Consider the following 52,869-nt stretch of genomic DNA (forward strand, 5'->3'; position numbering starts at 1 on the left):
TGCTGCCTTCGCTCGACGCGCCGCTGCACGATCGCCTCATGAAGGCCGGTGCCGGTGGCGCGCGGCTGCGCTTCGTCGGCGGCTTCGACGGCGAAGGAGCGCGGGTGGGCCTGGATGCGCTTCCCGCCTCGCACCCGCTGTGCGCGGGGGGCGGTACCGACAACATCGTCGCGATCGGCAGCTGCCGCTATGCCCAGCAGCCGCTGGTGGTCAGGGGGCCGGGTGCGGGTGCGGACGTCACCGCGGCGGCACTGCTGGACGACGTGCTGGCGATCGTCCATCGCTGAGTCGGCACGCCCAGCGCCAACCTCAGCACTCGATGACGTTGACCGCCAGGCCGCCGCGCGAGGTTTCCTTGTACTTGTCCTGCATGTCGCGGCCGGTGTCGCGCATGGTCTTGATCACTTCGTCCAGCGACACCTTGTGCTTGCCGTCACCGCGCATGGCCATGCGCGAGGCGTTGATCGCCTTCACCGCGCCCATGGCGTTGCGTTCGATGCAGGGGATCTGCACCAGGCCGCCGATCGGATCGCAGGTCAGGCCGAGGTTGTGCTCCATGCCGATCTCGGCCGCGTTCTCGATCTGGCTCGGGGTGCCGCCAAGCGCCGCGGTCAGCCCGGCGGCGGCCATCGAGCAGGCCACGCCGACCTCGCCCTGGCAGCCGACCTCGGCGCCGGAGATCGATGCGTTTTCCTTGTAGAGGATGCCGACCGCGGCCGCGGTGAGCAGGTAGTCGAACATGCCCTGCTCGCTGGCGCCCGGGCAGAAGCGCTCGTAGTAGCGCATCACCGAGGGCAGGATGCCGGCGGCGCCGTTGGTCGGCGCGGTGACCACGCGGCCGCCGGCGGCGTTCTCTTCGTTCACCGCCAGCGCGTACAGGTTGACCCAGTCCAGCGTGGTCAGCGGATCGCGCATGCCGGCTTCGGGCCGCTCGGACAGTTCCGCGTACAACGCCGGCGCGCGTCGGGAAACACGCAGCCCGCCGGGCAGGGTGCCGCCGTTGGCGATGCCGCGCTGGATGCAGGACTGCATCGCGTCATGGATTTCGCGCAGGCCCGCGCGGACCTCGTCTTCGCTGCGCCAGCAGAGCTCGTTGGCCATCATCAGCTGGGCGATGCTGAGGCCGTGTTCTTCGGCCTGCGCCAGCAGCTCGTCGCCGCTGCGGAACGGGAACGGCACCGGCGTGGTGTCGGCGACGATGCGGTCCTCCGCGGCCTCGTCCTGGTTGACCACGAAGCCGCCGCCGACGGAGTAGTAGTCGCGCGTGGCGATCACCTCGCCGCCGGCATCGTAGGCCGTGAAGCGCATGCCGTTGGTGTGGTGCGGCAGCTTCTGGCGCTTGTTCATCACCAGGTCGCGCTTCTCGTCGAAGGGCACCACGTGGCGGCCGAGGAGGCGGACCTGCTTCTCCCCGCGGATGCGCTCGAGCGCGGCCGGGATGATGTCGGGGTCGATGGTGTTCGGATGCTGGCCCTCGAACCCCATCAACACGGCCTTGTCGGTGCCGTGGCCACGGCCGGTCATCGCCAGCGAGCCGAAGACCTCGGCGCGGACGCGGGCGACGTCGTGCAGGCGGCCGGGTTCGTCGAGCCAGTGTTCGACGAAGCGCGCCGCGGCGCGCATCGGGCCCACGGTGTGGGAGGAACTCGGCCCGATGCCGATCTTGTAGAGGTCGAACGTGCTGACGGCCATGGCGTCCCGGAAAGGCTGGGTGAATTGCCTATGATAGCTCCCGGCCCGACCCCCGCCCCCCGCATGGGCGCAACGCTGCGAAGCTTCCTGCGATGACCCTGACCCTGTTCCAGCGCGACGACTGCCACCTCTGCGACCTGGCCCTGGAGGTGCTGGCAGCGGCGCGGGTGCCGGAGTTCGAGAGCGTGTTCATCGATGGCGACGCGGCGCTGGAAGCGGGGTATGGCGAGCGGGTGCCGGTGCTGCGCGACGATGCGCACGGGCGGGAGCTGGACTGGCCGTTCGATCAGGGAAGGCTGGAGGAGTTCTTGCTGGGTTGATCGGGGCTTTCCGGCAAGCTTCGCCCCCATCTGCCCTTCGGGCATCTTCCCCCTACCGCACCGCTTCGACCTCGATCCGGACCTCCACCACATCCCCGATCATCGACCCCCACGCGGTGCTGCCGAACTCGCTCCGGCTGAGCGTGGCCGTTGCCGAGAACCCCACCGTGCTCCGGAACGGGGGCAGGGGATGTCGCCGTTCGGCATTGCGCACGGCCTCCAGCACGACCTCGCGGGTCGTTCCGCGCATCGTCAGCTCGCCGTGGATGCGCGCCTGCCCGGCGTCCAGCGGTTCGACGCGGGTGGAGCGGAAGCTGGCGACAGGGTGGCGCCCGGAGTCGAGCAGTCCGCTGGCGGCGACCGCGCGGTTCCAGGCCCCGTCGCCGAAGTCCAGCTGCGACAGCGGGATCTCCGCCACCACGTGCGCACCCTCCCAGGAGCCTGGCACCAGGTGCAGCGTGCCGGTGGTGCCCGACACGGTACCGATGGCCTTGGAGAATCCGGCGTGGTCGACCGCAATCGCGATCCGCGTGTGCACAGGGTCCAGCGCATGGACCCTGGCTTCCGGGTGCGGTGCCGGCTGCAGGGCCGTCTCGGCATCAGCCGGCAGCGCGCCGCGCGTTGCCAGCTGCGAGCACGCGCCGGTCAGCGCGCACAGTGCGAGCAGTGTGGCTGCGCGCAGCGATGGCCGGTGGCGGATGGTGCGCATGGCGTTTCCCGGATGCGGCCGAATGGGCGCTCGGCCCGATTCTAGGCGCAGACCGTGGATGGTGAAACTTGCGCCAGCGCCGCGGCGTTGCGACGATGCCCGCGGGGTCGAGCAGTGCCTTGGCGCTGCGGGCGACATGGGGAGTTCGATGCGGCGCTGGGCGATGCATTCCTGGCTGTGGCTGTTCTGCATGCTGGCAGGTGCGGCCGGCGCGTCCGTGCCGCAGCTGCCGCAACCGCGCCAGGTCAGCGTGTTCGATGGCCTGCCGTCCAACCGCGTCAACGCCATCGACGAGGACCGGCAGGGCTATCTGTGGATCGCCACCCGTGACGGCCTTGCGCGCTACGACGGCGTCGGCTTCCGGATCTGGCGCGTCGGCGACGGCCTGCACGACAACTTCGTGTGGTCGGTGCACGTGGACGCCAGGGACCGGGTCTGGATCGGCACATCCACGGCCGGCCTGGCCATGCTTGATGCCGACCGCGAACAGTTCACCTGGTACGACCGCGCGACGCAGCCCGAGATGGCCAGCGACGACGTCTGGTCGATCAATGGCACGCCCGACGGCGATATCTGGTTTGGCACCTCCAACGGCGGGCTGCACAGGCTCTCGCCCGACGGTCGGCTGCAGCGTTACCAGCACGACCCCGACGACTCCGGCAGCCTGCCGTCCGATGGCGTCTCGCACCTGGTGGTGGATGGCCGCGACGGCACGCTGTGGGTCGGGACCAAGGGCGGCGTCGCGCGGTGGAACGGGGACGGCTTCGACCGGCTGCCGGCGGAAAAGCTCGGCACGCTGATGGTCGATGGCATGGCCCTGGACGAGGCCGGCAGCCTGTGGATGGGCATCCACGGCGCCGGCATGGTGCGCCACGCCGACGGCCGCATCGAGCAACTACCGTGGGCCGACCCGGCGCTTGGCGATCTCGCGCTGAACATGCTGCTGCAGGATTCCCAGGGTGCACGCTGGCTGGATACCCGCAGCGGCCTGGCCTGGGTCAACAACGGCCAGGTTGCGCACGTTCCGCTGTACAGCAACACCAGCCGCGGCCTGGTGCGCCCGGCCTGGTCGAGCGCCTACGAGGACCGCGAGGGCGGCCTGTGGTTCGCCAGTGCGGACTCGGGCCTGTGGCACCTGCCTGCCAACTGGCGCAACTTCACCGTGCTGCAGCGGCGCCTCAACAATCCCGATTCGTCCGCCAATGCCTTCGTCTACAGCGCCGCGCCGTCCACGGCCGGCCCCGGGGGAGGTCTGTGGCTGGTCGGCAGCGGAGGCGTACTCGACCACCTGTCGCCGGAGAGCGGGAAGATCGAACACCGGCTGTCCGCGGCCTGCGGTGCGCTGTTTGTCACCGGTGTCATCGAGGCGCGCGACGGTGGCGTCTGGCTGGGCTGCCAGGATCAGCTGGTGCGCTTCGATCCGGACACCGGGAACGCGCGCCGCTGGTATGCCGATGGCAGCGATGACGCCGCGCCGCCGGGCCGCATCGCCCAGTTCGTCGAGCAGCGCGACGGCAGCCTGTGGCTGGCCAGCCACCAGAGCATCCAGGTGCGCGACGCCGGGGGGCGGGTGCTCGACACCATCCACCGCGGCGACGGCCGGGGCCTGGCTGCGGCGGCGATGGTCGAGCACCTCGTGCGCGCGCCCAATGGTGGCGTGTGGGCGGCCACCACCCACGGCCTGCTGTCCTGGAACGACGGCGCACGCAGGCTTGAACCCGTGCCCGGCGCCCCGGAAGCCGCCGTCTACAGCGTCGACTTCGGTGCCGACGGCATGGTCTGGCTGGCCGGCTACGGTGAACTCGGGGCCTATGCCTGGAACGGAGAACGGCTTGACCGGCAGCGCAGCGTGGGTGCCTCGCACGGCATGCCCATGGTTGCACCCGGCGGGGTGGTGGTCGACGCGACCGGCATGGTCTGGCTGACCACCGTGCGCGGGCTGGTGCGTTTCGATCCCGGACGCGACCGGCTGCGCGTCTACGGCGTCCACGACGGGCTGCCCAGCCACGAGTTCAGCGAGTATCCGGTGGCGGTGTCGGCACAGGGATACGTGGCCGCCGGTACCGCGGACGGCCTGCTGCTGTTCCAGCCGCAGCAGGTGCAGTGGAGTCAGAGCACGCCGACGCTGGCGATCGAATCGGTCGAGCTGCGTCGCGGCGACGAACGCCTGGTGCTGTCGCCCCAGGGCCAGCTGTCGCTGCGCCATGACGATCGCGACCTCCACGTCGTGGCCCGGCTGCTGTCGTTCACCGATGCCCACGCACACCGCTACCGCTTCCGCCTGCACGGTTACGACCCCGGCTGGGTCGAGACCGGCGCCAGCGGCGAACGCGTGTTCGCGCGGCTCGCGCCGGGAAGCTATCGGCTCGACGTGCAGGCCCGCACCGCGGACGACGAATGGACGCCGGTGCAAAGCCTGCGGCTGGCCGTGGAGCCGCCCTGGTGGAAGGCATCCTGGGCGGTGGCGATGTTCGCCGTGGCCTGCGTGCTGCTCATGCTGTGGGTCGTGCACCTCTACCGCATACGCCTGAAGCGTCGCCACGCCTGGCAGCTCAACAAGCAGAAGCGCGAACTCGCCGAGCAGGCCTCGGAGGCCAAGACGCGCTTCCTGGCCACCCTTGGCCACGAGGTGCGCACACCGATGACCGGCGTGCTGGGCATGAGCGAGCTCCTGCTGGATACCGGCCTGGACAAGCGACAGCGCGGCTATGCCGTCGCCATCCGCCGCGCCGGGGAACACCTGATGCGGCTGGTGAACGATGCGCTCGACCTGGCGCGGATCGAGGCCGGCAAGCTGGAGCTCGTGGCGCAGCCCTTCGACCTCGCGGCCGTACTCGACGAGGTCGGCGGCCTGGTGGAGCCAATGGCCCGGCAGCGTGGCCTCGGGTTCCGCTGCCACGTCGATGCGCAGACACCGCGCTGGCTGCTTGGCGACGCCGGGCGCGTGCGCCAGATCCTGCTCAACCTGCTCGGCAATGCGGTCAAGTTCACCGAGGAGGGCAGCGTCTCGATGCAGGTCGCGCCGATAGCCTCGGGCGGCGTGCGCCTGGTGGTGTCCGACACCGGTCCGGGTCTCAACGAAGAGCAGCAGGCGCACCTGTTCCAGCGCTTCGAGCAGGCCGATGGCGCGCGCACCGCGGCGCGCTACGGCGGCAGCGGCCTGGGCCTGGCGATCTGCCAGGAGCTGGCGGTGGCGATGGGCGGTCGCATCGAACTCGACAGCACGCCGGGGCATGGCACGGACTTCACCGTCGACCTGCCGCTGCCGGCGGCGTCGCCCCCGGTGCAGACTGCGGTCGCGACCCTGGTCCCCAGGCGCGATCCGACCGGCGGACTGTCGCTGCTGCTGGTCGAGGACGACGCCACCGTCGCCGAGGTCATCACCGGCCTGCTGCGCGCGCAGGGCCACGATGTGGTCCATGTGCCACACGGGCTGGCCGCGCTGACCGAAGCGGCGAATGCGGTGTTCGACATGGCGCTGCTCGACCTCGACCTCCCGGGCATCACCGGCCTGGCGCTTGCGAGGCAGCTGCGTGCGGGAGGGTTCGACGTGCCACTGCTCGCGATCACCGCCCGCGCCGACGCAGAGGCCGAGCCGCTGGCGCGCAGCGCGGGCTTCGACGGATTCCTGCGCAAGCCGATGACCGGTGCGATGCTGGCCGAAGCGATCGACGCGCTGCGACCCGGGGCGGTGGAGTGATGACGATGGGGACGAGCGCCCGGAAGGCGATTCTTGCGGGACTGGGACTGATGGCGTTCGCGGTCACGGCACAGGCTGCACCGGACGCTGGTGAAGCATCCGGGCCTTTCCTCGGCGGCTTCCTGAAGGAGACGCGCATCGTCTATCCGCTGCAGCTCGGCGAATGGGAGGCAGTGGGTGAACAGTTGTACGACGCCGTCGAACTGGGCGCTTCGGTGCGTTACCAGTCGGGCGACAGCCTGGATCGCTGGATCGACGTCTACTTCTATCCCGTCGGCGTGGTGCCCGGTTCACATCTCCAGCAGGCCGCGCTGGCCACGCTGCAGGACATCGAATCCAACGTCGGCAGGCCGGGCGGCTACGTCGATGCCGAGCTCGGGGAGCTGCGCCGCTTCCAGGTGGGGCGGGTCGACGACAAGGCGGAGGCGATCCCGGCCCTGTCGGCCGACATGCGCCTGGTGCGCGAAGAGGGCGACTACCACTCGGCGGTGACGCTGCTGATCGACCGCCTGTACTACGTGAAGGGGCGCTACAGCGTTGCGGCTGGCGCAATGGATCGCAGCGCGGTCCGCGGCGCGCTGGAGGCCTTCATCGCCGAACTGGTCAGCGGGACCTACATCGGCAGCACAGGGAGCTGCTGGTCCCCGGCACCGGTCGAAGCGCCGCCGGCAGGCGCCGCCGTGCCCGCGGAGTCGCGGTTGTCGATCACGTCCGAGGGCGGCAACGGCCGCCTGTACCCGGGCTGCGTCGGCGCCGAGCCACACAATCCCGACGTGCCCGAAGGCCACCGCGAAATCCGTTTCGAGTACCGCGCGCCCGGCGACGTGCGCGGTGACGGCAGTCGCAGGCTGCTGCCGCCACGGGCCGGCCTGGGCTGACAGGCCGACCCGTACGACCGCTCAGCGCCGGCTGTGCGCGTGCACCTCGTCGACCAGCACGCGCACGTGCTCCGGATCCATGTCCGGCGACATGCCGTGGCCGAGGTTGAAGACGTGGCCCTCGCGCGAGCCGCCGTTGCCGTCCCGGTAGCTGTCGAGCGCGCGCCGCACTTCGCTGCGGATCGCATCGGGCGAGCCGTACAGCGTGGTCGGGTCGAGGTTGCCCTGCAGCGCGACCTTGCCGCCGGTGCGCTGCGCGGCCTCGCCCAGTTCGATCAGCCAGTCCACGCCCACGCCTTCGGCGCCTGAATCGGCCAGGTCTTCCAGGTACGCGGCATTGCCCCTGCCGAACACGATCAGCGGGGTGCGTTCGGGGCCTTCGCCACGCTCCAGCTCGCGTGCGATGCGGGTCAGGTAGGGCAGCGAGAACTCGCGGTACATCGCCGGCGACAGCACCCCGCCCCAGGTGTCGAACACCTGCAGCGCCTGGGCGCCGGCCGCGCGCTGCGCGGCGAGGTAGGCGATCACCGCATCCGTGTTGACCGACAGCAGCGCGTGCAGCGCCTTGGGGTCGTTGTGCGCCATCGCCTTGATGATGGAGAAGGCCTTGCTGCCGCCGCCTTCGACCATGTAGCAGGCCAGCGTCCACGGGCTGCCGGAGAACCCGATCAGCGGTACGCGGCCGTCGAGCTCGCGGCGGATCACGCGTACCGCGTCGGTCACGTAGCGCAGCTCGGTCTCCATGTCCGGCACGCCGAGCTTTGCGATCGACGCCGCGTCACGCAGCGGGCGCTCGAACTTCGGGCCCTCGCCATCGACGAAGTACAGGCCCAGGCCCATGGCATCGGGAATGGTGAGGATGTCGGAGAACAGGATCGCGGCGTCGAGATCGAAGCGCTCCAGCGGCTGCAGCGTGACCTCGCAGGCAAGTTCCGGGTTCTTGGCCATCGCCAGGAAGCTGCCGGCCTTCGCACGGCTGGCGCGGTACTCGGGCAGGTAGCGCCCGGCCTGGCGCATGAGCCATACCGGCGTGCAGTCCACGGGCTCGCGGCGCAGGGCGCGGAGGAAACGGTCGTTGCGAAGGGTCTGGGGCAATGCTCTGGTCCTGTGTCTTGGGCGCCGCGGCGCGGGGTCAGGCGCGGCGGCCGTCCGCGCCCTGGGTGAACATCAGCTGGAAGCCACGCTTGATCTGCTGGTCGCGCGCCTGCTCGAGCGCGGCGACCGCCGAGGCCTGGTCGAGGAACTGCTCGCGGCGCACGCTGCTGCGGCCGCCGATATGCCCGGTTTCGCGGACCAGGGTCCAGCCGCCGAGCAGGTCCGGCTGCAGCATCAGCTGCACGAAGCGGGGGGCGTCGTGGCCGTCCGGGCGTTGTTGCAGGAGCAGGCGCATGGGACCGCGATTCTACGCGAGATACGGCCCTCAGCGCCCCTGCAGGACTGCCATGACCGCCTCTTCCGGCACGTCCGCGACCACGCGCGCGCGACCCGGGCCGTCCCAGAGCACGAAGCGCAGGCCGCCGGCCAGCGCCTTCTTGTCCAGGCGCATGCGTTCGACCAGGGCACCCGGGTCGAGCCCGCGTGGCAGCGTGACCGGCAATCCGAAGCGCTCAAGCAGGTGGCACAGCGCGTCCGCGTCGCCGTCGCCGGCCAGCCCGAGCCGCGCGGACAGACGCGCGGCCAGCACCATGCCCACCGCCACCGCCTCGCCGTGGTTGAGGCCGTCGTAGGCCTGCTCGACCTCGATCGCATGGGCGAAGGTGTGGCCGAAGTTGAGCAGGGCGCGTTCGCCATGCTCGAAAGGGTCGCGCTCGACAATCGCTGCCTTGTGCGCGCAGCTGCGGGCGATGGCTTCGGCCAGCGCGGCGTCCTCGCGCTCCAGCAGCGCGCCGGCGTGGCCGGCCAGCCAGTGGAGGAAGCCGTCGTCGACGATCGCGCCGTACTTCACCACCTCGGCCAGGCCCGCGCGCAGCTCGCGGTCGGGCAGGCTGCGCAGGGTCGAGGTATCGGCGAACACCGCGCGCGGCGGATGGAAGGCACCGACCAGGTTCTTGCCGGCGGGCAGGTCGACGGCGGTCTTGCCGCCGACCGAGGAATCGACCATCGCCAGCAGCGTGGTCGGCAGCTGCACGCAGTCGATGCCGCGCATCCAGCAGGCCGCGGCGAATCCGGCGAGGTCGCCGACGACCCCGCCGCCCAGGGCGTAGACGCAGGCATCGCGGGTCGCGCCGAGCGCGGTCAGGGCGTCGATGGCCACGCCGAAGCCGGCCAGCGTCTTGCTGGCTTCGCCGGCGGGAAGCACGCAGGTCTCGACGCGTGCGTCGGGCCGCGCGGCACGCAGGGCGTCGCATACGGTGCCTGCATACAGCGGCGCGACCTGGCTGTCGCTGGCCACCAGGGCCTGGCGGCCGCGCAGCGGTGCGGCCAGCGCCGCGCCGTCGGCGAGCAGGCCGTGGCCGATGGTGATGGTGTACGGCGCGCTGCCGCCGACGTCGATGCGCTGTGGCGCGTTCATGCCGCGGGCTCCGGGTGGATGTGGGACGCAGCGCGGCGCCACTGCGACTCCAGCAGCGCCGCAAGCCGGCGTGCGGCGTCCGCGGCCGAGAGCGCCCGGGTGTCGAAGGCGAGGTCGGCGATGTCCGCGTACAGGGGTTCGCGTTCCGTGGCCAGGCGGTGCAGGGTGGCCTCGCGGTCGCCGCCCGACAGCAAGGGGCGGCTGCGGTCGCGCGCAAGGCGTTCGATCTGCGCCGGCACGTCCGCGCGCAGGTGCACCACGAAGCCGCTGGCGGCCAGCAGGCTGCGGTTGCCGGGGTCCAGCACCGCGCCGCCGCCGGTGGCGATCACGGCGTCGGGGCCTGCCAGGACCGCCGCCAGTGCGTCGCGCTCGCGCGTGCGGAAGCCGCCTTCACCCTCGCATTCGAAAATGGTCGGGATTCCGGCGCCGGTACGCCGCTCGATCTCATGGTCGCTGTCGGCGAACGCCAGGCCGAAGTGCCGCGCCAGGCAGCGCCCGATCGAGGTCTTGCCGGCGCCCATGGGGCCGACGAGCACGAGATGGCGGGCAGGATTCATCGGGCGGGCGCGTTTGCTGCGGGACATGGGGATGCTAGCAGCCGGCGGCGTGGCGAAGGCGCGGTCTTAACGCGTCGCCGCAGAAGATGGCGGTTCCGGTCGCCGCCCCGGCGGCCCAGCGAAAGGAGTCCGCCATGTCGGTCGCCAAGGTCATCGAAGTCAATGCCTCATCGCCCACCAGCGTCGAGGACGCCGTGCGCAAGGGGCTCGCCAAGTGCGCGGAGACGGTCAAGAACATGAAGGGCGCGTGGATCAATGAAACCAAGGTCGTCACCGACGGCGACGGCAACATCACCGAGTGGCGGGTGAACCTCCGGGTCAGCTTCATCGTCGAATAAGGGCGTCGGGCGCGTCGACCGGTCGGCGCCTCGCATCCAGGGCAATGATCCGGTCGGCAAGGGCCGGCAAGCTGCGCAGGGCCTGGCGGCCGGTGCGCTCGTAGTGCTGCACGAACCGGTCGACGGCCGAGCGGTTCATGGCGGATGCGCCAGGCCGCGTTGCCTGCAGCGCCTGTTCGGCCTGCCAGCGCCATTCCGGCACGACCTCGAACGAGGGCGCCTGCAGCAGGAGCAGGCGGTCGATGCGCCTCCAGAGGTCCGGGTAGTCGCGGGCCAGCGCGGCGTTGCACCAGCGTCGCCAGCGGCCGTCCGCGTCCTCCTCGCGCTCAAGCGTATTGACCGGCGCCCGGAGCGCGGCCGCATCCTCGGCGGGCGTGCCCAGGAACCAGCCTTCGAACAGCACGAGGTCCACTCCGCGCATGCGCGGCCACTGCGTTCGCGGCAGGCGGTCGTCGTCGAGCTTGTCGAAGCGGGGCAGGGCGACATCGCGGCCTTCGCGCAGCGCGTCGAGCACCTCGATCGCAAGCGCGACATCATGCGTGCCCGGCGGTCCGCGGGTGGCCAGCAGCGGGTGCACTTCGCGTGCCAGTCGCAGGCGCTCCGCGCGCGGCAGGTAGACATCGTCGATGGACAGCAGGGCGCAGCGCAGGCCGCGGCCCGTGGCCTCGGTGGCCAGCTGTGCCGCGAGCGTCGACTTGCCGCTGCCCTGCAGCCCGCTGATGCCGTATACGCGGGCCCCGGAGCGCAGCGCGTCGTCCAGCGTCGTGGACACGAGCGTGGCGTCGAATCCCTCCGCGGACATGTGCATCGGCGTCGCCATCCGGGCACGATAGCGCAGGCGTGGGCACATCCCGCGCATGACGACGATCTGCACGACCGCGGAGCCTGCAAGCCGATGACCGACCTTTACGCCGAAGCCCTCCACACCTTCGACACCCTGTTCGACGAAGCCCTGGCCGCCGGCGAGCCCGACCGCACCGCGATGCAGCTGGCCACGGCCACGCCCGACGGCCGGCCTTCGCTGCGCACGGTGCTGCTCAAGGCGCACGATGCCCGCGGCTTCGTGTTCTACACCCACCTCGACGGCCGCAAGGGCTGTGAGCTCAAGTCCAACCCGCGGGCGGCGCTGCTGTTCCACTGGCCGCGGGTCCGGCAGGGCGTGCAGGTGCGGATCGAGGGCGGTGTGGCGATCGTCGACGAGGCCGAGGCCGACGCCTATTTCGCCAGCCGGCCGCGCGGCAGCCAGGTCGGTGCCTGGGCCTCGCTGCAGTCGGAGGTGCTGGAGTCGCGCGGGGAGTTCGACCGCCGCCTGGCCGAGTGCGAGCGCGAGTTCGAGGGCCGCGACGTGCCGCGGCCGCCACGCTGGACCGGGCTGCGCGTGGATCCCGAGCGCATCGAGTTCTGGTACGGCGCCGAGTACCGCTGGCACGAGCGCTGGCTGTACGAGCGCGACCTCGCCGGCGACTGCAGCAAGCGGATGCTGTACCCGTGAGCGGCGCGCCCGCGCCGATGCGCGGCCCGCGGCGCATCGTCTGCCTGACCGAAGAGCCCACCGAGACGCTGTACGCACTGGGCGAGCAGGACCGCATCGTCGGCATCAGCGGCTTCACCGTGCGGCCGCCACGGGCCCGGCGCGAAAAGCCCAAGGTCAGCGCCTTCACCAGCGCGAAGATCGAGGAGATCCTGAAGCTCCAGCCGGACCTCGCGATCGGTTTCTCCGACATCCAGGCCGACATCGCCGCCGAACTGGTGCGCCGCGGCGTGGAGGTCTGGATCAGCAACCATCGCAGCGTCGAGGGCATCGTCGACTACGTGCGCAGGCTGGGTGCGCTCGTGGGCGTGCCGGCGCGCGCGGATGCCTACGCCGACGGGCTGGCGCGCGGGCTCGAGGCCATCGAGGCGGAGGCGGCGACGCTGCCGCGGCGTCCGCGCATGTACTTCGAGGAGTGGGACGATCCGCCGATCACGGGCATCCGCTGGGTCGCCGAACTCATGCGCATCGCCGGCGGCGACGACATCTTCCCGGAGCTGGCGGCCGAACCGCTGGCGAAGCAGCGCATCCTCGCCGACGCAAGCGAAGTCGTGCGCCGCGCACCGGACATCATCGTCGGCTCCTGGTGCGGCAAGAAGTTCCGGCCCGACAAGGTGGCTGCGCGGCCCGGCTGGGACGCGATCCCCGCGGTGCGCGACGGCGAGCTGCACGAGGTGAAATCGCCGCTGATCCTGCAGCCCGGGCCGGCCGCACTGACCGACGGCGTGCGGGCGCTGGCGGAGATCGTGCAGGCCTGGTCCCGGCGGCAGCACGGCACTGCGCGGGGCAGCTGACGCGCCGGCTGGCCTCTGCCATGATCCGCGTTCCATCCACTCGGGACACCGCCATGAACCAGGCTGCGATGCACGACCTCGGCCGGCTGCTGCTGCGCATCGCGCTCGGCGCGCTGATCCTGCTGCACGGCATCACAAAGCTGCGCGGCGGCATGTCGGGCATCGAGGGCATGGTCGAAGCGCAGGGCCTGCCCGGCGTCCTTGCCTACGGCGTGCTGATTGGCGAGGTGCTGGCGCCGCTGATGCTGCTGGCCGGCTTCCACGCCCGCATCGGCGCGGCGCTGGTCGCGGTCAACATGCTGTTCGCGATCGCGTTGGCGCACCTGGGCGAGCTCGGCCAGCTCAACGCCAGCGGCGGCTGGGCGCTCGAGCTGCAGGGCATGTTCCTCGCCACCGCGGTGGCCATCGCGCTGCTCGGCCCCGGCCGGTACGGCATCAACCAGCGCTGAGGCGCGACCTCAGTCGTTGGCGGCCGACAGTTCGCGGCCGCGCACGGCGGCGGCGTCGATCGCCGAGGCGACCAGCGCGCGCAGGCCGCCGGCCTCGAAGGTTTCGATTGCCGCCTGCGTGGTGCCGCCGGGCGAGGTGACCCGGCGGCGCAGTTCGGCCGGCGCTTCCGTGGAGTCGGTGAGCATGCGCGCGGCACCAAACAGGGTCTGCTGCACCAGGGTGCGCGCGGTGTCGGCCGGCAGGCCCTGGGCGCGCGCGGCGTCCTCCATCGCCTCGGCCAGCAGGAACACATAGGCCGGGCCGCTGCCGGACACGGCGGTGACCGCGTCCATCAGCGCCTCGTCCTCGATCCAGACGGTCTCGCCGGCGGCGGCCAGCAGTGCCTGCGCGCGCTCGCGCCCGGCCGCATCCACGCCGGCGTTGGCGTGCAGGCCGGTCATGCCGGCACCGAGCAGGGAGGGCGTGTTGGGCATGGCGCGGACCACGGCCGCATCGCCACCGAGCCAGGTCGAAAGCTGGCCGGCGGTGATGCCCGCGGCGATCGATACCGCCAGCGGTCGGGTGGCGCGGGCGCGATCGGCAAGATCCTTGCAGACGCTGCGCATGACCTGCGGCTTGACCGCGAACACCCAGGTGCCGGCGGCTGCGGCTGCCGCCGCCGCGTCGGCGTGGACCTGGATGCCGAAGTCGCGGGCCAGCGCTTCGCGCAGCGCGTCCACCGGTTCGGCCACGTGGATGCCGGCGGGGTCCGCGCCGCGCGACACCATGCCGCCGATCAGGCTGCGCGCCATGTTGCCGCCGCCGATGAAGGCGATGCTGTCCGCAGTGGCGGTTCCGGAATGGGTCATGGCGCGGGCCTCGTGCGGTGGCGTGGCCGGCCATTGTCGCCGAGTGCGACGGACACCGCGACCGCGGCGGGGCCGGTGCGACCGCCGGGCTGCCGGTCGCCGCCGGTCCCGATCGCTCAGGCCGCCTGGCGCGGCCCGAACAGCGCGGTGCCGATGCGGACCATGGTCGCGCCCTCGGCGATCGCAAGCGCGTAGTCCTCGCTCATCCCCATCGACAGGACGTCGGCATCGGGATGGTCCGCGCGCAGCGCGTCATGCAGCGCGCGCATGGCGGCGAACGCGTCGCGGCGGCGGGCCAGGTCCGGATGCGGTTCAGGGATGGCCATCAGGCCGCGCAGCGCCAGCGTCGGCTCGGCGGCGATGGCCGCGGCCAGCGACGGCACGTCATCGGGCGTGCAGCCGTGCTTGCCGGCCTCGCCGTCGACGTTGACCTGGATGAGCACATTCAATGGCGGATGATCCGGATTGCGGGCAGACGCCAGGGCCGCGACCAGCTTGGGACGGTCGACCGACTGCACCCAATCGAACAGCGCCGCGGCCTGGACGGCCTTGTTCGACTGCAGGTGGCCGATGAGGTGCCATTCGATGCCGCTGCCCTCGAGCGCGGCGATCTTCGATGACGCCTCCTGCACGTAGTTCTCGCCGAAGGCCAGCGTGGCTCCGGGGCGCAGGCCGGCCCACTCCGCGGCCAGGCTTGCGATCTCGCCAGCCTCGCGGCTCTTGCCCACGGCGAGCAGGCGCGCGGCTGGCCGCGTCGCTGTGCCGGTGACGTTTTCGATCGATTCAAGGACGCGCGCGAGGGGTCCGGTCGGCATCTGCCTGCTCCTCCAGTACCGCTGGTTCTGTGACGCGGATACGGGGCTATACTGCCCCCGGGGAGTACTCTGGCGCCAGCCGCGACGATGGTCGGGCGTCCGCCATCAACTTGTGCACTGCCGCTGGGGAGCATGCATGGATATCGCCGAACTTCTGGCATTTTCGGTCAAGAACAAGGCCTCGGACCTGCACCTGTCCGCGGGGCTGCCGCCCATGATCCGCGTCGACGGCGACGTCCGCCGGATCAACATCCCGGCGCTCGACCACAAGCAGGTGCATGCGCTGGTCTACGACATCATGTCGGACAAGCAGCGACGCGACTACGAGGAGTTCCTCGAGGTCGACTTCTCGTTCGAGATCGCCGGCCTGGCGCGTTTCCGCGTCAATGCGTTCAACCAGAACCGCGGCGCGGGCGCGGTGTTCCGCACCATTCCGTCCGAGGTGCTCACGCTCGAGGACCTTGGCACGCCGCGGATCTTCAAGGAGCTGATCGACCAGCCGCAGGGCCTGATCCTGGTCACCGGCCCGACCGGCTCCGGCAAGTCCACCACGCTCGCGGCGATGGTCGACTACGTCAACAAGAACGAGTACGGGCACATCCTCACCATCGAGGACCCGATCGAGTTCGTGCACACCGCGCAGAAGTGCCTGATCAACCAGCGCGAAGTGCACCGCGACACCCACGGCTTCAACGAGGCGCTGCGCTCGGCGCTGCGCGAGGATCCCGACTACATCCTGGTCGGCGAGCTGCGTGACCTGGAAACCATCCGCCTGGCGCTGACCGCCGCGGAGACCGGCCACCTGGTGTTCGGCACCCTGCACACGAGCTCGGCCGCCAAGACGGTGGACCGCATCATCGACGTGTTCCCCGCCGGCGAGAAGCCGATGGTGCGCTCGATGCTGTCGGAGTCGCTGCGCGCGGTGATCTCGCAGGCGCTGCTGAAGAAGGTCGGCGGCGGACGCACCGCGGCCTGGGAAATCATGGTCGGCATCCCCGCCATCCGCAACCTCATCCGCGAGGACAAGGTCGCGCAGATGTATTCGTCGATCCAGACCGGCCAGCAGCACGGCATGATGACGCTCGACCAGCACCTGCAGGACCTGGTCAAGCGCGCCATGGTCACCCGCCAGCAGGCGCGGGACTATGCCAAGGACAAGCGGCTGTTCGAGTAACCGGAGCACCACATGAGCGCCATCGATTTCACCTCCTACCTCAAGCTGATGGCCCATCAGAAGGCCTCGGACCTGTTCATCACCGCCGGCATGCCGCCGTCGATGAAGGTCCATGGCAAGATCTCGCCGATCACCCAGAACCCGCTGACGCCACAGCAGGCGCGCGACCTGGTGCTCAACGTGATGACGCCGCCGCAGCGCGAGGAGTTCGAGCGCACGCACGAGTGCAACTTCGCCATCGGCGTCTCGGGTGTCGGCCGCTTCCGCGTGAGCTGCTTCTACCAGCGCAACCAGGTCGGCATGGTCCTGCGCCGGATCGAGACCCGCATCCCGACGATCGAAGAGCTCAACCTGCCGCCGATCATCAAGACGCTGGCGATGACCAAGCGCGGCATGATCATCTTCGTCGGCGCCACCGGCACGGGTAAATCCACGTCGCTGGCGTCGATGATCGGCTACCGCAACCAGAACTCGACCGGCCACATCATCACCATCGAGGACCCGATCGAGTTCGTGCACAAGCACGAGGGCTGCATCATCACCCAGCGCGAGGTCGGCATCGACACCGACAGCTGGGAGAACGCACTGAAGAACACGCTGCGCCAGGCGCCGGACGTGATCATGATCGGCGAGGTGCGCACCCGCGAGGGCATGGACCACGCGATCGCCTTCGCCGAGACCGGGCATCTCGTGCTCTGCACGCTGCACGCCAACAACGCCAACCAGGCGATGGACCGCATCATCAACTTCTTCCCCGAGGACCGCCGCGGCCAGCTGCTGATGGACCTGTCGCTCAACCTCAAGGGCGTGGTCGCGCAGCAGCTGATCCCGACGCCGGACGGCAAGGGGCGTCGCGTGGCGATGGAGATCCTGCTGGGCACGCCGCTGATTCAGGACTACATCCGCGACGGCGAGATCCACAAGATCAAGGAAGTGATGAAGGAGTCCACCAACCTCGGCATGAAGACCTTCGACCAGAGCCTGTTCGAGCTCTACCAGGCAGGCGAGATCTCCTACGAGGACGCGCTGCGCTACGCGGATTCGGCCAACGAGGTGCGCCTGCGCATCAAGCTGGCGCAGGGCGGCGACGCGCGCACGCTGGCGCAGGGCCTGGACGGCGTCGAGGTTGCCGAGGCGACCTGAGACGCAGTGTTCCGCGGCTTTCCGGCAAGGGCGCCCGCGTGGCGCCCTTTCCTTTGCGCACTTTTTACCTTGCAGCGGCGACAATGGCTGGCCGATCCATCCACCTTCTGGAGATCCCCATGGCTTTTACCCTGCCCAAGCTTTCCTATGCGTATGACGCGCTCGAGCCGCACATCGACGCGCAGACGATGGAAATCCACCACACCAAGCACCACCAGACCTACATCAACAACGCCAACGCCGCGCTCGAGGGCACGGAGTGGGCCGACAAGAGCGCCGAGGAGATCATCGCCAAGCTCGACAAGCTGCCCGAGGACAAGCGCGGCCCGCTGCGCAACAACGCCGGTGGCCATGCCAACCACTCGCTGTTCTGGACGGTGATGTCGCCCAAGGGCGGCGGCAACCCGGTGGGCGAAGTGGCCAAGCACATCGACAGCGACCTCGGCGGCTTCGACGCGTTCAAGGAAGCCTTCACCAAGGCCGCGCTGACGCGCTTCGGCAGCGGCTGGGCGTGGCTGTCGACCGACAGCTCCGGCAAGCTCCTGGTCGAAAGCAGCGCCAACCAGGACAACCCGCTCATGAAGGGCGTCGGCTCGGGCAACACCCCGATCCTGGGCCTGGACGTGTGGGAACACGCCTACTACCTGAAGTACCAGAACCGCCGCCCGGACTACATCGCCGCGTTCTACAACGTGGTCGACTGGAACGAAGTCGAGCGCCGCTACCAGGAAGCCATCGCCGGCTGAGTCACGCGCGCCTTCCCCTGCAGTGGGGAGAAGCTGGCTCCGATCTGAAAGACCCCGCAGCAATGCGGGGTTTTCTGTGTGGCCTGGGGGGTCCCGGCCACTACGGGGCTCCGCGCTGGCGGGTGCCAAGGCCCTTGAGGACGAAGTCAAGGAGGAGGCGATGGACGCAAGGCCATCGCCGGGGGACATGAGTCCTCAAGGGCCTTGGCACCCGACGCCCCGTATCAGCGCCGCGCTCTTTCTCCAATGCGAGAAGAATCACAAGAGTTGCCCATCACACCGTGGCGCGCCCGGGGTTGCGCGGCGACGCCGTGCTGGCGACGATGCGGCGACACCCTTTCAGGACCGCGCCGACGATGGATATCGCAGACCGCCGCATCGCCACCGTGCACTTCACGCTCACCGACGCCGACAGCGGCGCGCCGATCACCAGCACCCGCGGCCACGCGCCGCTGACCTACATGCACGGCAGCGGGGGCATCGCGCGCGGCTTGGAGCAGGCGCTGGAAGGACGCCGCGCGGGCGACCGCTTCGAAGTGGTGGTGGCGCCGGAGGACGGCTTCGGTCCGCGCCACGAAGCGCTGGTGCAGACCCTGCCGCGCAGCATGTGGCGCGCGCCCTCGGAGCCCAAGCTGGGCGACAAGCTGGAAACGACCACCGCAAAGGGGCCGCTGGACGTGGTGGTGACCGCGATCGGCGCCGACACCCTCACCGTCGACGGCAACCATCCGCTGGCCGGGCGCCGCGTCCGCGCCGACCTCGAAGTGCTCTCGGTACGCGTGCCCACGCCTGAAGAAGTGCAGTTCGGCCTCGGCTGAGGCCGGAACCGCACCGCCGCCTCAGGGTTCGACGGGCTCTGCAGGAGCCTCGGCCGCGGTGGCCGCCTCGACCGCCGCATGCGCGGCCTCGGCCGCGTGCGTGCGTGCCCCTTCGAACGTACTGAACTCGCGCGGCCTGTCGTCTCCGATCCGAAGGTCCGGCCAGCGCTGTGGCGCCGCCTGCACGCGCCCGCCGAGCAGGTCGCCGCGCAGCTTGCGGCGCCAGGCCTGTTCGGGCGTCCGGCCGGGCCACATGTGAAGGCTGGCCGCGGCGCTCCACGCGCCCCGGGCGTCGCGTGCAAACAGCGCGCAGCGCGCGCCGGGATCGGTGCCCAGCGTGCACAGCAGGGGGTCTGCGGCGCCGTCGCCGTCGAGGTCGGGCGTGAGCAGGATGCATTCGTCGGTCGCGCCGCTGCAGTCCTGCTTTCCGAAGCGTCCCGCGGCCAGCGCATCCCACCAAGAGTCGTCGGGCGCGACGGCCCCTTCGGCCAGCCGGACCTGGGCGCGCAGCTGCGACGAGTCGCGCGTCGGGCTTTCGGCTTCGGCCTCCCGAGCCGTGCCCCAACGGCTCGGGCGGGCGATGACGCGCTCGAGCTCCGCAAGCCGCTCGGCGTCGCCGGCCCAGGATGGATGGTCGCGCAGCGAAAGCGTGGCCTCGTAGCCGCGGCGGCCGCTGTCGTGGCGGAGCCAGGCGAGGTCGAAGTCGTCCGCCGCGGTGCGACCGTCGGCCAGGCGCTGCAGCTGGCTGCCGACCGCGATCCGGTGCGGGTCGAGCAGCGGCGTGTTGGCAAGCAGCGCCAGCGTCACCACCGCCAGCGACATCACCCGGTTCACCGGCCTGATCGCAGCCAGCCAGTTGTCGCGCCCGCGCAGTACCGCCCATGCATAGCCGAAGGCGTAGCCGGCCACGATCACGGCCAGCAGCACCGCCCAGACCCGGTCCGTCGTCCAGCCGTGCTGGTGGATGCGCAGCCACAGCGCGTACAGCGCCAGCAGTGCGTACAGGGGCAGGACCACCAGGCCGGCATCGACGAGCCGCCGCAGCCAGGCCGGGTAGGGCCGCTCGCCCTCGCCGTCCTGCAGCACCGAGTTCGTGAACGCCACCAGCAGCGCGACGACGGCGATGAGGGTGCTTGCCGCCGAACGCATCTCCCACAGCGGCGCGAGTCCGGTGAACGGCAGGCTCACCACGAACAGCACCGCGATGAAGGCCAGCAGCGGCAGCAGGCCGGTGAAGATCGCGAACAGGATCTGGCGCGCCACCTGCACCGCGCGGTGCTGGGTGCGGCCGATGAGCACGCCCAGGCCGGCCATGGCGCCGGTGGCCAGGTAGATGAAGGCCTCCTCGCGGAACAGCTCGCGGAAGAAGGTGATATCCACCAGCGCGAACAGCGCGCCCCACAGCACCAGCACCAGCCAGCAGATGCCGGTGAACAGCAGCGCCAGCGCCAGCGTCAGCGCGTTCTGCCAGGCGTGCCCGAACAGGCAGGGATAGGGCGCGCGCCAGTGGCCCTTGGCCAGCCGGCACTGCAGCCAGGGCAGGGCGACGAACAGGCCGATGGCGATCGAGGCGCCGAAGGGCCCGAGCACGTGGTCGGCGCGGATGCCCGGACCGCCGGTGGCGTTCCAGGCACCCCAGGCCGCGAGCGCGCCGAAGACCACGAAGGCACCCACCGCGTGCTGCCAGAAACGGGCGTCGCGCAGCCGCACCACGCTCAGCGCCATCATCGTCGGCACGGTGAGCACCAGGGTGTACCAGCAGACCCGCCCCCCGAGCCCGGCGAACGGCCACCAGCCGGCGTCGTGGCCTTTCTGCGCGAGGTACATCAGCCCGCCCTGGAGCACGGCCAGCAGCACGATGAAGGCGCGTTCGTTGCGCGGGAGCGGTGCGTCTGTGGACATGGCGGGTCCCACGGCGGTGGCGATGCCGCCCATGGTAGCCGCGGCCGGGCGCGATGCACCGGCACTGGATAGAATGGCGCCATGTCCCCGCAGTCCACACCGCTTGCCAACCAGCTGCTGGTCGCGCTGCCGTCGCTGGCCGATCCCCATTTCGCGCGCACGGTGTCGCTGCTGTGCCAGCACGATGCCGGTGGCGCAATGGGCGTGGTGGTCAACCGGCGCTCCGACTACACGCTGGGCGAGATCTTTTCGCAGATGGGCATCGCCTGCGAGAACGACGTGCTGTGCGCGACGCCGGTGCTTGCCGGCGGCCCGGTGCATCCCGAACGCGGCTTCGTGATCCACGACGGTGAGCGCGGCTGGGATTCCAGCCTCACCGTCGCCGACGGCCTGCGCGTGACCACGTCGCGCGACGTGCTCGAGGCCATGGCCCGTGGAGACGGGCCTGGCAGGGCCGTGGTCGCCCTGGGCTGCGCGGGTTGGAGCGCCGGCCAGCTCGACGCGGAACTGGGCGAGAACAGCTGGCTGACCGTGCCGTCCGACGACGAGATACTGTACGCGCTGCCGCTGGACGCCCGTTGGCAGGCCGCCGCCGGCAGCATCGGCGTCGACCTGGCCCACATGCCCGGCTACGCCGGACACGCCTGATGGCCGCCATCCGCGCCGACGGCACGGTGCTTGGCTTCGACGTCGGCGCGCGCCGCATCGGCGTGGCCATCGGCAGCACCTTCGGCCACGGTGCGCGCGCGCTGGCGGTGGTCGACGTGCACGCCGACCAGGTCGACTGGTCCGCGGTCGACCGTTTGCAGAAGGAGTGGCGCCCCGACGGCTGCGTGGTCGGCGACCCGATGACGCTCGACGGCGGCGACCAGCCGATCCGCAAGCGTGCGCGCGCCTTCGCGCTCGAGCTCGCGCGCCGCTATCGCTTGCCGGTGGTGATGGTCGACGAGCGCTCGAGTTCGATCGAGGCCGCGCAGCGCTTCGCCGTCGATCGCGCCGAGGGCCGCCGTCGCCGGCGCGATGCCGCGGCGCTCGACGCGGTCGCCGCCGCGATCATCGTCGAGCGCTGGCTGGCCGCGCCCGGCGACGCCGTCCCGGTCGAACCCGACCTGCCACCAACCGATGCCCCTGCATGAACCTGCAATCCAGCGAAGACGGGCGCCTGCGCCACCTGCTCACCCTGGAAGGCCTGCCGCGCGCTGCGCTGGTGGCGCTGCTGGACCGCGCCCAGGCGTTCCTCGATGGCCACGGCGCCGCCGACCCGCGCATGGCGCTTGCCGGCACCGCGGTGTGCACCCTGTTCTTCGAACCCTCCACGCGCACGCGGCTGTCGTTCCAGCGCGCCGCGCAGCGGCTGGGCGCGGACGTGCTCGGCTTCGACGCCTCGACCTCGTCCACCAGCAAGGGCGAGACCGCGCTCGACACCCTGCGCAACATCGAGGCCATGGGCGTGCGCGGCTTCGTGGTGCGCCATCGCGAAGATGGCGCCGCGGCCATGCTCGCCGCCTGTGCGGCGCATGACACTGCGGTGGTGAACGCCGGCGACGGCCGCAGCGCGCATCCCACGCAGGGCCTGCTCGATGTGTTGACGCTGCGGCAGGCCAAGGGTGCGGATTTTTCGCGGCTGAAGGTCGCCATCGTTGGCGACATCCGCCACTCGCGGGTGGCGCGTTCGGAGCTGCACGCGTTGCGCACGCTGGGCATCGGCGAGGTCCGCGCCTGCGGCCCGACCGGCCTGCTGCCCGACGACGCCACGCTCGACGGCTGCATCGTCGGCAGCGACCTCGACGCCGCGCTCGATGGCGTGGACGCGGTGTTCATGCTGCGCCTGCAGCGCGAGCGCATGGTCGAAGGCCTGGTGTCGTCGCTGGAGGACTACCACCGCGACTACGGCCTGACCGCTGTGCGCCTGCGGCGTGCCGCGCCGGACGCCGTGGTGCTGCATCCGGGGCCGATGAACCGCGGCGTGGAGATCAGCGACGAGGTGGCCGATGGGCCGCAGTCGCTGGTGCTGCGCCAGGTCGCCAACGGCGTCGTCGTCCGCATGGCCGTTCTCGAAACCCTGCTGGCCTGACCCGTAAGCCCGGGTGGAGGCCGCACTCAGCGCAACAACACCACCGTCGCCAGCCCGAGGAAACTGAAGAATCCGACAACGTCGGTGACCGCCGTGACCACCACGCCGCCCGCCACCGCTGGATCCACGTTCGCCCGCTTCATCGCCAGCGGCACCAGTACCCCGGCCAGCGCCGCAGATGCAAAGTTGATCACCAGCGCGGAGGTGATCACCACGCCCAGCAGCCAGTCATGGAACCAGGCGAAGGCGACCAGCCCGACGAAGCCGCCGATCAGCAGCCCGTTGATCAGCGCCACCCGCAGCTCCTTCCACAGCAGCACGCTGGCGTTGCTCGCGCCCACCTGGCCCAGGGCGAGGCCGCGCACCATCAGCGTCAGCACCTGCATGCCGGCATTGCCGCCGATGCCGGCGACGATCGGCATCAGCACCGCCAGCGCCACGATCTGTTCGATCGTGGCTTCGAAGCGCCCGATCACCCCCGCCGCCATGAACGCGGTGGCCAGGTTCACGCCCAGCCACACGATGCGGCCGCGCACCGCGCGCCGCACCGGCGAGAACAGGTCTTCGTCCTCGTCCAGGCCGGCGGCGCCCAGCGCCTGGTGCTCGGCCTGCTCGCGGATGATGTCGACCACGTCGTCGATGGTGATGCGGCCAAGCAGCACGTTGCCCTCGTCGACCACGGGTGCGGACACCCAGTCGTGGTCCGAGAACTGCCGCGCCACCGACTCGGCCGACTCGCCGACGTGGATGGCCGTGAGTTCGTCGTCGATCAGCTTGTTGATCGGGTTGCCCGGCTCGCTGGTCACCAGGTTCTGCAGCGCCACCCAGCCCAGCAGCTGGTGGCGGCGGTTGACCACGTACAGGTGGTCGGTGTGTTCGGGCAGCTCCCCGCGCAGGCGCAGGAAGCGCAGCACCACGTCGACGGTGGTGTCGGCGCGCACCGTCACCACGTCGGGGTTCATCAGGCGGCCGGCGGTGTCTTCGGCGTAGGACAGGGCCTGTTCCAGGCGCTCGCGGTTCTCGCGGTCCATCGACTTCAGGACTTCGTCGATCACCGTGCCCGGCAGGTCCTCGACGAGGTCGGCGAGGTCGTCGATGTCGAGGTCTTCGACCGCGGCGACGATCTCGTCGGTATCCATGTCCGCGAGCAGGCTCTCGCGCACCTCGTCGCCGACGTGGACCAGCACCTCGCCGTCGTCGTCTGGATCGACCAGGCCCCAGACCACCATGCGGCGGTCGGGCGGCAGCGATTCGAGCAGGTTGCCGATCTCGGCCGGGGCCAGGGTGTTGACCAGCCGGCGCACGGGCCCGAGGCGGCCGCTGTCCAGGGCATCGGACAGCAGGCGCAGCTGGCGCGCGGTCTTGTCGTGGCGGACGGCTTCGGCCATGGAATGCTTCCGAGGAGCGCGTCGCGCGACGGGAGGCGCGACAGGGATCAGGCGTTCATGCGCGCATTATCGCCCGCGCCGCCACTGCTGCACAGCCCGCGCTCAGGCCACGGTCGACGGGACGCTCGCCAGCCAGCGCTCGATGCCGGCCCGGTCGCGCGCGCGCAGCAGCGCCGGCGCGCGCCGGCGCAGCGCCGAAAGATCGTGCGCGCGAAGTTCGCGGCGCACCTCGAGCAGGGTGCCGGGATGCACGCTGAATTCCTCAAGTCCAAGCGCGAGCAGCAGCGGCGTGAACAAGGGATCGCCCGCCATCTCGCCGCAGACCGCCGCCGGCCGGCCGTGGGCCTGGGCGGTTGTCAGCACCTGGTGCAGCAGTTGCATGACCGCCGGGTGCAGCGGACTGTGCAGCTCCTGCAGGGCGTCGTTCCCGCGGTCGGCGGCAAGCAGGTACTGCACCAGGTCGTTGGTGCCGATGGAAATGAAGTCGACCAGGTCGATCAGCGCCGGCAGGGCGATGGCCGCGGCCGGGACTTCGATCATCGCGCCCAGTGCGATCCCGTCAGCGACCGCGTGGCCTTCGCGGCGCAGCTTGGCGGCGGCCTGGCGCAGCAGCCGGCGGGTGGCCACCAGGTCCTCGCGCCGCGCGACCATCGGCAGCAGGATCCGCAGCGGTCCGTAGCCCGATGCGCGCAGGATCGCGCGCAGCTGGGTGTTGAACACCCCGCGCTGGCGCAGGGCCAGGCGCACGCCGCGCACGCCCAGCGCGGGGTTGGGCTCGTCTGGAAGCGCGAGTCCGCTGCCGTCGGCCTTGTCGGCGCCGACGTCCAGGGTGCGGATGGTGGCGATGCGCCCGGTCAGGCCCAGCACGAGGTCGCGGTAGGCGACGAACTGCTCCTCCTCCGAGGGCAACTCGTCGCGCTGCAGGAACAGGAACTCGGTGCGGTACAGGCCGACGCCGGCGGCGCCCAGGGCATGGGCCTCGGCCACGTCCTCGCGGGTCTCGGCGTTGGCATACAGGCGGATGTCGACCCCGTCGAGCGTGCGCGAGGGTTCGCGGCGCAGGCGGTGCAGCTGGCGCCGCTCGCGCTTGCCTTCGCGCACGCGCTCGCGGTGCGCGCGCAGGTCGTCGGCGGCGGGGTCCACGATCACCAGCCCCGTGGTGCCGTCGATCATCAGCACGTCGCCGTCGTTCACCTGCGCCAGCGCCTGCGCGGCCCCCACCACCAGCGGAAGGTGCAGGCTGCGCGCGAGGATCGCGCTGTGCGAAAGCATGCTGCCGCCGGCGGTCACGACGCCGAGCACGCCGCGCGCGTGCAGCCGCGCGACCTCCGACGGCGCCAGCGCGTCGGTGACGATGATCTCGCCGGCGAGGCCGGTGACCTGCGCATCGTGGCGATGCAGCGCGGCGTGGATACGGCCGATGACATGGTCGATGTCCTCGACGCGGCTGCGGAAGTAGGGGTCGTCCATGCTTTCGAACACGGCCGCCAGCCGGTTGCGCTGCATCCGCAGCGCGTAGTCGGCGCCGTAGCGCTCCCTGGTGATCAGGCCATCGAGGCCCTGCAGCAGCTCGGGATCGTCAAGCAGCAGGGCGTGCAGGTCGAGGAACTCGCCGACCTCGTTGGCCAGCGCGCCGTGCAGGCGCGAGCGCAGGTCGCGCAGCTCCGTGCGCACCATGCCGATGGCCTCGTGCAGGCGTACGATCTCCGCGGGCACGGCGGATCGCGCGATGCGTTCTTCCGCGACCTCCAGCGCGTGCGGCTGGCGCACGCGCGCCCGGCCCAGGGCATTGCCCCGCGATGCGCCCTGGCCGGGGAACAGCTGGCGCATCAGCTGTCCTCGTCGAATCGTCGCTCGAACAGCGCGCACACGTCCTCGGCGGCGGCCGCCTCGTCGGCGCCCTCGATCCGCAGCGTGACCGCGGTGCCGGTGCCCGCGGCGAGCAGCATGACGCCCATGATGCTCTTGGCGTTGACCTCGCGGCCCTTGGCGGTGAGGGTCGCGTTGACGTCATAGCCCGACAGCAGCTGCACCAGCCGCGCGGTTGCGCGCGCGTGCAGGCCGAGCCGGTTGGCCACGGTGAGTTCGCGTTCGATCATGGCAGCCCCGCCTCAAGCGTCATCGTGCACCACCCCGTTGCGTGCGCCCGCGGCCGCCACCGCAGGCAGTTCGTCGAGCGGAAGCTCGGGATAGTTGAGCACCCGCAGCAGCATCGGCAGGCTGAGCGCCGAGACCCGGCGCACCGGCGTGCCCAGGCGCGCCAGGCGCGAGGCGATATTGGCCGGGGTGGCGCCGTAGAGGTCGGTCAGCAGCAGCACCCCGTCGCCACCGTCGGCGCGACGCAGCGCCGCGCTTGCCGCCGGCAGCACCGCGTCGGGATCGGCGTCGAAGGAGACCTCGAAGACCTCCACCGCCAGCGGCAGCGAACCCAGCAGCCGGCCCGCCACCGCCGCCAGCGCGGTGCCGATGCCAATGTGGGTGACGAGAAGAATGCCGACGGCCATCGGTACAAATTAGCAGAGCGGCACGACCCTCAGGTAGCTCCGGCTGCGCCGGTCCCCGCCGCCGTGCTCAGTCGAGTTCGCGGTGGTGGGTGGCGACCTCGCTCCAGCCCTGCGTGCGGGCATGGGCCGCGGCGGCTTCGGCGAGGTAGACCGAACGGTGCCGGCCACCGGTGCAGCCGAAGGCCACGGTGACGTAGCTGCGCGTGGATGAATGCATGCGCGGCAGCCAGGTGTCGAGGAAGGCGGTGACCTGCTGCAGGAACTCGCCGACATCGGCCTCCTTCCCGAAATACTCGCGTACCGGCGCATCCCGGCCCGACAGCGGCCGCAGGCGGGCGTCCCAGTGCGGGTTGGGCAGCGCCCGCGCGTCGAACACGAAGTCCGCGTCCGGCGGCACCCCGCGGCGGTAGGCGAAGGACTCGAACAGCAGCGACAGCGACGAATCCATCCCGAGCCCGAGATCGGTCAGCACCCGGCGCCGCAGCTGGTGCACGTTGAGGTCGCTGGTGTCGATGATGACGTCGGCCAGCGAACTCAGCGGACGCAGCACCTGGCGCTCCAGCGCGATCGCGTCGGACAGCGCCAGGCCCAGGCGGGTGAGTGGATGCCGGCGGCGGGTGTCGGCGTAGCGCTTGAGCAGCACGGCGTCGGCGGTGTCGAAGAACACCAGCTTCGGGTCGAATCCCATCGCACCCACCGCGGACAGCCACTCCGGGATGTTGGCGAGGTCGCCGCGGCTGCGCACGTCGATGCCCACCGCCAGCTTCTGCGACGCCCGTTCGGGATGGGTGGCGCTGCGCACGAAGTCCGGCAGCAGCTCCGCGGGGAGGTTGTCGACGCAGTAGAAGTCGAGGTCTTCGAAGGTGTTCAGGGCGACGGTCTTGCCGCTCCCGGACATGCCGCTGACGATGATCAGCGAATTTCCGGCGGCGTTCATGGCGTGCTCCGTTCCAGGAAGTGCGTATGGCGGGCGAGGAAGGCCGCGGCGGGGTCCACGCCCTTGGCGCGCAGCACGTGCACGCGCGTGGCGGCCTCGGTCAGGACCGCGAGATTGCGGCCGGGCATCACCGGCAGCGTGATCATCGGCACGTCCAGGTCAAGCACCCGGCGCGAGCCGAGGTCGCCGGTGAGCCGGACCATGCCGCTGGCGTCGCGGGCTTCGTGGGCGCTGTCCGGACGCGCCAGGTGGACGACCAGGCGCAGGTACTTGTTCCGCTTCACCGCGGTGTCGCCGAACATCTCGCGGATGTTGAGCACGCCCAGGCCGCGCAGTTCGAGCAGGTCCTGAAGGAGCTCCGGGCAGGTGCCGTCGAGCACGTCCGGCGCGATCTGCGCGAACTCCGGCGCGTCGTCGGCGACCAGGCGGTGGCCGCGGGTGACCAGCTCCAGCGCGAGCTCGCTCTTGCCGGTGCCGGACTCGCCGGTGATCAGCACGCCGATGGAATAGATCTCCATGAAGACGCCGTGCAGCGTGACCCGCGGCGCCAGCGCGCCGGCGAGGTGGTACTGCAGGACGTTGTAGAGCTCGTGGCCCCGACGTTGCGACGCCCAGAGCGCGATGCCCGACTCCTCGGCCATCTCGATGAGGTCCTCGGGGCAGGGCTGGCCCTTGTTGACCACCAGCGCCAGCGGTCCGAACTGGAGGATCTTCTCCAGCGTTTCCCAGCGCTGCCGGGGCTCCAGGCTGTCGAGCCAGGCAAGCTCCTCGCCGCCGAAGATCTGCACCTTGTTGGGATAGATGATGTTGAGGTAGCCGGCCAGCGACGGCCGTCGCGATACGGCATCGATCGATTCCAGCTGCCGCGAGGCGCCGCCCTGGCCGGCCAGCCAGCGCAGGTCCAGGCGATCCTTGAGCTGGTCGAACAGGTCCTGCGCGGTGACCGCCGCCTTCATGCCCGTCGTACCCGCTGCGGTGCCCCGTGCTGCAGCAGCAGGTTGCGCAGCGCGGTGATGTCGGGCGCGTCGCGCACCGATTCGCGGAAGTCGGCATCGGCGAAGCGGCCGGCCAGCTCCGACAGGGTGTCGAGGTGCTGCTGCTGCCCGTGGTCGCCGGGCACTGCCATCGCGAAGACCAGATCCACAGGCTCGCCATCGCGGGCGTCGAAGTCCACCGGTTTGGCCAGCCGCAGGAAGGCCGCGCGCGGTTCGCCGCAGGCATCGCTGCGGCAGTGGGGAATCGCCACGCCGCGGCCGATGCCGGTGCTGCCGACCGCTTCGCGCCGACGCAGGCCGTCGGCGATGGCCGGGGTCAGCCCGGGGGAGTCGCCGCCCAGCAGGCGGGCGGCCGCGTCCAGCACCTGGTCGCGGCTGCCGGGTTCCATCATCTGCACGATGCGGCCGGCGGCAAGCAGGTCGGTGTAGGGCATCCCCGGGGCCTTCGAAGCGCCGGCGTCAGCCGAACTCGCCGTCGCGCACCGGATTCCCGCCGCGACGGTGCTGGTCGATCATCTTCTTCTTTTCCTTGACCAGCATGCGGTCGAGCTTGTCGGCGAGGAGGTCGATGGCGGCGTACATGTCGGCCGCGCGGGCGTCGGCGTGGAGGGACTTGCCGGCCACGATGACCGTGGCCTCGGCGCGGTGGTCGGGCTTGTCGATGCTGAGCTGGGTGCGGAGCTGCAGCGGCGGATCGTAGAGCCGCGACAGGCGGCCGAGCTTGTTCTCGACGTAGTCGCGCAGCGCAGGGGTGACGTCCATCTGCTGGCCGTGGGTCTCGATGAGCATCGCAACCTCCTTTCTCCGTGGGACCACAGCATCGCGCATGGCGGCGCGGTGGTTGTCACGGACAGGTTAACCCAGCCCCCCGGGGGCGGGAAGCGTCCACCGGGCGTTCAGGCCATGCGCACGCGCTCGTGCGAAGAAGGGATGTTCAGGGCTTCGCGGTACTTGGCCACGGTGCGCCTGGCCACCGGGATGCCACTGTCCTTGAGCCTGTCCGCCAGGCGCGCGTCGGACAGCGGCTTGCGCGGGTCTTCGGCTTCGACCAGGCGGCGGATCATGTCCTGGATGGCGATGCTCGAGGCCTCGCCGCCGCCGCCGGTGTCGATGCCCGAGGCGAAGAAGGCGCGCAGGGGGATGGTGCCGCGCGGCGTGTGCACGTACTTGCGCGACACCGCGCGCGAGACGGTGGATTCGTGCATGCCGATCTGTGCGGCGACCTCGCGCAGGGTCAGCGGGCGCAGCGCCTGGGCGCCGAACTCGAGGAAACCCGACTGCTCGCGCACCAGGCAGCGGACCACCTTGAGCAGGGTCTCGCCGCGCGCCTCGAGGTTCTTCAGCAGCCAGCGCGCTTCCTGCAGGCGGCCGCGCAGGTAGCCGGCGTCGGCGCCCGAGGTGTGCTGCAGCATCTGTTCATAGCCGCGGTGGATGGTGAGCCGGGAATGGCGGCTGCCGGCAAGCGTGACCCGCCAGACCCCGTTCTGGCGGGAAATGCTGCAGTCGGGCACCACGTAGGTGTCGTGCGGCATGCCGCCAATGCCGGCGCCGGGGCGCGGCTCGAGGCTTTTGATCAGCTGCAGCGCAGTATTCGCTTCTTCCCCGCTGCAGCCCAGGGCATCGGCGACGCCCTCGATGCCGAGCCTGGCCAGGCGCTCGATCAGCGTCGCCACCGCGCGCCGGGCGAGGTCGCGCCCGGGGGTGTCGTCCGGCAGCGCGTCGAGCTGGAGCAGCAGGCATTCGCCGAGGTCGCGCGCGCCCACACCGGTCGGGTCCAGGCGCTGCACCGTTCGCAGCGCCGCGGCGATCTCGCCCTCGCTGCAGCGCAGTTCGGGGGCCAGCGCCTCGGCGATCGCCGACAGCGGTTCGCGCAGGTAGCCGTCGTCGTCGATGGCGTCGACCAGCGCCTCGCCGATGGCGAGTTCGCGCGGCGACAGGTGGCTGAGGTTGAGCTGCCAGGTGAGGTGGTCGCGCAGGGTTTCGGACTGGGCGATGCGCTCGGAGGCGTCGCCGTCCTGGTCGTCGCCGCCACCGCCACTGCCGCCTTGGCTCTCGCCCCAGGCAACGTCCCGATCGTCGTCCCAGGCGTCGTGGCCGGCGTCGTCATCGCGCTCGCCGCGGGGGTCGTCGCCATCAGGCCCGGATTCTCCGTCCGAGGCCGAAAGGGCGGACGGTTCCTCCCATTCCAGCAGCGGGTTGCTCTCGACCGCCTCGGTGATCTCGAGCTCGAGTTCCGGCATCGACAGCTGCAGCAGGTGCAGGGCCTGGCGCAGTTGCGGCGTCAGTACCAGGTGCTGTCCCAGCGATGTCTGCAGGCGAGGTTTCACGGCGTCCCCGGTCAGGCGGGATCGCCCCGCCGGCTTACAGCCGGAAGGATTCCCCCAGGTAGACCCGACGTACGTCCGGGTCGGCCAGCAGCGCGTCCGGAGCCCCCTGCGCGAGCACGCCACCATCGTTGAGGATATACGCGCGGTCGCAAATGCCCAAGGTCTCGCGGACGTTGTGGTCGGTGATGAGCACGCCGATGCCGCGGTTCTTGAGGTGGCGGACGATGCGCTGGATCTCGCCGACGGAGATCGGGTCGACGCCGGCGAAGGGTTCGTCGAGCAGGATCAGGCGCGGCCGGGCCGCGAGCGCGCGCGCGATCTCGACCCTGCGGCGCTCGCCGCCCGACAGGCTGGCGCCGGCCTGGCCGGCGACGTGGGTCACCTGCAGTTCGTCCATCAGCGATTCGAGCTCGTCCTTGCGACCCTTGCGGTCGAGGTCGTCGCGCAGCTCGAGCACCAACATGATGTTGTCGGCCACCGACAGCTTGCGGAACACCGAGGGTTCCTGCGGCAGGTAGCCCACGCCCAGGCGGGCGCGGCGGTACATCGGCTCGCCGGTGATGTCGCGGCCGTCGAGCACGATGCGCCCGGCATCGGCCGGCACCAGGCCGACGATCATGTAGAAGCAGGTGGTCTTGCCGGCGCCGTTGGGGCCGAGCAGGCCGACGACTTCGCCGGCGTCGAGCGTCAGCCCGAATTCGCGCACCACTTCGCGCTGGCGGTAGCGCTTGCGAAGGCCTTCGGCGACCAGCATCAGTTGCCGTCCTGGTCGGCCTTGGCGCCCCTGGGGAGGATGCGGGTGCGGACCTGGCCGCCTTCCTCGCCACCACCCTGCACCCGGCCGGTGGCCATGTTGTAGACGATGCGCCCGCCGCCCATGGTGCCGCGGCCCGGCTGGTCGATCTCGACGTTTCCGGTGAAGACCACGGTCTCGGTCTGCAGGTTGTAGTCGACGTTGTTGGCGGTGGCGTCGATCGAGCCGCCGCCATCGAGGTCCTGCTTCAGGCGCACCGGCGACCCGGTGAGGATCACCTTCTGGATGTCGCCGCCGCCGCGACGCACGTCGGCCTTGGCGGCGCGCACGTCGAGCGTGCCCTGCACGATGCGCACGTTTCCGGTGAAGACGCAGGGGCCGCCGTCGTCGCCCACCGAGCAGTCGTTGCTGTTGGAGGTCAGGTCCATGGGCTGGCTGCGGTCGCTGGATTTCGCCCAGGCGGGCGCCACGGCGACGGCCGCGACCAGTGCCAGGAGCGTCATGAGGCTAGCGGCGCGTGGGGACATAGCGGGTATGGACCTTGGAGGTGAGCTGGAAGCGCTTGTCGGCCAGGTCGATTTCCATGCCGGTGCCGCGCATTGTAGTGCCGGGCTCGGTGATGGTCACGGCGACGTCGCTGCGCGCCCGGCGCGCGCGCGGCAGGACTTCGAGGGCTTCGGTCTCGAGGCGCATCGCGCGGCTGTCCGCGGGATCGGAAACGGCGACCACGTCGCCTTCCAGGCGCATCTGTTCGCTGTCGGCGCTGATCCATCCGGTGGCCGCGCGCAGGTCCCAGTAGAACTCCCCGCCGTCCTCGGGGAGCAGGAACAGCGGCTCGCGCAGGGACATCGTGTCGTCCACCGGGTCGCGCTGCAGGTGCGGCGCGCGCAGGGTAAAGGCCTCGCTGCCGTCCTTGTCGAGCGACACCAGTTCGAAGTCCTCGAGCACGTAATCGGAGCGGTCGCTGGCGCTGGCGGCCTCCGGGGCCTCGGCCCGCTGGCGCCAGGCCGACCAGCCGCTGGCGATCGCGGCCACCAGCAGCACGATGATCAGGGCGCCGCGCCAGCTCACTGGCGCGCACCCGCGGCATCGCCATCCGACGCGGCATCGCCGCGCGCGACCAGCAGCAGGTCGCAGAATTCGCGCGCCGCGCCCGCGCCGCCGCGGTGCAGGGATTGCCAATGGACGTGGCCTAGGATCGCCGGCTGCGCATCGGCGGGCGCGGCGGCCAGGCCGGCGGCGGACAGCACCGCCAGGTCGGTGAGGTCGTCACCCATGAAGGCAACCTCCTCGCGGGACAGGCCGAGGCGTTCGCGCAGCCCATCGACGCAGGCGAGCTTGTCCTTGATGCCGGTGTGCGCCTCGACGCCGAGGTCGCGGGCGCGGATTTCAGCGGCCGGACTGGTACGCGCGGTGACGAAGGCCACGGCGATGCCGGCGCGCTTCAGCAGCGACAGGCCCAGCCCGTCGTGGACGTGGAAGGCCTTGGTCTCGGTGCCGTCGCCGGCGATGTACAGGCGGCCGTCGGTCAGGGTGCCGTCGACGTCGAAACAGGCCAGGCGGATGCGCGCGGCGCGCGCGAGCAGTTCGGTGGACGGGGCGGGGCGGCTGGCGGTAGGCATGGGACGCGCGATCACACCACGCGCGCGCGCAACAGGTCGTGAATGTTCAGGGCACCGGCCACGTGGCCGTCGCCATCCACCACCACCAGGCCGCCGATCTTGTGCGCCTCCATCAGCTGTGCGGCCTCGACGGCCAGCGCGTCGGCGCCGATGGTGCGCGGGCTGCGCGTCATCACCTCGGAGATCGGCGTGGTGCGCACGTCGATGCCGGCGTCCAGGCTGCGGCGCAGGTCGCCGTCGGTGTACAGGCCGAGCAGGCGGCCATCGCCGTCGACCACCGCGGTCATGCCCAGCATCTTGCGGCTGATCTCCGCCAGCGCCTCGCTGACGGTGGCGTCGGCGCGCACGCTGGGCACCGCGTCGCCGGTGTGCATGACGTCGGCGATGTGCAGCAGCAGGCGGCGGCCGAGCGCGCCGGCCGGGTGCGAGCGCGCGAAGTCGTCGGCGGTGAAGCCGCGGGCCTCGAGCAGGGCGACGGCCAGGGCGTCGCCCAGGGCCAGCGACGCAGTGGTGCTGGCGGTCGGTGCCAGGTGCAGCGGGCAGGCCTCCTCGGGCACGCTGACGTCCAGGTGCACGGCCGCGGCGCGGGCCAGGGTCGAGTCGGGGCGCCCGGTCATCGACACCAGCGCATTGCCCTGGCGCTTGAGCACCGGCAGCAGCTGCAGCACCTCGTCGGATTCGCCCGAGTACGACAGCGCCAGTACCACGTCGGCGTCGGTGACCATGCCCAGGTCGCCGTGGCCGGCTTCACCCGGATGGACGAAAAATGCGGGCGTGCCGGTGGAAGCCAGGGTGGCGGCGATCTTGCGCGCCACGTGGCCGGACTTGCCCATGCCGGTGCAGACCACGCGGCCGTGGCAGGCCAGCAGCAGGGCACAGGCGCGGGAGAAGTCGCCGTCGATGCGCGCGGCCACGGCGGCCAGGCCCCGGCCCTCGATCTCGAATACCCGCCGGCCGGTGGCCGCGAAGTCGTGTGCGCCGACGGCGCTGGCTGGCGTGTGGCTGCTGCCGGACATTTCCGGACCTGACCCTTTTCCGTTAGGCTAACCTGTTCATCTTACGCGGATTGTCCCGCGGTCTGCGCGGCTTTGCGCAGGCGCTGGACGGCCGCTCATTCGCCCTTCATCACGGGAAGACGCCTTGAACGCAGACACCATCCGCAAACTCATCGAGCAGGGGCTGCCGGGCGCCGACGTCGAGGTGCGCGGCGACGACGGCGTGCACTTCGAGGCGCTGGTGGTGCACCCCGATTTCGCCGGCCGCCTGCCGCTGGCCCGCCACCGCATGGTCTACGCCACCCTGGGCACGCTGATGGGCAACGAGATCCACGCCCTGGCGCTGCGCACGCTGACGCCCGACGAGAACCGGCCCGGCTGATGCAGAAGATCGTGGTGAGTGGCGGCGTCCCCCTGGAAGGGGAGGTCCGCGTGTCCGGCGCCAAGAACGCCGTGCTTCCCATCCTGTGCGCGACCCTGCTGGCCGATGAGCCGGTGGAGATCGGCAACGTCCCGCACCTGCACGACGTGGTCACCACCGCGCGCGTGCTTGGCGGACTGGGCGCGGGCGTCGAACACGACGCCGACGGCAGCCGCGTGGTGGTCGATCCGCGTGGGGTCGACAGCCATATCGCGCCCTACGAGCTGGTGCGCACCATGCGCGCCTCGGTGCTGGTGCTGGGCCCGCTGGTGGCCCGCCACGGCGCCGCCGAGGTCGCGCTGCCGGGCGGCTGCGCGATCGGCTCGCGCCCGGTCGACCTGCACATCCGCGCGCTGGAGGCGCTGGGCGCGCGGATCACCGTCGAGCACGGCTTCATCAACGCGCGCGCCGGCCGCCTGCAGGGCGGCCACGTGGCCTTCGACACAGTGAGCGTGGGCGCGACCGAGAACCTGCTGATGGCGGCAACGCTGGCGCAGGGAACGACGGTAATCGACAACGCCGCGCGCGAGCCGGAGATCGTCGACCTCGCCGACTGCCTGCTGGCGATGGGGGCCGACATCGAGGGTGCGGGCGGCTCGCGCATCGTGGTGCGCGGCGTCGATCGGCTGCACGGCGCGCGCCACGACGTGGTGGCCGACCGCATCGAGGCCGGCACCTTCCTCGTCGCGGGCGCGATCACCGGCGGGCGGGTCACCATCACCCACGCGCGGCCGGACACCATGGACGCCGTGCTGGAACGGCTGGCTGCGGCCGGCGCCGGCATCGCCATCGATGGCGACCGCATCACCATCGACATGCGCGGCCGCCGGCCGCGTGCCGTCGACATCACCACCGCGCCGCACCCGGGGTTCCCGACCGACATGCAGGCGCAGTTCATGGCCCTGGACTGCATCGCCGAGGGCGTGGCGACGATCGACGAGACCATCTTCGAGAACCGCTTCATGCACGTGAACGAGCTGATGCGATTGGGGGCGGACATCCACATCGACGGGAATCGCGCCACCGTGACCGGCGTGGAGCGCCTCAGCGGCGCACCGGTGATGGCCACCGACCTGCGGGCATCGGCGTCGCTGGTGCTGGCCGGGCTGGTTGCAGAGGGCGAGACGGTGATCGACCGCATCTACCACCTGGATCGCGGCTACGAGCACATCGAGCGGAAGCTTTCCGGGCTTGGGGCGCGGATCCGCCGGATCGATTGACCCGGCAACAAAAAGGGTTTTTTCCGATTGGAGGGAAAGCGCGGCGCTGATAGACGCGGGCGCCGGGTGCCAAGGCCCTTGAGTGCTCATGTCCCCCGGCGCTGGCCTGCGGCCATCGCCTCCTCCTTGACTTCGCTCTCAAGGGCCTTGGCCCCCGGTGCGCAGCAGTACGCGGTGGCCCGGGAGCAAAAGCCGGGCATCGTGCGTACTCCAGCCGAAGCCGCGAAGGCCTCCCGGCCGCGGCGGGGCCCTCCAAGTCATAGCGAAGACGCAGACACTCCTTGTCGAAATCCCTTCCCCGCAACCGGGAGGAGAGCCAATAAAAAGCCCCGCGATGCGGGGCTTCTGTCTGCAGCGTGGCCCTGCTCAGTTCACCGCAGTGAGCCGCAGGTCGATGTGGTCCTTGCCGTCGCGCCGTTGCAGCACGCGCGCCGGGACCGGCAGGCCGTCCACGACCCAGGCGATGATCTCGCGCTTGCCGTCCTTGCGTACCACGCGGGTGGCTTCGTGCGACTTGCCGCCGACCTCGATGGCCTCCTTGCCGGCGACCTGGAAGCTCTGGCGCTTGACCCGCCCGTCTTCGACCAGGCGGTACTCGAGCGGCTTGCCTGCGGCAACGTCGCGCACCAGCACCAGGTTCATCAGCATGCCGTCGAGGTCGCCTTCGCGCAGCTTCACCGGGCCGGCCCGGTCGGCCTTCACGTCGCCGGTCCAGCGTGCTTCGCCGCGGGTCCAGTCGTAGTCGGCGGTAACCGTCTTGCGCTTGACCAGCATGGCTGCCAGGCCGCTGGTGCCGCGCTGGCTGTCGACGCTCTTCAGCGGTCGCCACTGCTTGCCGTCGATTTCGAACACCGTGCTCTGCTCGAGTTCGGCGCCCATGCCGCCGATGTCGATGCGGTACTGCCAGCGGTCCTTGCCGGCGCTGGCGAGGCTCATGGTCGCCTTCGCTTCCATGCCCATGTAGTTGGCCTGGTAGTCGGCGTTGAACGCTTCGATCGCAAGCGCGGGCGCGGCCGACAGGGCCAGCAGCAGGCTCGAGGCTACGAGCGCGGCGCGGCCGCGGATGGAGTTCAGGTTCTGCATCTATGGGGCTCCTTGATATGCGACCAGGCGCAGGTCGATGGTGTCTTCGCCGTTTTCGCGCTGCAGGATGCGAATGGGCGTCGGCACGCCGCGCGCCACCCAGACGATGGTTTCATCATTGCCGCCGTTGGTGCGTGAAACCCGCATCGCCTCGTACGACAGGCCGTCGACCTCGATGTATTCGGTGGCCCCGGCCACGGCGTACTCGTGCTGGCGCACGCGGCCGCCGTCGACGAAGCGATAGCTCAGGCTGTGCCCGGGGCGGGCGTCGCGGATGATGGCCAGGTTGATCAGCAGCCCGCTCATGTCGCCGTCCTGCAGCGGCACGGGCTCCTGGCGCTCGTCCTTGATGTCACCGGTCCAGCGTGCCTCGCGCGTGTCCCAGTCGTAGACGCCTTCGATCTCGCGGCCCATGAACAGCGCCTTGCGCTGCGTGTCCTGCCGCAGCGGCCGGTACGCGCCGTCGACCTCGTCGAACACCGTGCCCTGGTCGATGTCCAGGCGGACCCAGCGCGCCAGGCCGCGCTTGCCGACGATGCCGAGATCGATTCGCCAGTGCCCGTCCTCGCGGACCAGCTCCATGCTGGCGGCGCCAGCGAGCTTGCCCTTGTTCCAGGCGTCGTAGGTGGCGAGGAAGGGCTGCAGCGCGGCGGCCTCTTCGACGGCGGCAGCATCCAGAGGGGCCGCATTGACGCTGGCGTCGTCGGCAGCGATGGCTGCCGGCACGTCGGTGGCCCCCGCGACAGCCGCCTGCGCCACGACGGGCGCAGCCGTGAACGCAGTCGCGAGGCTGGCCGCCAGGGCCAGCAAGAGGTTGTGGGGGCGGGTGTCCATGTCTGGCGGGATCATGCCCGCAGGCGGTTGGATGCCAGCTGAAGCGGTGCCTGGAGCGGCTGTCCGTCGAGTTCCACCCTTGTGTCTCGCAAGTTGACGCGACCGGCGCAAAGCAGCTGCAGGGTCGCCAGCATGAGCGGGTGCTCGACTGCCAGCACCCGCGCGGCCAGCGCATCGGCATCGTCTCCGTGATGCACGGCTACCCGCGCCTGCGCGATCACCGGGCCGCCGTCGAGGTCGGCGGTGACGTAGTGCAGGCTGGCGCCGTGCTCGGCGACGCCGGCCTCCAGCGCCCGCGCGTGCGTGTCCAGTCCCTTGAAGGCCGGCAGCAGGGAAGGGTGGATGTTGATGATCCGTCCCTGCCAGGGTTCGATCGCCGCGGCACCGAGCAGGCGCATGTAGCCGGCGCAGACGATGAGGTCGGGCTCGACCGCCGCGATCGCGGCGAACAGCGCGGCGTCGTAGTCCTGGCGACTGGCGAAGTCGCGGGGACGCAGGCCGCGGGCCGGGATGCCGGCATCGCGCGCGCGCTCCAGTGCCAGTGCCTTGGGACGGTCGCCGAAGACGCCGGCCACGCGCGCGTCCAGGCGGCCGTCGCCGATCGCGTCGAGGATGGCCTGCAGGTTGCTGCCGCGCCCCGAGGCCAGCACTGCCAGGCGCGGGGTCGTGGGGACTGCTGCCATCGTGCTCAGCCGATGCGCACGCGCGCCGTGCCGGCGGTTTCCGGCACCACGCTGCCGACCGTCCAGTGCGCCAGCCCCAGCGCGTCGAGCGCCGTGGACACCGCCGCCGCCCGCGCGGGATCGACCACGAGCACGAAGCCGATGCCGCAGTTGAAGGTGCGCCACATCTCTTCGCGCGCCACCGCGCCTTCGCGCTGCAGCCAGTCGAACACCGCCGGCATCGCCCAGGCGCCGGCATCGATGTCCAGGGCCAGGCCATCGGGCACCACGCGGATGATGTTCTCCGTCAGGCCGCCGCCGGTGATGTGCGCCATGGCGTGGATCGATCCGCCTTCGGCGCCGCGCAGCAGTTCCAGCACCGGCTTCACGTACAGCGCGGTCGGCGCCATCAGCGCGTCTTCCAGGCGTACGCCGCCAAGATCGGTGTCGCCGGGGCGGCCGGCGCGCTCGTAGATGCGGCGGACCAGCGAATAACCGTTGGAATGCGGGCCGCTGGAGGCGATGCCGATCAGCACGTCGCCCGCGGCAACGCGGCCGCCATCGCGCAGTTCGGACTTCTCCACTGCGCCGACGGTGAAGCCGGCCAGGTCGTACTCGCCCGGACCGTACATGTCCGGCATCTCGGCGGTCTCGCCGCCGATCAGCGCGCAGCCGGCCAGCTCGCAGCCCCTGGCGATGCCGCCGACCACGGCCACGGTGGTGTCGATGTCGAGCTTGCCGGTGGCGAAGTAGTCGAGGAAGAACAGCGGTTCGGCGCCCTGTACCAGCACGTCGTTGACGCACATGCCGACCAGATCGATGCCGATCGTGTCGTGGCGGCCGAGCTGCTGCGCGAGCTTGAGCTTGGTGCCGACGCCGTCGGTGCCCGAGACCAGCACCGGCTCGCGGTACTTGCCCGACAGGTCGAACAGCGCGCCGAAGCCGCCCAGGCCGCCCATCACCTCCGGGCGGAAGGTCCGCTTCACCAGCGGCTTGATGCGTTCGACGACTTCATTGCCGGCATCGATATCGACGCCTGCATCACGGTAGGTCAGCGGAGTGGGGCTGTTCACGATGGCTCGCCGGCGCGGGAAAGCGTCGATTTTAGCAGTCCCGGAGCCGTCTTCATGGACGCGGGGGCGCCGCTGCGGCACCATTCCGGCCTGACACGGTCCAGGGAACGATGATGCCCAAGGCGTTGCTGATCACGCTGTTGCTCGCGCTGCTGCTCCCCGGCGGGGCGCATGCGCAGCGCATGGAGGGCGATCGCGCCGGTGCCAGCGGCATGTACCAGGCCGAAGTCGCGGTCGGCAGCCAGGCCGAATCCGCGCGCCAGTCGGGCTTTGCCCGCGCGCTGGCCCAGGTGCTGGGCAAGATGTCCGGCGACGCCGGGGTCGCCAACCGGCCCGGGGTCTCGCGCGAGCTGCGCCGCGCCGGCGATTTCGTCGAGGGCTACGACTACCGCCAGGACGAGGGCCGTTCGGCCGCGGGTTCGCCCACCTACACCACGATGCTGGTGGTGCGCTTCCGCGAGGACGAGGTCAACGCCATCGCGGGCGCCCTGGGCCTGCCGGTCTGGCCGGAGCCCCGTCCCAAGCCGGTGCTGTGGCTGGCGATCGATGACGGCAGCGGTCCGCGCCTGGTGGCGGTCGGGCAGAGCAACGTCGCGCGGCCGGTACTCGACCGCGCCACCGAGCGCGGCTACCGCCTGGGCCTGCCCGGCGGCAGCGCCGCGGAGCAGGCCGCCGTGGGCGCGATCTGGCGCGGCGACACCGCCGCCATATCGCGCCTGTCCGCGCGCTACCGCCCACCGATGCAGCTGATCGGCAAGCTCTACCGCGCAGGTCCGGGCTGGAAGGCCGACTGGAGCTTCGTCGACGATGGGCGCGTGCTTGCGACCTGGTCGAACGAAGACGCCGTCGCGCGCCGCGTCATCGCTTCGGGCGCTGACGGCGCGGCCGATGCCCTGGTGCGGCGCTACGCCAAGGCCAGTACGGTCGGCGAGCCCGCCGTCGAGCACGTGGTGGTGACGGGGATCAACAGCAGCAACGACTTCGTGCGCCTGTCCTCGTGGCTCCAGTCCAGCTCGGTGGTGCGCGGGATCCGCCCCCTGCGGGCGACGCCGAACAGCCTGGAACTGGAACTCGACCTGCTGACCGGGCTCGAAGGCTTCCGCCGCGTGCTCGATGACTCGATCCTGGTCGAGTCCGGCGCCAACATCGAGGGCGTGACGCCCGAGTTCCACCTGCGCTGAGGCCCGGATCCATGAACGAACACGCCGACCAGGTTGTTTCGCGCTTCATCATGCGCCTGCAATGGGCGTTGCTGCTGTTCGCGATCGGCTGGCTGGTATGGCGGCTGGGCACGGTGCTGACGCCGTTCGTGCTCGCCGCGCTGCTGGCCTGGATGGGCGATCCGCTGGTCGACCGCCTCGAGCAGTCGGGGCGCTCGCGAAACATCGCCGTGGTGATGGTGTTCACGGTGATGCTGCTGTTCCTGGTGCTTGCGCTGGTGATCCTGGTGCCGATGATCGTGGCCCAGGTCCGGATCCTGGGCGAGTCGATGCCCGGCTATCGCGACTGGGTGCTGCAGACCGCGCTGCCGTGGCTGGAGGCGCGCACCGGGATCGACATCGACGGCTGGATGGATCCGGTGCGGCTGATGGATTTCTTCCGGGAGCATTCCGAGCGTGCCGGCGGCATCGTCGCGACCGCGCTGGGCGTGGTGTCGCGTTCGGGCTTCACGGTGCTGGCGTGGGTGGCCAACATCGTGCTGCTGCCGGTGATCACCTTCTTCTTCCTGCGCGACTGGGACCGCATGGTGGAGCGCGTGGAATCGATCATCCCGCGCGACCACGTCGACACCGTGACGCGACTGGCGCGCGAATCCAGCGAAGTGCTCGGCGGCTTCCTGCGCGGGCAGTTCCTGGTGATGGTGATCCTGGGCGTGATGTACGGCATCGGCCTGTGGCTGGTGGGCCTCGAGCTGGGCCTGCTGATCGGGCTGATCGCGGGGCTGTTCACCTTCATTCCCTACATCGGTCCCGCCACGGGCATCGTGCTCGGGGTGGTCGCGGCCCTGATCGAATACGGGGACTGGCAGCACCTGCTCGGCGTGGCGGTGGTGTTCACCCTCGGCCAGGTGATCGAGAGCTACTGGCTGACGCCGAAGCTGGTCGGCGACCGCATCGGCCTGCATCCGGTGGCGGTGATCTTCGCGGTCATGGCCGGCGGCGTGCTGTTCGGCTTCGTCGGCATGCTGATCGCGCTGCCGGCGGCGGCGGTGGTCAACGTGATGCTGCGCTTCGCGCACGAGCGCTATACCGCGAGCCGGCTCTATGCGGGACGCACGGCAGAGGCCGCGGAAATCCTGGTGGGCACCGCGTCCGGACCGGGCCGCGACGGGGCGTGAGCAGGCAGCTGCCGCTGGCGCTGCGCTATCCACCCGACCAGCGTTTCGAGACCTTCGTCGGCGCGCCGTCCGGCGCACTTGAGCAGTTGCAGGCGCTGGCCGCAGGCAGCGGCGGCTGGCTGTACGTGGACGGGGCGCCGGGCACCGGCAAGACGCATCTGGCGCTGGCCGCCTGCGCCGCGGCCGAGACGTCCGGACGCGGCGCGGCCTACCTGCCGCTGGCGACCGCGGCCGGACGCCTGAACGAGGCCCTGGATGCGCTGGATGGCCTGGGGCTGGTGGCGCTGGACGGGCTCGAAGCGATCGCAGGCCGCCGTGACGACGAACTCGCGCTGTTCGATTTCCACAACCGCGCGCGCGCCGCGGGTGGCGGCGTGCTCTATGCAGCGACGGCAGCACCCGCGACGCTGCCGCTCGGGCTCCCCGACCTGCGCTCGCGCCTGGCGCAGTGCGCACGCATCGCCCTGCAGCCGCTGGACGATACCGGCCGCGCCGAGGTCCTGCGCCTGCGCGCACGGCGCCGCGGCCTGCAGTTCGACGAGGCCGCGATCATGTGGCTGCTGCGCCACGCGGGGCGCGACCTGGCAGGGCTCACCGCCCGGCTGGACGCCCTGGATCGGGCGTCATTGGTCGCGCAGCGGCGGGTGACGGTGCCCTTCCTGCGCGAGGTCCTGGGCGTCGCGGGCGCTTGACCCGTGCCCACCGCGTGCCGGCCGGGCCGGCCTCAGCGGTGGTACTCGCCGGCGCGCTCGGGCTGGTAGGTGACTTCCTCGATCAGCACCTTGATGCTGCCGCCGCCGGGCTTGGGCCATTCCATTTCGTCGCCCTGCGACAGGCCGAGCAGGGCGCTGCCCACGGGCGCCAGCACCGAGATGCGGTCGGCGCTGCCGTTCGCGTCGCGCGGGTAGACCAGGGTGAGCAGGAAGCTCTCGTCCGGGCCCACGCGGAAGCGGACCGTCGAATTCATGGTGACCGTGGTGGCCGGGACGTCCTTGGGCGGAACCACGTCGGCGCGCAGCAACTCGGCCTCGAGTGCGTCGCGGCCGGGGAAGGCGCCGTCGGGAAGGGATTCGAGCAGCGCCTCCAGGCGCTCCGAGTCCAGCGTCGAGATGGTGATTTTGGGTCGGGTGTTCACGCGTGCGTCTCCTGCAATGCGTTTGCCGCAGCAACGCGCCCCGGGCGACTCGCGTCGGCCGGGGCGCGGGGGTACTGGTGGCTACGATGTTTCCTTGGCATCCAATGTAGCTGCAGCCGGCCGCATTCTCAATCGTCGCGCGCGGTGCCTCCGAAGCGCCAGTGCCAGGGTTCGTAGACGATGCCATGGGGGTTGCCCCGGGGGTAGCTCATGGCGAAGCCGAGCGCGGCGGCGTTGGCCTGGAGCCAGGCGGATGCGCGGGTGGCTTCGAAGGACTCCTCGGCCGCGGGTTCGCCGGGGGCACTGATGTCGATGGCGCAGCCGGAATGGTGCTCCGACCAGCCCGGCGCGGCGTTGACGGCAAGGATCCCCTCGATCCCCAGCCCCCGGGCGAGCTTCCGCTCGATGATGCCGGCCTGGTAATCGTGGCTGCGATAGCCGGACACGGCCTCCAGCACGATACCGTCGCGGCCCGCGGCCTCGACCAGGCGGCGCCAGCCGCGGGCCGCATCCACGCGCAGCCACAGGGCGCGCCGGTAGCGGTCGTGGCCGGCCGATGCCAGCCACGCCGGCTCCGGTTCCAGCGCAAGCCCCGTGCGTGCCGCGTAGGCGTCGCCGTCGATGCCCAGGGCGTCGAGGCGCGAGGCCAGGCGGGTGGGCGGCAGGCTGGGGACGGCGTCGATGCCGTTGCGCGTCGCGACGTGCGGCGGGTGCTCGAGGGCCGCGAGGGCGGCGTCCAGGCCGGGCTCGCGGGCCAGGCGCGGTACCAGCGGCAGCAGGCCCTCCGGCAGGTCGGCGGCCAGCAGGGTGCCGTCGCGCTTTCGCCGCAGGACGGTGCGTGCGCGGGCCAGGGCCCGCGCATCGCGGTTGCCGCGCGCGCGCAGCACGCCGCCCGGCCAGAGTTCGATGTCCGGGGTGTTGGCGAGGATGGCGTCGCGGCCGCGCATGGCGACGAGGCTAACGGCTCGCGGCGGCCGCTGCCATCGCGCGCAGGCGTTCGAGGAGCGCCTGCGGGTCCCTTGGCTGCAGCAGCAGGTCGTGGCCGGCGGCGGTCGGGATCCACAGCAGGTGCCGTCCGCCGGCGCTGGCCACCAGGGCACGGTGGCCGTTGCGCAGGCGGTACCAGCCGCTGCGGAAGCCCGGAACGGCGAGGCCGTTGGTACGCAGCATCGGCCGGAACTCCGGGCGCTCATCGAGATTGACCACGCGCGCGGCGTCGAGGCCGAGTTCGGCGAGGCGGAACTGCCGGTTGTAGAAGGTGGTGGCGACCTCGATTCCGCCAGCATCGAAGCGCAGCCGGTGGCGGCGGACCAGGGCCGCCAGCGCGCCCCACAACAGCAGGCAGAAGCCGGCCACGCCGGCAGCCGCGCGCCAGGCCACGCTGGCGCCTGCCTCCGCGGCACCGCCGCCGCCCGACAGTTCGACGATGCCGATGAGCAGCAGCGGCAGCGCGACCACCAGCGCGAACAGCCAGGCCCCGGTGCGCGCGGAGGCCGGGACCAGGGCCAGGGGGCCGCCGCCCGCGGTGGTGGCGTCGCGATGGTCCCGGTGCGCAGCGTTCATTGGCGATCCCCTGTTTTCTTTGCGCCGGATCCGGGCAGCCCGTCGGCCTTGCGCTCCCTGTCGAGCGCGGCCACGTCGCTCTTCCAGCGTGATATCAGAGTATCAATCTCTCGGAGATTTTCGCGGGCTTGCCCCGTCTGCTCCGAAGGGGCGGCAGGAGGCGAAGCTTGCGGGGCCGCTTCCTGCGAAGATGGCTGCTCCTCGATCCCCGGGAGCCAAGCATCGATGAAAGGCCGTGACGGCTATGCCGTGTTCTTCTTCCCGCAGGCGCTTGAAGCCCTGGGGGACGCCATCAAACCGTATCTCCAGGACAGCCCCGTGGTGGGGCCGCACGTGCCCTGCGACGAGATCGACACCGGCGGCGCGCTGATCGAACTGACGATGAAGGGCCGGATGCCGACCGGCGAGGACATCACGCTGGAGCTGATGGTGCCCTCGTCGATGGTGCGGATGATCGTGTCGCGCGAAAGCGGCGGCATGTTCGGCTTCGGGCCGCGCAGCTACGAGGCGCCTCCACCGGTGGTGGCGCTGCCCGCGACCGGTGCCTCCGCCCCCGCGGCGGAGACGCCTGCGCAGGCGGTGCCGGACAGTGACGCGGCCGGATCGCCGGCGGTGGAAGCGGCCCCCGCCGGGGACGCTGCGGCCAAGCCCGCCCCATAGCCAGGGAGCTGCCGTGACTCCATCCCCCGCCCTGCGGGGGAAGAGGTTCGGTCAGTTGGCCAGATCGACCCACACCAGGCGGTGGTCGCTGCCGTCGACGATGTCTGCGCCGTCCTCGCCCGGGGCGGGCCAGAACACCGCGGATTCGAGCATGCGGAAGCCCGTGGAGGGCAGGGCGTAGTCCAGCCGCAGCGGACCCACGCGCGGGCCGAAGTCGCCGGTGGCGTGGGCCACGCTGCCGCGGCGGCCTGGCCGATCGGCACCCGGGGCGTGCGCGGCGCCCGCGCTGCGCGGGGTGGCCATCCGCAGCACGCGCGGATGCTGGAGCAGTTCGACGATCGCCTCGTGCCTGCCGTCGCCGTCGGCGGGATCGTTGTTGAGGTCGCCCAGGATCACGAAGCGGGCCTCCTCCGCCAGGCCGCCGCAGCGGCCGGCGTCGTCGCACAGCCAGGGCTTGTCGCCAACGCCGATGTACTCGTTCCACAGCCGGATCTCATCGTGGTTGCGTGCGCCGTTGCGGTCCTCGGGGCCGTCGAAGACCGGCGGTGTGGGATGCGAAGCGAGCATGTGCACGGTGCCCAGCGGGGTGCGTACCGGCACGTCCCAGTGCGATTTCGACGACAGCCGCAGCCGTGCCCAGGTCGCATCGTCATGCCATGGCGCACCGGTGTCCGGATCGACAGGACGCGCAGCGCCGGGCAGGGCGCTCCACGGCAGCAGCTGGAACGTGCGCGCGGCCTCCGCATCGATCGGGTGCATCGACAGCAGCAGCATTCCGTATTGACCCGGGTGCAGACCGTAGCCCCAGGCGTCGTTGCCGCGTCCGCGCGCGGCGGCCGCGTCCTCGCCGGGCACCGGTGCGGCGGCGCCGACGTGGCCGCTGCGATCGAGGTCGAGGCCGCTGGGCACGCCGGTGTTCACCGGCGCCATGTAGCGGTAGGGATAGCGCAGCGCGGCGCCGCCGCCGGCCTGCGGGACTTCGAGGTAGCCGCGCTGGAAGGCGTCGGCGGCGCGGCCGGACGCGTCGTGGTCGAACTCGTTGACGAGCACCACGTCCGGGCGCACGCGCTGCAGCACCGCCGCGACCTTGCGCGCGTCGGCATCGTCGGACTGGAGCCGCCGCAACAGGCCGCCGGCTTCGTCGGAATAGAGCGAGGCGTTGTAGCTGGCAACGCGCAATGTGCTGGTCCGGGTCATGTACTGGTCGGGATCCCCGTGGACGTTGACCTGCACGCAGCCGGCAAGGAGCGCGCAGCAGGACAGGGCGGAAAGACGCATGCTCATGCCTCGCCGCCGCGCGGGAGGGGTCGCCATCCGTGACCGTCGAATTGTTCGAGGGGCTGGAACCTGCGCTTGTAATCCATCTTCACGTGTCCTGAAATCCAGTAGCCGAGGTAGAGGTGGCGACGCCCGTCGCGCCGGGCCCAGTCGATCTGCTGCAGGATCGCCAGCGTGCCCAGGCCGCGCGCGGCCTGGTCGGGATCGTAGAAGGTGTAGACCGCCGACAGCGCATCATCCACCAGGTCGGTGACAGCCACCGCCAGCAGGCGTCCTCCCGCGCGCAGCTCCATGAAGCGGCCCTGTGACCAGCTGCCGACCAGGAACTGCGCGAACTCCGCCTTGCCGTGGTCGTCCATGCCGCCACCGGGGTGGCGGCCGGTGAGGTAGCGACGGTAGAGCTCGAAGCGCTCCGCGCTTTCCCCGGCTGGCAGTATCCGCGCCTGCACGTCGGCGTTGCGCGCCAGGCAGCGGCGCTGGCTGCGGTCGGGCACGAAGTCGGCAACGGGCAGTCGCACCGCCACGCAAGCGCGGCAGCCGTGGCAGTGCGGGCGGTAGACGATGTCGCCGGAGCGGCGGAAGCCCCACTGCAGCGCACGCGCGTAGTTATCCGCCAGGCGCGGGTCGCCGGGGTCGAGCACCAGGTCGCGCGCGGCGCGTTCGGGCCAGTAGCCGCAGGCGTGTGCGGCGGTATGGAACAGGCGCAGCGGTGCGGGCTCAGCCATGGCGGGCCCGGCGTGGCGAAACGTCGACGGCGCGGTGCATGCGTGCAGGATACTGCGCCGCGTCGCAGTCGCTGCGAACCGGCTGGCAGCTGAATCCCCCGGCCCGCCGGTCAACCTCATCGGGCGCCACGCGTTGACCTGGGCACCTGCAGCAATGCCGCTGCCAGTCAAGGAGTCACGCATGAAGCGTCATGCCCTGTTCTTCGCCACCGCCCTGGCCGTGGCTTCTCTTGGTACCGCCGGCCTGGCGGCCGCCCAGTCGTCCGCGCCCGCCGCCCCGGCGGCCGATGCCGCCACCGACGCCCCGCGCGCCGCCGGCAAAAGTGAGCGCGCCAGGCGCCACGGCAAGGGCCACTTCGGCCACCGTGGTGGCCATGCCATGCGCGGCGGCATCGAGCGCATGGATGCCGACGAGGATGGCCGCATCAGCCGCGCCGAGTTCGACGCCGCCAAGGCCGCCCGCGAAGAAGCACATGCGAAGCGCATCGCCGAGCGCGAGCAGGCCGGCACCGGCGAAACCCCGCGCCGCGCGCGCGCCGATCGTCCCGGACGTCCCGCCCGTGACGACATGGCGCGCGGCCCGCTCATGGCTTTGGACTTCGACGCCATCGATGCCGACAAGGATGGCTACATCGTCCGCAGCGAAGTGATGGCCCATCGCGACGGCATGCAGCAGCAGATGCGCGAGAAGCGCGCTGAACGCTTCGCCGAAGCCTTCGCCGCGGCCGACCTCAACAAGGACGGCAAGCTCAGCCGGGTGGAGGTCGACGAGAAGATGCCGCGCCTGTCCAAGCGTTTCGCGTGGATGGACGACAACCGCGACGGCTTCCTGAGCCGCGCCGAACTCGAGGCCGGCAAGCGCCGCTGAGTGAAGCGTTCCCGTTGATGGGGTGGCGCCGGTTCGTCCGGTGCCGGGCCCGCGCCTCACGGCGCGGGCTTTTTTTGGTTCTTCTCCCAACTGAGGGAATGGCGCGCCATTGATACAGCGCGTGATACGGCGCGGGTGCCGGATGCCAAGGCCCTTGAGGACTCATGTCCCCCGGCGCTGGCCTTGCGGCCATCGCCTCCTCCTTGACTTCGCCCTCAAGGGCCTTGGCACCCGGTGCGCAGCAATACGCGGTGCCCCCACGGGCAAAGCCGGTATCCCGCGCGGCTGCAACAACGCCGAGCCCCGTCGTGGCCGGGAGGCCTTCGCGGGGAAGTAAAGGAGGAGGCATCCGCCGCCAGGCGGATGCCGGGGGACATGAGCCGCGAAGGCCTCCCGGCCGCGGCGGGGCCCTCCAGATCACGGCGAGGCGTAGCGAGCAGACACTCCTCGTCGATACCGTTTTCCCTGAGTTGGGAGATGAACCTCTTTTTGTCGGCCGCGCGGCGCGGCTCAGCCCTTCAGGTACAGCAGCACCAGTCCGCCGATGATCGCGAGGTTGCTGATCGCCACCCCGCTGGGGCCGAAGGTCAGGCGGTACAGCAGCTGCCGCGAGCGCGCGCCTTCGGGATTGCGGATGGCGTCGCGGCGCAGCAGCGGCCGCATCGTGCGCGCCAGCGGGCCGAGCAGCTGGTAGTTGAGGATCGCGATCGCTGCCAGCGCCAGGGCATACGTCGGTACCAGGCTGTCGAACGCGAAGGCCGATCCCAGGGTCAGGCCGATGGCCACCAGCGACGTCCAGAGATAGGTGTGGTACACGGCCAGGATCCCGGCGCGCTCGGCCTCGTCGTCGGCGTAGGCGGTGAGCATCTTCCGGCACAGCCAGGCGGTGACCAGGCCGGCGAGCAGGCCGCCGCCGAGTGCGCCGGCGGTGCCGAGCACGCCCTTGCCGAGCACGCCGCCGAGCACGCCGCCGCCGACCTTTGCGAAGCCGGCCGCCGCCGCAGGACGGCTGAGGCCGAGCATGGCGGTGACGCCGATCGCGAACGCCGTGCCGGGCGCGGTGGCGCGGGCGAAATCGCTGAAGCGCGTGAGCAGGTCCTCGCGCAGGCTCTTGCGCGCGCGCGACAGGCGCTTGCGCACCGCGGCGTCGGACAGGCCGAGCAGTTCGGCCACCTGGCGCGAGTTCTGGCCTTCCCGGTAGTACAGCAGCAGCACTTCTCGGCTCTCCTCGGGAAGCTCGGAAATCAGCTCCGCGGCCATGCGCTCGCGCTCGGCGTCGATCAGCTGTTCTTCGGGAAGCGCCGAGGGGTCGGCGGCGTGGTTGATGGCGATTTCCGCGGCTTCCCCATCGACCGCGCGCTGGCGGTGCCGGCGCAGGTGGTCGTAGGCGAGGTTGCGGGTGATCTGGCGCAGCCAGGGCAGGAAGCTGGACGGGTTCTGCAGGCGCTTGAGGTTCTGCCACGCGGAGAGGAAGGCCTCCTGGGCGATGTCCTCGCTGGCGGTCGGATCGCGGGTGATGGCAAGCGCGACCGCGGTCACCGTGTTCTGGCTGGCGACGATGATGCGGGTATAGGCCAGCTCGCAGCCGCCGGCCGCGGCGGGGAGCTCCCGGTGGATGAGGGTGTCGATGGCGCAGGTGGTCATGGGCGTGCTCGCGCGGCGGCGCCGTGGAGCGCCAATCCTACCCAGACGCCCCGGGACGGGAAACGTGACTCCTGGCGGGTGGGCGCGGGAAGCGTGCCTCAGCGCGGGGCGTCGATCAGCCAGTCGCGGCCTTCGCGGCGCACCTCCCGCGCCTGCGGCTCGCCGCTGCCGGCCGCCAGCTGGACGGTGCCGCTGCCGCTGCCGTCGGTGGCGTAGTCCGAGACCGCAATGGCCAGGCGATCGTCGGTGCAGGCCGAGGCGGGTGTCACGTCGAAGCCTTCGGTGGCGAGCTGCTGCAGCAGGAGCGGGTCCGGGTCGGCGCCGTCGATCGCCAGGCAGCCGCGCCGCGTGCCGGCGGCGGCCAGTTCGGCGCGCAGCAGCGCGACGGCCAGCGCCGGCGGGGTTGCGATCACGAAGGCGTCGTCGGGCTGGGAGGCAACCAGGGACATGCCGGACGCGTCGGGGCGCTGCGCGGGGGCGGCCACGGCTGCGGGCGCGGGCACGGAGGCGGCGGGCACCGTCGCCAGGCCGGGGTCGGCATCGCCATCGCCGCGGCTGGCGCGCCAGGCGATCATCACCAGCGCCACCATCACCGCAACCCCCAGCAGCAGGCCGTAGCGGAAACGCCCGCCGCCGCGCGCGGCCAGCGGCGAGCCGCCGCCCACCAGCGACGCCGGCGGCGGCAGGAAGTTGTCGTTGCGCTGCGTGGTCTGCTGCAGCAGGCCGGCTTCGCGCAGCATGAGCCGCGCCTCGGGCTGCTGGTCGGAGCGGATCACCCACACCGCCGGGCGCGGGGCGCTGCTGGCACCCTCGCGATAGCTGAAATTGCCGCGGATGGCGCCGCGATAGGAGCGGCCGTTGGTGATCCGGACCTCGATGCCGGCTTCTTCAAGCAGCCGGGCCACCGCTTCGACGTTCTCGATGCGGGCGCTGGAAAACAGCTGGCGCATGCCGTCAGTCCCGGGCCGGAACGTGTCCGGCCCTGCCTTCGTCGACCACGCGGATCATGCCTTCCTGCGCGGTGCTCGCCACCAGGCGGCCGGCGCGGTCGTAGATCATGCCGCGGGCCAGGCCGCGCGAACCCTGCGCGCTGGGGCTGTCGATGGAGTACAGCAGCCAGTCGTCGACGCGGAAGGGGCGGTGGAACCAGAGCGCGTGGTCGAGCGAGGCCATCTGCACGTTCGGCTGGTAGTAGCTGATGCCGTGCGGGAACGTGGCGGTGCCGAGCAGGTGGAAGTCCGAGGCATAGGCCAGCAGGGCCCGGTGCAGCTCGGGCGCATCGTCCACTTTCTCGGCCAGCCGGAACCAGACCTGCTGGTAGGGCGGGCGCTTGGGCGGATTGAGTTCGTCGCGCGGATAGACGTGGCGGAATTCGAACGGCCCGCTGCGGTCGAGCCAGCGCTGGATCTTGGTGGGCAGGGAGGCGAGCACCTTGTCCGGGATCGCCGGCGCCGGCTCGAGGTCCTCGGGCTGCGGGACTTCGGGCATGGTCAGCTGGTGCTCGGCGCTGTCCTCGGTGTCCTGGAAGGATGCCGCGCAGAAGAAGATCACCTTGCCGTGCTGGATCGCGGTCACCCGGCGCACGGAGAAGCTGCCGCCGTCGCGGGTGCGGTCGACGTCGTAGACGATCGGGTGGTCGATGTCGCCGGCGCGCAGGAAGTAGGCGTGCAGCGAATGCGCGGTGCGCGCTTGCGTCAGCGTCGCCTGCGCGGCCGACAGTGCCTGGCCCAGCACCTGGCCACCGAACACGTACTTGGTGCCGATGTCGCGGCTCTGGCCGCGGAACAGGTTGTCCTCGAGGCGCTCGAGCGTGAGCAGGTCCAGGAGTTCGGAGGCAGGGGCGGGGGTGCGGTCGGGCATCCGCCTGATTATACGGGGCGTGGCAGTCCATCCATCGGCCGTGCGATGGCCGGAACACACGACGCACGCAGTCGCGTTCATGTAGGAGTGGCTACAGCCGCTCCAGCGGAGGCAGCGCATCGAGCACGCGCTGCCAGGGGAACATCGGGCCGGGGTCGCGCTTGCGGCGGACCTGGACAGCGGCGTCGTCGCTGGCCGCCACCAGCTCGACGTCGAGGTCTTCGTGGCCGGCGATCCAGCGCAGCGCCGGCAGTTCGGCAGCAAGCGTCTCCAGCAGGCCGATCAAGGCCACGACCTGCGCCTCGGGGTAGGCCTCCGCCATCGCCTGGTGGCGCGAATCCAGCCAGCGCGGCCAGCGGCCGGTATTCACCAGTTCGATCCCCACCGAGCGCGGGTTATGGCCCCGCACGTGGTGCGCGATGCGCGCCGGATCCACCCAACGCTCGACGCTGCCGTCGCGGTCGATGTACCAGTGGCCGCTGTTGCCGGTGCCGCTGGCTTCGTACAGCAGGCGCTCGCCATAGTCCCGCGCGGTGGCGAGGTCGGGCAGCTCGGTGCAGTGGACCACCACCAGGTCGACCTGCGACAGCGGCCGCGGTTCCAGCAGGTGCTCGTAGGGCAGGGGGTCGATGCGCACGTCGCGGCCGGGGCTGGGGTCGGCGGCGATGCTAGCATTCACGGTTCTTCCGGCATCGGCGAAACGATGAGCGTCCGCGGTCACTGCATCCTCTCCCACGGCTTTGAAAGCGGCCCCGACGCGACCAAGGTGACCGCGCTCGCCGACGTCGCCGAAGGCCTGGGCTGGAGCCATGAACGCCCCGACTACACCGCCTTCGATGCCAGGCACGACATGGGCCGGCACGGCGACGTCGCCGCGCGCCTGGCGCAGCTGCAGGCGCTCGCGTCGGGGCGTGCGGCCGACGGCCCGCTGGTGCTGGCCGGCTCCAGCCTGGGTGCCTGGATTTCCGGCAGGGTATCGCTG

60 protein-coding genes (2 of these 60 running past the window's edge) are annotated in these 52,869 nt (G+C 71.1%); 23 read left to right on the top strand and 37 right to left on the bottom strand.

The features are described 5' to 3' along the window. Positions 1-287 carry the end of a homoserine dehydrogenase family protein gene (locus tag E2169_RS10075; RefSeq protein WP_132986484.1) on the top strand. 820 nt of this gene lie to the left of the window's left edge, so the window shows 287 of its 1,107 coding nt (coding positions 821-1,107); the start codon falls outside the window, past its left edge; it ends in the stop codon at positions 285-287. A gap of 22 nt (positions 288-309) precedes the next feature. Here E2169_RS10075 and E2169_RS10080 read toward each other — a convergent pair whose 3' ends face one another. After that, positions 310-1,692: an L-serine ammonia-lyase gene (locus E2169_RS10080; protein ID WP_132986485.1), complete on the bottom strand. Its 1,383-nt coding sequence runs from the start codon at positions 1,690-1,692 to the stop codon at positions 310-312. 92 nt (positions 1,693-1,784) lie between these two features. Here E2169_RS10080 and E2169_RS10085 point away from each other — a divergent pair, with 92 nt between their 5' ends. After that, a complete protein-coding gene (locus E2169_RS10085) occupies positions 1,785-2,012 on the top strand; it encodes a glutaredoxin family protein (RefSeq protein WP_132986486.1) in 228 nt (75 codons plus the stop codon). Between the two features lie 52 nt (positions 2,013-2,064). Here E2169_RS10085 and E2169_RS10090 read toward each other — a convergent pair whose 3' ends face one another. After that, positions 2,065-2,721, bottom strand: coding sequence for a YceI family protein (locus E2169_RS10090; RefSeq protein WP_229659162.1), 657 nt, complete (start codon positions 2,719-2,721; stop codon positions 2,065-2,067). 163 nt (positions 2,722-2,884) lie between these two features. Between E2169_RS10090 and E2169_RS10095 the strand changes: the two genes are divergently transcribed. Then, positions 2,885-6,421, top strand: a complete 3,537-nt coding sequence (locus E2169_RS10095) for a hybrid sensor histidine kinase/response regulator (protein ID WP_132986487.1) — start codon at positions 2,885-2,887, stop codon at positions 6,419-6,421. A gap of 50 nt (positions 6,422-6,471) precedes the next feature. Next, positions 6,472-7,299 carry a hypothetical protein gene (locus tag E2169_RS10100; RefSeq protein ID WP_132986488.1) on the top strand — a complete coding sequence of 276 codons (828 nt, stop codon included), beginning with the start codon at positions 6,472-6,474 and terminating at the stop codon, positions 7,297-7,299. Positions 7,300-7,320: 21 nt separating this feature from the next. On the opposite strand, the gene hemE is transcribed toward E2169_RS10100, so the two are convergent. Genes hemE through E2169_RS10120 form a run of 4 tightly spaced genes read right to left on the bottom strand, consistent with a single transcriptional unit; the run spans position 7,321 to position 10,368 of the window. Then, complete coding sequence (gene hemE / locus E2169_RS10105) at positions 7,321-8,394, bottom strand: uroporphyrinogen decarboxylase (protein ID WP_132986489.1); 1,074 nt, start codon at positions 8,392-8,394, stop codon at positions 7,321-7,323. A gap of 37 nt (positions 8,395-8,431) precedes the next feature. Next, positions 8,432-8,689: a WGR domain-containing protein gene (locus E2169_RS10110; protein WP_132986490.1), complete on the bottom strand. Its 258-nt coding sequence runs from the start codon at positions 8,687-8,689 to the stop codon at positions 8,432-8,434. A 30-nt stretch (positions 8,690-8,719) separates the two neighbouring features. Next, positions 8,720-9,811 carry a 3-dehydroquinate synthase gene (gene aroB, locus E2169_RS10115; protein WP_132986491.1) on the bottom strand — a complete coding sequence of 364 codons (1,092 nt, stop codon included), beginning with the start codon at positions 9,809-9,811 and terminating at the stop codon, positions 8,720-8,722. Further along, positions 9,808-10,368: a shikimate kinase gene (locus E2169_RS10120; protein ID WP_132986652.1), complete on the bottom strand. Its 561-nt coding sequence runs from the start codon at positions 10,366-10,368 to the stop codon at positions 9,808-9,810. The genes aroB and E2169_RS10120 overlap by 4 nt, the downstream gene beginning before the upstream one ends. A gap of 134 nt (positions 10,369-10,502) precedes the next feature. Between E2169_RS10120 and E2169_RS10125 the strand changes: the two genes are divergently transcribed. Then, complete coding sequence (locus E2169_RS10125) at positions 10,503-10,706, top strand: dodecin family protein (RefSeq protein WP_132986492.1); 204 nt, start codon at positions 10,503-10,505, stop codon at positions 10,704-10,706. Here the strand turns inward: E2169_RS10125 and E2169_RS10130 are convergent. Further along, on the bottom strand, positions 10,693-11,526 hold the full coding sequence (locus tag E2169_RS10130; RefSeq protein WP_132986653.1) for a kinase: 834 nt from the start codon (positions 11,524-11,526) through the stop codon (positions 10,693-10,695). The two genes, E2169_RS10125 and E2169_RS10130, sit on opposite strands and share 14 nt — an antisense overlap. Positions 11,527-11,601: 75 nt before the next feature. Here E2169_RS10130 and pdxH point away from each other — a divergent pair, with 75 nt between their 5' ends. Genes pdxH through E2169_RS10145 form a run of 3 tightly spaced genes read left to right on the top strand, consistent with a single transcriptional unit; the run spans position 11,602 to position 13,480 of the window. Further along, positions 11,602-12,198 carry a pyridoxamine 5'-phosphate oxidase gene (gene pdxH / locus E2169_RS10135; protein WP_132986493.1) on the top strand — a complete coding sequence of 199 codons (597 nt, stop codon included), beginning with the start codon at positions 11,602-11,604 and terminating at the stop codon, positions 12,196-12,198. 17 nt (positions 12,199-12,215) lie between these two features. Further along, positions 12,216-13,031: a cobalamin-binding protein gene (locus E2169_RS10140; RefSeq protein WP_132986654.1), complete on the top strand. Its 816-nt coding sequence runs from the start codon at positions 12,216-12,218 to the stop codon at positions 13,029-13,031. 53 nt (positions 13,032-13,084) lie between these two features. Next, positions 13,085-13,480, top strand: coding sequence for a DoxX family protein (locus E2169_RS10145; protein WP_207918384.1), 396 nt, complete (start codon positions 13,085-13,087; stop codon positions 13,478-13,480). Positions 13,481-13,489: 9 nt separating this feature from the next. On the opposite strand, the gene proC is transcribed toward E2169_RS10145, so the two are convergent. Both proC and E2169_RS10155 read right to left on the bottom strand, forming a co-directional pair. After that, positions 13,490-14,329, bottom strand: coding sequence for a pyrroline-5-carboxylate reductase (gene proC, locus E2169_RS10150; RefSeq protein ID WP_132986494.1), 840 nt, complete (start codon positions 14,327-14,329; stop codon positions 13,490-13,492). Between the two features lie 116 nt (positions 14,330-14,445). Further along, positions 14,446-15,144: a YggS family pyridoxal phosphate-dependent enzyme gene (locus E2169_RS10155; RefSeq protein ID WP_132986495.1), complete on the bottom strand. Its 699-nt coding sequence runs from the start codon at positions 15,142-15,144 to the stop codon at positions 14,446-14,448. Between the two features lie 136 nt (positions 15,145-15,280). On the opposite strand from E2169_RS10155, the gene E2169_RS10160 reads away from it, so the two are divergent. From E2169_RS10160 to E2169_RS10175, 4 genes are all read left to right on the top strand, one after another. Continuing rightward, positions 15,281-16,318: a type IV pilus twitching motility protein PilT gene (locus E2169_RS10160; RefSeq protein ID WP_132986496.1), complete on the top strand. Its 1,038-nt coding sequence runs from the start codon at positions 15,281-15,283 to the stop codon at positions 16,316-16,318. 12 nt (positions 16,319-16,330) lie between these two features. Next, a complete protein-coding gene (locus tag E2169_RS10165) occupies positions 16,331-17,461 on the top strand; it encodes a PilT/PilU family type 4a pilus ATPase (protein WP_132986497.1) in 1,131 nt (376 codons plus the stop codon). Positions 17,462-17,580: 119 nt separating this feature from the next. Next, positions 17,581-18,207, top strand: coding sequence for a superoxide dismutase (locus E2169_RS10170; RefSeq protein ID WP_132986498.1), 627 nt, complete (start codon positions 17,581-17,583; stop codon positions 18,205-18,207). A gap of 356 nt (positions 18,208-18,563) precedes the next feature. After that, the gene (locus tag E2169_RS10175) at positions 18,564-19,025 is read left to right on the top strand and encodes an FKBP-type peptidyl-prolyl cis-trans isomerase (protein ID WP_165942397.1); all 462 of its coding nucleotides are present in this window, start codon (positions 18,564-18,566) and stop codon (positions 19,023-19,025) included. Positions 19,026-19,046: 21 nt separating this feature from the next. Here E2169_RS10175 and E2169_RS10180 read toward each other — a convergent pair whose 3' ends face one another. Then, positions 19,047-20,927: a DUF4153 domain-containing protein gene (locus E2169_RS10180; protein WP_132986500.1), complete on the bottom strand. Its 1,881-nt coding sequence runs from the start codon at positions 20,925-20,927 to the stop codon at positions 19,047-19,049. 81 nt (positions 20,928-21,008) lie between these two features. On the opposite strand from E2169_RS10180, the gene E2169_RS10185 reads away from it, so the two are divergent. From E2169_RS10185 to E2169_RS10195, 3 genes are read left to right on the top strand one after another with little or no spacing between them, the layout of a single operon-like run. Next, complete coding sequence (locus E2169_RS10185; RefSeq protein ID WP_132986501.1) at positions 21,009-21,575, top strand: YqgE/AlgH family protein; 567 nt, start codon at positions 21,009-21,011, stop codon at positions 21,573-21,575. Next, complete coding sequence (ruvX, locus tag E2169_RS10190) at positions 21,575-22,063, top strand: Holliday junction resolvase RuvX (protein WP_132986502.1); 489 nt, start codon at positions 21,575-21,577, stop codon at positions 22,061-22,063. Before E2169_RS10185 ends, ruvX begins: the two co-directional genes overlap by 1 nt. Further along, positions 22,060-23,001, top strand: a complete 942-nt coding sequence (locus tag E2169_RS10195; protein ID WP_132986503.1) for an aspartate carbamoyltransferase catalytic subunit — start codon at positions 22,060-22,062, stop codon at positions 22,999-23,001. Before ruvX ends, E2169_RS10195 begins: the two co-directional genes overlap by 4 nt. Positions 23,002-23,027: 26 nt before the next feature. Here the strand turns inward: E2169_RS10195 and mgtE are convergent, their stop codons facing one another. From mgtE to E2169_RS10265, 14 genes are all read right to left on the bottom strand, one after another. Then, a complete protein-coding gene (gene mgtE / locus E2169_RS10200) occupies positions 23,028-24,389 on the bottom strand; it encodes a magnesium transporter (RefSeq protein ID WP_132986504.1) in 1,362 nt (453 codons plus the stop codon). Positions 24,390-24,491: 102 nt separating this feature from the next. After that, a complete protein-coding gene (ptsP, locus tag E2169_RS10205) occupies positions 24,492-26,219 on the bottom strand; it encodes a phosphoenolpyruvate--protein phosphotransferase (protein WP_132986505.1) in 1,728 nt (575 codons plus the stop codon). Next, entirely contained in the window at positions 26,219-26,488 is a 270-nt protein-coding gene (locus E2169_RS10210; protein WP_132986506.1) for an HPr family phosphocarrier protein, read from the bottom strand. Before E2169_RS10210 ends, ptsP begins: the two co-directional genes overlap by 1 nt. Before the next feature lie 12 nt (positions 26,489-26,500). Beyond that, positions 26,501-26,893, bottom strand: coding sequence for a PTS sugar transporter subunit IIA (locus E2169_RS10215; protein ID WP_132986507.1), 393 nt, complete (start codon positions 26,891-26,893; stop codon positions 26,501-26,503). 67 nt (positions 26,894-26,960) lie between these two features. Next, positions 26,961-27,830, bottom strand: a complete 870-nt coding sequence (gene rapZ / locus E2169_RS10220; RefSeq protein ID WP_132986508.1) for an RNase adapter RapZ — start codon at positions 27,828-27,830, stop codon at positions 26,961-26,963. Next, a complete protein-coding gene (gene hprK / locus E2169_RS10225; protein ID WP_132986509.1) occupies positions 27,827-28,786 on the bottom strand; it encodes an HPr(Ser) kinase/phosphatase in 960 nt (319 codons plus the stop codon). Before hprK ends, rapZ begins: the two co-directional genes overlap by 4 nt. Next, complete coding sequence (locus E2169_RS10230; protein ID WP_132986510.1) at positions 28,783-29,259, bottom strand: PTS sugar transporter subunit IIA; 477 nt, start codon at positions 29,257-29,259, stop codon at positions 28,783-28,785. The genes hprK and E2169_RS10230 overlap by 4 nt, the downstream gene beginning before the upstream one ends. Before the next feature lie 25 nt (positions 29,260-29,284). Continuing rightward, positions 29,285-29,614: a ribosome hibernation-promoting factor, HPF/YfiA family gene (gene hpf, locus E2169_RS10235; RefSeq protein WP_132986511.1), complete on the bottom strand. Its 330-nt coding sequence runs from the start codon at positions 29,612-29,614 to the stop codon at positions 29,285-29,287. Positions 29,615-29,721: 107 nt separating this feature from the next. After that, positions 29,722-31,152, bottom strand: a complete 1,431-nt coding sequence (locus E2169_RS10240) for an RNA polymerase factor sigma-54 (RefSeq protein WP_132986512.1) — start codon at positions 31,150-31,152, stop codon at positions 29,722-29,724. Positions 31,153-31,186: 34 nt separating this feature from the next. Continuing rightward, complete coding sequence (gene lptB / locus E2169_RS10245; RefSeq protein WP_132986513.1) at positions 31,187-31,906, bottom strand: LPS export ABC transporter ATP-binding protein; 720 nt, start codon at positions 31,904-31,906, stop codon at positions 31,187-31,189. Next, the gene (gene lptA, locus E2169_RS10250) at positions 31,906-32,409 is read right to left on the bottom strand and encodes a lipopolysaccharide transport periplasmic protein LptA (protein ID WP_165942398.1); all 504 of its coding nucleotides are present in this window, start codon (positions 32,407-32,409) and stop codon (positions 31,906-31,908) included. The genes lptB and lptA overlap by 1 nt, the downstream gene beginning before the upstream one ends. 4 nt (positions 32,410-32,413) lie before the next feature. Beyond that, positions 32,414-32,977, bottom strand: coding sequence for an LPS export ABC transporter periplasmic protein LptC (gene lptC, locus E2169_RS10255; RefSeq protein ID WP_165942399.1), 564 nt, complete (start codon positions 32,975-32,977; stop codon positions 32,414-32,416). Then, positions 32,974-33,528, bottom strand: coding sequence for a KdsC family phosphatase (locus tag E2169_RS10260; RefSeq protein WP_132986516.1), 555 nt, complete (start codon positions 33,526-33,528; stop codon positions 32,974-32,976). Before E2169_RS10260 ends, lptC begins: the two co-directional genes overlap by 4 nt. An 11-nt stretch (positions 33,529-33,539) precedes the next feature. Further along, positions 33,540-34,544, bottom strand: coding sequence for a KpsF/GutQ family sugar-phosphate isomerase (locus tag E2169_RS10265; protein ID WP_132986517.1), 1,005 nt, complete (start codon positions 34,542-34,544; stop codon positions 33,540-33,542). A gap of 124 nt (positions 34,545-34,668) precedes the next feature. On the opposite strand from E2169_RS10265, the gene E2169_RS10270 reads away from it, so the two are divergent. Together E2169_RS10270 and murA are read left to right on the top strand one after the other, a co-directional pair. Next, positions 34,669-34,905 (top strand): BolA family protein, encoded by a 237-nt coding sequence (locus E2169_RS10270; RefSeq protein WP_132986518.1) that lies wholly within the window; start codon positions 34,669-34,671, stop codon positions 34,903-34,905. After that, the gene (gene murA / locus E2169_RS10275; protein WP_132986519.1) at positions 34,905-36,164 is read left to right on the top strand and encodes a UDP-N-acetylglucosamine 1-carboxyvinyltransferase; all 1,260 of its coding nucleotides are present in this window, start codon (positions 34,905-34,907) and stop codon (positions 36,162-36,164) included. The genes E2169_RS10270 and murA overlap by 1 nt, the downstream gene beginning before the upstream one ends. 366 nt (positions 36,165-36,530) lie before the next feature. Here murA and E2169_RS10280 read toward each other — a convergent pair whose 3' ends face one another. The 4 genes from E2169_RS10280 to purM are packed head-to-tail and all read right to left on the bottom strand — an operon-like array spanning position 36,531 to position 39,900. Next, the gene (locus E2169_RS10280; RefSeq protein ID WP_132986520.1) at positions 36,531-37,247 is read right to left on the bottom strand and encodes a DUF3108 domain-containing protein; all 717 of its coding nucleotides are present in this window, start codon (positions 37,245-37,247) and stop codon (positions 36,531-36,533) included. Next, the gene (locus E2169_RS10285) at positions 37,248-38,081 is read right to left on the bottom strand and encodes a DUF3108 domain-containing protein (protein WP_132986521.1); all 834 of its coding nucleotides are present in this window, start codon (positions 38,079-38,081) and stop codon (positions 37,248-37,250) included. Between the two features lie 11 nt (positions 38,082-38,092). Continuing rightward, entirely contained in the window at positions 38,093-38,764 is a 672-nt protein-coding gene (gene purN, locus E2169_RS10290; protein ID WP_132986522.1) for a phosphoribosylglycinamide formyltransferase, read from the bottom strand. Between the two features lie 5 nt (positions 38,765-38,769). Continuing rightward, positions 38,770-39,900 carry a phosphoribosylformylglycinamidine cyclo-ligase gene (purM, locus tag E2169_RS10295; protein ID WP_132986523.1) on the bottom strand — a complete coding sequence of 377 codons (1,131 nt, stop codon included), beginning with the start codon at positions 39,898-39,900 and terminating at the stop codon, positions 38,770-38,772. Between the two features lie 29 nt (positions 39,901-39,929). Between purM and E2169_RS10300 the strand changes: the two genes are divergently transcribed. The 3 genes from E2169_RS10300 to hda are packed head-to-tail and all read left to right on the top strand — an operon-like array spanning position 39,930 to position 42,846. Further along, positions 39,930-40,997: a DUF2066 domain-containing protein gene (locus E2169_RS10300; RefSeq protein WP_132986524.1), complete on the top strand. Its 1,068-nt coding sequence runs from the start codon at positions 39,930-39,932 to the stop codon at positions 40,995-40,997. Positions 40,998-41,008: 11 nt separating this feature from the next. Then, positions 41,009-42,154, top strand: a complete 1,146-nt coding sequence (locus E2169_RS10305; protein WP_132986525.1) for an AI-2E family transporter — start codon at positions 41,009-41,011, stop codon at positions 42,152-42,154. Further along, positions 42,151-42,846: a DnaA regulatory inactivator Hda gene (gene hda / locus E2169_RS10310; RefSeq protein ID WP_132986526.1), complete on the top strand. Its 696-nt coding sequence runs from the start codon at positions 42,151-42,153 to the stop codon at positions 42,844-42,846. The genes E2169_RS10305 and hda overlap by 4 nt, the downstream gene beginning before the upstream one ends. A gap of 32 nt (positions 42,847-42,878) precedes the next feature. Here the strand turns inward: hda and rnk are convergent, their stop codons facing one another. The 3 genes from rnk to E2169_RS10325 all read right to left on the bottom strand — a co-directional run bounded on the left by rnk (position 42,879) and on the right by E2169_RS10325 (position 44,852). Beyond that, positions 42,879-43,289 carry a nucleoside diphosphate kinase regulator gene (gene rnk / locus E2169_RS10315; RefSeq protein ID WP_132986527.1) on the bottom strand — a complete coding sequence of 137 codons (411 nt, stop codon included), beginning with the start codon at positions 43,287-43,289 and terminating at the stop codon, positions 42,879-42,881. Positions 43,290-43,417: 128 nt separating this feature from the next. Then, entirely contained in the window at positions 43,418-44,236 is an 819-nt protein-coding gene (locus E2169_RS10320) for a M15 family metallopeptidase (RefSeq protein ID WP_132986528.1), read from the bottom strand. Positions 44,237-44,246: 10 nt separating this feature from the next. Continuing rightward, the gene (locus E2169_RS10325) at positions 44,247-44,852 is read right to left on the bottom strand and encodes a hypothetical protein (protein WP_132986529.1); all 606 of its coding nucleotides are present in this window, start codon (positions 44,850-44,852) and stop codon (positions 44,247-44,249) included. Positions 44,853-45,077: 225 nt separating this feature from the next. On the opposite strand from E2169_RS10325, the gene E2169_RS10330 reads away from it, so the two are divergent. Further along, positions 45,078-45,512 carry a hypothetical protein gene (locus tag E2169_RS10330; RefSeq protein ID WP_132986530.1) on the top strand — a complete coding sequence of 145 codons (435 nt, stop codon included), beginning with the start codon at positions 45,078-45,080 and terminating at the stop codon, positions 45,510-45,512. A 51-nt stretch (positions 45,513-45,563) separates the two neighbouring features. Here E2169_RS10330 and E2169_RS10335 read toward each other — a convergent pair whose 3' ends face one another. Continuing rightward, positions 45,564-46,826, bottom strand: a complete 1,263-nt coding sequence (locus E2169_RS10335; RefSeq protein ID WP_370465129.1) for an endonuclease/exonuclease/phosphatase family protein — start codon at positions 46,824-46,826, stop codon at positions 45,564-45,566. Further along, positions 46,793-47,698, bottom strand: a complete 906-nt coding sequence (locus E2169_RS10340) for an arginyltransferase (RefSeq protein WP_370465128.1) — start codon at positions 47,696-47,698, stop codon at positions 46,793-46,795. Before E2169_RS10340 ends, E2169_RS10335 begins: the two co-directional genes overlap by 34 nt. On the opposite strand from E2169_RS10340, the gene E2169_RS10345 reads away from it, so the two are divergent. Beyond that, positions 47,697-48,383, top strand: coding sequence for an EF-hand domain-containing protein (locus E2169_RS10345; protein ID WP_132986533.1), 687 nt, complete (start codon positions 47,697-47,699; stop codon positions 48,381-48,383). The two genes, E2169_RS10340 and E2169_RS10345, sit on opposite strands and share 2 nt — an antisense overlap. 510 nt (positions 48,384-48,893) lie before the next feature. Here the strand turns inward: E2169_RS10345 and E2169_RS10350 are convergent. The 4 genes from E2169_RS10350 to E2169_RS10365 all read right to left on the bottom strand — a co-directional run bounded on the left by E2169_RS10350 (position 48,894) and on the right by E2169_RS10365 (position 52,566). Continuing rightward, positions 48,894-50,027, bottom strand: a complete 1,134-nt coding sequence (locus tag E2169_RS10350; RefSeq protein ID WP_132986534.1) for an RNA polymerase sigma factor — start codon at positions 50,025-50,027, stop codon at positions 48,894-48,896. A gap of 98 nt (positions 50,028-50,125) precedes the next feature. Continuing rightward, the gene (locus E2169_RS14545) at positions 50,126-50,977 is read right to left on the bottom strand and encodes a putative signal transducing protein (RefSeq protein WP_132986535.1); all 852 of its coding nucleotides are present in this window, start codon (positions 50,975-50,977) and stop codon (positions 50,126-50,128) included. A gap of 4 nt (positions 50,978-50,981) precedes the next feature. Then, positions 50,982-51,887: an acyl-CoA thioesterase II gene (gene tesB, locus E2169_RS10360; protein ID WP_132986536.1), complete on the bottom strand. Its 906-nt coding sequence runs from the start codon at positions 51,885-51,887 to the stop codon at positions 50,982-50,984. Positions 51,888-51,978: 91 nt separating this feature from the next. After that, positions 51,979-52,566, bottom strand: a complete 588-nt coding sequence (locus E2169_RS10365; protein WP_370465127.1) for an N-acetylmuramoyl-L-alanine amidase — start codon at positions 52,564-52,566, stop codon at positions 51,979-51,981. A gap of 24 nt (positions 52,567-52,590) precedes the next feature. Between E2169_RS10365 and E2169_RS10370 the strand changes: the two genes are divergently transcribed. Further along, positions 52,591-52,869, top strand: partial view of an alpha/beta hydrolase gene (locus E2169_RS10370; RefSeq protein ID WP_132986538.1) — the 5' portion only. It continues 258 nt past the right edge of the window; only the first 279 of its 537 coding nucleotides appear in the window; it begins with the start codon at positions 52,591-52,593; its stop codon lies beyond the right edge, outside the window.

The organism is Luteimonas terricola (assembly GCF_004352845.1).
Lineage (GTDB): Bacteria > Pseudomonadota > Gammaproteobacteria > Xanthomonadales > Xanthomonadaceae > Luteimonas > Luteimonas terricola.

Excerpts from the sequence above, each read along its gene's own strand:
- E2169_RS10080 (WP_132986485.1), bottom strand. The coding sequence starts at position 1,692 with ATGGCCGTCAGCACGTTCGACCTCTACAAGATCGGCATCGGGCCGAGT.
- E2169_RS10085 (WP_132986486.1), top strand. The coding sequence starts at position 1,785 with ATGACCCTGACCCTGTTCCAGCGCGACGACTGCCACCTCTGCGACCTG.
- E2169_RS10090 (WP_229659162.1), bottom strand. The coding sequence starts at position 2,721 with ATGCGCACCATCCGCCACCGGCCATCGCTGCGCGCAGCCACACTGCTC.
- E2169_RS10095 (WP_132986487.1), top strand. The coding sequence starts at position 2,885 with ATGCATTCCTGGCTGTGGCTGTTCTGCATGCTGGCAGGTGCGGCCGGC.
- E2169_RS10100 (WP_132986488.1), top strand. The coding sequence starts at position 6,472 with ATGGCGTTCGCGGTCACGGCACAGGCTGCACCGGACGCTGGTGAAGCA.
- E2169_RS10110 (WP_132986490.1), bottom strand. The coding sequence starts at position 8,689 with ATGCGCCTGCTCCTGCAACAACGCCCGGACGGCCACGACGCCCCCCGC.
- aroB (WP_132986491.1), bottom strand. The coding sequence starts at position 9,811 with ATGAACGCGCCACAGCGCATCGACGTCGGCGGCAGCGCGCCGTACACC.
- E2169_RS10120 (WP_132986652.1), bottom strand. The coding sequence starts at position 10,368 with ATGAATCCTGCCCGCCATCTCGTGCTCGTCGGCCCCATGGGCGCCGGC.
- E2169_RS10125 (WP_132986492.1), top strand. The coding sequence starts at position 10,503 with ATGTCGGTCGCCAAGGTCATCGAAGTCAATGCCTCATCGCCCACCAGC.
- E2169_RS10130 (WP_132986653.1), bottom strand. The coding sequence starts at position 11,526 with ATGGCGACGCCGATGCACATGTCCGCGGAGGGATTCGACGCCACGCTC.
- pdxH (WP_132986493.1), top strand. The coding sequence starts at position 11,602 with ATGACCGACCTTTACGCCGAAGCCCTCCACACCTTCGACACCCTGTTC.
- E2169_RS10140 (WP_132986654.1), top strand. The coding sequence starts at position 12,216 with ATGCGCGGCCCGCGGCGCATCGTCTGCCTGACCGAAGAGCCCACCGAG.
- E2169_RS10145 (WP_207918384.1), top strand. The coding sequence starts at position 13,085 with ATGAACCAGGCTGCGATGCACGACCTCGGCCGGCTGCTGCTGCGCATC.
- proC (WP_132986494.1), bottom strand. The coding sequence starts at position 14,329 with ATGACCCATTCCGGAACCGCCACTGCGGACAGCATCGCCTTCATCGGC.
- E2169_RS10155 (WP_132986495.1), bottom strand. The coding sequence starts at position 15,144 with ATGCCGACCGGACCCCTCGCGCGCGTCCTTGAATCGATCGAAAACGTC.
- E2169_RS10160 (WP_132986496.1), top strand. The coding sequence starts at position 15,281 with ATGGATATCGCCGAACTTCTGGCATTTTCGGTCAAGAACAAGGCCTCG.
- E2169_RS10165 (WP_132986497.1), top strand. The coding sequence starts at position 16,331 with ATGAGCGCCATCGATTTCACCTCCTACCTCAAGCTGATGGCCCATCAG.
- E2169_RS10170 (WP_132986498.1), top strand. The coding sequence starts at position 17,581 with ATGGCTTTTACCCTGCCCAAGCTTTCCTATGCGTATGACGCGCTCGAG.
- E2169_RS10175 (WP_165942397.1), top strand. The coding sequence starts at position 18,564 with ATGGATATCGCAGACCGCCGCATCGCCACCGTGCACTTCACGCTCACC.
- E2169_RS10180 (WP_132986500.1), bottom strand. The coding sequence starts at position 20,927 with ATGTCCACAGACGCACCGCTCCCGCGCAACGAACGCGCCTTCATCGTG.
- E2169_RS10185 (WP_132986501.1), top strand. The coding sequence starts at position 21,009 with ATGTCCCCGCAGTCCACACCGCTTGCCAACCAGCTGCTGGTCGCGCTG.
- ruvX (WP_132986502.1), top strand. The coding sequence starts at position 21,575 with ATGGCCGCCATCCGCGCCGACGGCACGGTGCTTGGCTTCGACGTCGGC.
- E2169_RS10195 (WP_132986503.1), top strand. The coding sequence starts at position 22,060 with ATGAACCTGCAATCCAGCGAAGACGGGCGCCTGCGCCACCTGCTCACC.
- mgtE (WP_132986504.1), bottom strand. The coding sequence starts at position 24,389 with ATGGCCGAAGCCGTCCGCCACGACAAGACCGCGCGCCAGCTGCGCCTG.
- ptsP (WP_132986505.1), bottom strand. The coding sequence starts at position 26,219 with ATGCGCCAGCTGTTCCCCGGCCAGGGCGCATCGCGGGGCAATGCCCTG.
- E2169_RS10210 (WP_132986506.1), bottom strand. The coding sequence starts at position 26,488 with ATGATCGAACGCGAACTCACCGTGGCCAACCGGCTCGGCCTGCACGCG.
- E2169_RS10215 (WP_132986507.1), bottom strand. The coding sequence starts at position 26,893 with ATGGCCGTCGGCATTCTTCTCGTCACCCACATTGGCATCGGCACCGCG.
- rapZ (WP_132986508.1), bottom strand. The coding sequence starts at position 27,830 with ATGAACGCCGCCGGAAATTCGCTGATCATCGTCAGCGGCATGTCCGGG.
- hprK (WP_132986509.1), bottom strand. The coding sequence starts at position 28,786 with ATGAAGGCGGCGGTCACCGCGCAGGACCTGTTCGACCAGCTCAAGGAT.
- E2169_RS10230 (WP_132986510.1), bottom strand. The coding sequence starts at position 29,259 with ATGCCCTACACCGACCTGCTTGCCGCCGGCCGCATCGTGCAGATGATG.
- hpf (WP_132986511.1), bottom strand. The coding sequence starts at position 29,614 with ATGCTCATCGAGACCCACGGCCAGCAGATGGACGTCACCCCTGCGCTG.
- lptB (WP_132986513.1), bottom strand. The coding sequence starts at position 31,906 with ATGCTGGTCGCCGAAGGCCTTCGCAAGCGCTACCGCCAGCGCGAAGTG.
- lptA (WP_165942398.1), bottom strand. The coding sequence starts at position 32,409 with ATGACGCTCCTGGCACTGGTCGCGGCCGTCGCCGTGGCGCCCGCCTGG.
- E2169_RS10260 (WP_132986516.1), bottom strand. The coding sequence starts at position 33,528 with ATGCCTACCGCCAGCCGCCCCGCCCCGTCCACCGAACTGCTCGCGCGC.
- E2169_RS10265 (WP_132986517.1), bottom strand. The coding sequence starts at position 34,544 with ATGTCCGGCAGCAGCCACACGCCAGCCAGCGCCGTCGGCGCACACGAC.
- murA (WP_132986519.1), top strand. The coding sequence starts at position 34,905 with ATGCAGAAGATCGTGGTGAGTGGCGGCGTCCCCCTGGAAGGGGAGGTC.
- E2169_RS10280 (WP_132986520.1), bottom strand. The coding sequence starts at position 37,247 with ATGCAGAACCTGAACTCCATCCGCGGCCGCGCCGCGCTCGTAGCCTCG.
- E2169_RS10285 (WP_132986521.1), bottom strand. The coding sequence starts at position 38,081 with ATGGACACCCGCCCCCACAACCTCTTGCTGGCCCTGGCGGCCAGCCTC.
- purN (WP_132986522.1), bottom strand. The coding sequence starts at position 38,764 with ATGGCAGCAGTCCCCACGACCCCGCGCCTGGCAGTGCTGGCCTCGGGG.
- purM (WP_132986523.1), bottom strand. The coding sequence starts at position 39,900 with ATGGTGCCGCAGCGGCGCCCCCGCGTCCATGAAGACGGCTCCGGGACT.
- E2169_RS10300 (WP_132986524.1), top strand. The coding sequence starts at position 39,930 with ATGCCCAAGGCGTTGCTGATCACGCTGTTGCTCGCGCTGCTGCTCCCC.
- E2169_RS10305 (WP_132986525.1), top strand. The coding sequence starts at position 41,009 with ATGAACGAACACGCCGACCAGGTTGTTTCGCGCTTCATCATGCGCCTG.
- E2169_RS10320 (WP_132986528.1), bottom strand. The coding sequence starts at position 44,236 with ATGCGCGGCCGCGACGCCATCCTCGCCAACACCCCGGACATCGAACTC.
- E2169_RS10325 (WP_132986529.1), bottom strand. The coding sequence starts at position 44,852 with ATGAACGCTGCGCACCGGGACCATCGCGACGCCACCACCGCGGGCGGC.
- E2169_RS10330 (WP_132986530.1), top strand. The coding sequence starts at position 45,078 with ATGAAAGGCCGTGACGGCTATGCCGTGTTCTTCTTCCCGCAGGCGCTT.
- E2169_RS10335 (WP_370465129.1), bottom strand. The coding sequence starts at position 46,826 with ATGGCGACCCCTCCCGCGCGGCGGCGAGGCATGAGCATGCGTCTTTCC.
- E2169_RS10345 (WP_132986533.1), top strand. The coding sequence starts at position 47,697 with ATGAAGCGTCATGCCCTGTTCTTCGCCACCGCCCTGGCCGTGGCTTCT.
- E2169_RS10340 (WP_370465128.1), bottom strand. The coding sequence starts at position 47,698 with ATGCGTGACTCCTTGACTGGCAGCGGCATTGCTGCAGGTGCCCAGGTC.
- E2169_RS10350 (WP_132986534.1), bottom strand. The coding sequence starts at position 50,027 with ATGACCACCTGCGCCATCGACACCCTCATCCACCGGGAGCTCCCCGCC.
- E2169_RS14545 (WP_132986535.1), bottom strand. The coding sequence starts at position 50,977 with ATGCGCCAGCTGTTTTCCAGCGCCCGCATCGAGAACGTCGAAGCGGTG.
- tesB (WP_132986536.1), bottom strand. The coding sequence starts at position 51,887 with ATGCCCGACCGCACCCCCGCCCCTGCCTCCGAACTCCTGGACCTGCTC.